Here is a 57,671-nt window from a genome sequence, read left to right as displayed (position 1 = left end):
CCGGGCAGCGAGGTGTTAGTGTTGTCCGTGTCTCGACGGATCGTGCCTATATCCTGCGTCTGGTGCTCAGGATCGGTGATGGCGATGCCGATGTTGCCGCCGATTGCCGAAAAGGCCTTGCCGGTTTCACTCTCCCCGTCATTAACCTTGGCGGAGCTCAGGCCACCGGAGCCGATCGAGCCGCCGTAGGTGTCGGCTTTCCAGCGCGAATGGGTGTCGACGTCGGAAACTTCGAGTGTTGCGGTTTCGAGGTGATTCTGACTGGCCAGCGCCTGGCTGGTGAGCAGGCCGCCCACCAGCGTGGTCTTCTTGTCGACCGTTAGATCGAGACCGCCTGTGCCCGCGTGAATACCCGACTGCTCAGAGACGATGGCGGCATCGCCCGCCGCCTTCTGTATCGCGCCGGAGGCACTGAATCCGTCCGTGCCGATCGAGCCGGAGAGGTTGAGTTGGCGGGCCTCGGCGGTCGCGGTATCCAACAAGCTTTCGACCGTCAGGTTGCGAACTGCGGCGGTCACCGAATTTCCGGTGACGGTGGCGCCTCTCATCGTGAGGTCGTTGGTGAGAATGGTGATGTCGCCGGTACCGCTGACGTGGGTATTGTAATTCGTCAGTCCGGTCGTGCCGTTATTGCCCTTGCCGTAGGAACCGCTGACGCTCACGCCGGGAGCCGCGCAGCCGGACTTTGTGCCGCACTCCCAACCGACGCCGACGCCGACGCTATAGGACGAGTTTTGACTCGATGTGTTCGACGTGCCCGGCGCTGCATTGAGGTTGATATTGCCCTTGTCCGCCGACAGGGAAATATCACCCACGAAGGAATCACCCGAGATGGTCGGCAGGCCGAACTTGTCGTAGCCGGCGGCGATCTGCGCGCCCTCGCTGGTGATCGAGCCATTCTCAGCCTCCAGCGCGATCGAGCGACCGGCACGGATGTCGGTAACGACCGGCGTCGAGGATGACGAGGACGAGCTGTTTTCCTGATGGTTGACGCCGGCCGACAGCGACACTGAGAAGCTGAGGCCTTCCGCTTTGGGAGAGGTATCTGTCAGTTGCTTATAGGCTTCCTTCAGGCCCTTGTAACCCTGATAGAAGCCGAGAGCGGCAATGGTGGTGTTGGTGACCGCGTTGACGCGGGTATCGCCGGCAAGGCGCTCGGCCGAGTTCATGATGCTGCTGGCGGCTTGGCTCACCTGACTGGAGACACTGAGCGTCACGCCGGCAAAGGTCTTCTCGTGTATCTCCTCGTAATTAGTCTTATCCGCAGCCGAGAGAAGGTTGATGTCCTTGCCGGCGAAGAGGTTGACGTCACGCTCCGCCGAGGCCCCCGCCGCCTGCAGGTTGAGATTGTTGCCGGCGGAGATGTTGAGGTCGCGGCCGGCCGACAGCGTCGACGCCGCATTGGTGTCGGACTGTTGCGCCGAGCTGTCCTTGCTCGTCTGTGCGCCGATGCCTACGGAAATGCCGCCATTGCCGGCGGAGAAGGACAGGCCGAAGCCGGACTTCTTCTCTTGTTCGGACTGCGAGAAGCTTTCCGCACCCGGCGTCACGTTGACGTCGCGGGCCGCCGACAGGTTGATGTCGCGCTCGGCATCGAAGGAGGAGCCCATGATGTTGAGATCGGTCGCCTTCGCAGAGAGGTTGACGTCCTCGCCGGCTGAAAGCGCTGAGCCGACATTGAGGGCCGATGCCTGGGCGCCCTTGTTCTGCTGACTGCCGTAGATCGAAATGAAGCCGCCACCGCCGCCGATGCCGAAGCCGGATTTCTTGCGTTGCTCCTCAAGCTCGTGCGTTTCCTGCGCCCCGATGACGGAGACACTGTCGCCGGAGATGCTGATGGAGCCGTCGGCATTCGCCTTCGAGCCGGCGATCACCGCCGCGCCGCCGGCGTTCAGGTTGATGTTGCCGGATGCGCCGAGCTCGGAGGCAACGGTCGTTTCGTCATAACTCTTATGGCTGGACGAGCCTTTGGAGAGGAAACCGCTGCGCGAGCCCTTGTCATCCTTGGCGCTGGTGTCCTTGCCGGATGCGATGACGAGGTCGCCGCCGGTGGTGATGTTCAGGTTCGCCTTGCTGGTCGCATTGCCGGCCTCGATCTTCGAGGCGGAGATGACCGTATCCTTGCCGGATTCGATGTCGACGCCGCCAGCGCCTGTGATGGCGGAGCCGACGGCCGTCGTCGTTTCCAGATGCGTGGTCGTCTTCTCGCTCGTGCCGAGGAAACCGCCCTTGCTGCTGAGCTTGGTGTCGAGGGTCGCGGTGTCGGTGGCTTCGGCGATCGTTACGTCGCCATCGGCCTTGAGACCGACCTTGCCGTCGGCGGCAAGCTTGCTGCCGACGATGTTGAGGTCGTGATCGCCGCTGCTGCTGCCTGCCGTCACCGAAAGGTCGCCGCCGGCCGATATTTCCGAACCGACATGGGTGATCGACGAGGCGGACTTTTTGCCGAAGGTAGATGCCGATTGCTCCTGCGCGGCAGTGATATTGACATCGTCGCCGGCGCTCAGCGCGACGTTGCCGCCGGCCTTGATCGAGGAGCCGGAGAGCAGGATGTCGTCGCCGGCCTTGATCGTCGCATTCGTGCCTGATGAAAGCTGCGACTGCTGCTGGTCGGTGGAGAGGGTCCTGGTGTAGCCGGATTGGTTGTTGCGGGCGACATCGGTCGACACGACGGCCACCGAGCCCTTGTCGGCGATCACATCGAGCGTCGTTCCCGCCTTGGCGGAGCTGCCGATGACGTTGACATTGTCGGTGGCCTTGATCGTCAGGGCTCCGCCGCTGGCGATCTGGCTGCCAGTGGCATTTTGCTGACCTGCGTTTTCGACTTTGGCGGCAGCCAGCGTCACATTCTTGCCGGTGAGCGTGGCGTTGCCTGTGGCATTGACCTTGACGCCCGTCAGCGCCAGATCGCCGCTGCCGCCGGCGAGCTGCAGAGCGCCGCCCGCCGTCACGCCTGCATTGGTATTGACGACGTTCTGGCCGCCGATCGTCATCGTCTGGGCGGCGAGCGTGATGCCGTTGGTGGCATTGAGCGCCGTGTCGCCGCGCGACAGGAACGTGCCGCTGCCCTGGATGGAGTGGCCGGAGACGGTAAGGCTGCCGGCGGAGGCAATCAGGCCGGAATTGTCGAGATTGCCGACCGTCATGTTGACCGAGCCGCCCGCCATGGCCACGCCGGCGCTGGTTAGCTTCTGCCGGTCGGCGGTGGCGACGTAGACGACGGGCGCAAGCACCTGCACGCCGTCGATGGTCTGCCACTGGTAGAGAACAATCGACTCTTTGAGGGCTGCCGCCTGCTCAGGTGTCAGGCCCTGGCCAACGGCCAGGGCGTTATCCTGGGCATATTTGACGCCATTGTCGAGCAGCGTCTTCATCTGCTTGATGGCGCTGTCGCCGGCGATGAAGGTGCTTCTGCCGAGCCCTTCGCCGACGAGCTGCCGCAGTTGCGTATCGATCAACTGATTTTCGAAATAGGCGTCGCCCAGAAACGGAACTGTCGTCTCCGGCATGTAGCCGATTTTCTTCATGAAATAGCCGGAGCCGTAGAACTTGCTGACATCGAGGAAGTCGTCGCGAGTTTCGAACAGGAATATCTGGTGGGGTATCTTCCCGTCGACGCCGGCTGATTCCGGTTTGGCGGCGGCCTCAAGGGCTGCGCCATCGACGCGGATGCGGTCGGCGATATTGCCGAGCCCGGCAAGCAGGCTGCCGCCATTGGCGGTGACGCCGCCTAGCGACGAATTGACGTTGAACAGCGCGCCGCCGGCCGTCAGGCCGGAGAGCGCCGAGAGCGGATCGCCGGGATTGCTGGATGCCGCGACGCTGGCGCCACCGGCCATCGAGCCGGCCGCCGATGTGTTGCTGACGCTGCCGAAATCGACGGAGAGCGCGCCGCCGGCCTTGATGTTGGCCGAGACGCCGCCGATCGCCTGGACCGAGCTGACGATGGTCGAGCCGTTGGCGATGTTCTTCGAGGGATTGGCGGTGCCGTTGGCATTATAGGCGGTGCAGGCGCCCTGGGCGTGGCAGGTCGTCGTCGTCGTGCGGAAAAGGCTGACGCCGGTATTGGTCAGCGTCGAGCCTCGCAGCGTCGCGCTGCCGCCGGCCTCGATCGAGCTGTAGGAATTGGTCAGATTCGTGGCGTCGATAGTGAGATTGCGGCTCGCCCGGATCGTCGCTTCCGGGCTGAGCGTGCCGACCAACCGGTCTTCATAGACCGACTGGCTGAGGTGGGACGACCAATCCCAGGTGTAGGTGGTGCTTTCGTCCGAGCCGCTGAAATTCACCTCGTCGACGATGAAATGGCGCGACGGATTGTTGGGATCGACAACGGGATTGCCGTTCGCATCCCGCGGCACGCGGGCCCTGATCCAGTCGATGATCGGCCCGACCTTTTCGGGTCCATCGGCCGATATCCAGGTCCATGCGCGATAGGTCGTGCCATCGGCGAGCGTCGCCTTCGACCAGAGCAGCGGCTGATAATCCTGCCACAGCCCCGGATCGACCCCGGCATAGAGCTGGTACATGTTTTGATCGGCGGTCTCGAGATAACCGAAAGGCAGACCGGCGGCGACGGGGTTGAGCGTGAAGCCGCTGACGACGCCCGAGGAGACCAGCGTCCCGGTCGTCCATTGCGGTGTGACGGCCCGCCGGTTGGTCAGTTTGGCCGTCAGGATCGACATGTCGTTTCCAGCCTGAATCAGACCGGAAATATTGGTGACTTCAGCGCTTCTTTGGCCTGATGCCACGCCGGCGATCTCGAGATCGTTGCCTGAGATGATGGCGCCCTGATTGTTGGTGAGCACCCCGCCGACGAACAGGCTGGCGTCGTTGCCTGCATAGGTCAGGCCGGTGGCGCTGTTGGTGAAATCGCCGGAAATGTTCAGCTTAAGATCGCCGCCGGCGACCAACTGTCCCGCATTTATCAGCGACGGCAGCGTCAGCGTCAGATCGTCGGCGGCGGTGAGCGCGGTGCTGGCCGAGGTGGAGAGGCCGGCGGCATTGATGGCGATGTCGCCGGAACCGCCGGCATCGGTGATGGCATTGATGGTGGCGCCGCTGAGATCGGCCGCGGCCGTGCCCGAGAGATTGAGGGCGAAGCCGCCGAGGGTGAGGCTGCTGTTGGCGAGGTTGGCGCTTGCGGCATTCAGCGTCAGCGTGCCGCCGGCGGCAATGTTGCTCGCCCGGCCGTTGGAGAGATCGATAGCAGTGGTGGTGAGCGTCAGATTGCCGGCGGTGCGCGTCGGATTGCCGTAGCTGATCTGGCCGCCCGAGGCCGTGAGCGCCGCGCTGCTGAGGCTCTGGAGCTTGTTATAGGCGATATTCTGGCTTGCGCTGGCCGAAAGAGCGCCGCTGCTGAGCAACGCGGTGCCGGCGGTGATCGAGCCGCTTGTGGCGGCAAGGCTCATGCCGCCTGCCTGTTGCAGCGTCAGCGTGCCATTGGCCGATTGGGCTGTGGCGTCAAAGTCGAGACCTGAAACGAGGGTATCGACGGTGATCGCCTGTGCCGAGAGGTTGGCGTCTCCCGCAGCGAGCGATTGCCCGGCAAGATCGATCGCTCCGCCCGCGCTAATCACCATGTCCTGATGCGTGACGACGTTGGCGCTGACATTGCCCGTCGCGCTGGCGTTGATGTCGCCGGCAGCGAGAAGATTGCCGGCGTCGATGGCGCCGCCGGTCGCCGCGAGCGTGAGGTCGCCGCTCTGCCCGAGGACGATGTCGCCATTGGCCGCTTGCGCGGTGGCGGCGAAATCGACGCCGGAGACGATGGCGCCGGCCTGAACGGCCGGTCCCGTGATCGAGACGTCGCCTGCGCCAAGGAGCTGGCCGGCGATCGACGTATTCGCGCTGATGGCGACGGTTCCGTGGCCGCTGACATTGTCGGCCTGGAAATCATGGGCATCGACGAGGAGCGCGCCGGCGGCAAGCAGCGTGTCGATGTCGACAGTGCCGTTGGCGCCGCCATCCAGCGTCAGGTCACCGTCAGTGCCGACGGCGATGGCGCCGCTCGGTGAGGCAGCGCTGGCCGCAAAGTCCGCGCCGGCAACGATGGTGCCCGCCGAAATCGAGCCGCCGGTGATCGATATATCGCCGGCACCGAGGAGCTGGCCCGTCACATCAATGTTGCCGGAAAGGGCGATCGCGCCATGGCCAGTGACGGCATCGGCGCCGACATTGGCGGCGGAGGCCGAGATATTGCCTGCGGCAAGCAGTGTGCCGGCATTGATATTGCCGCTGGAGGCAAGGGTGATATCACCGCTCTGCGTCAGGACGATATTGCCGCCGGCCGCATCCGTTCCCGCAAAGTCGATGCCGGCGATGATAGCGTCGGCGGCAATGGCCGAGCCGGTGAGGTCGATATTGCCGGCACTGAGGATCTGGCCGCTGATGTCGGTGGCCGCGTTGATCGTGACGGCGCCATGTGCGATGACGCTTTGCGCTGTCAGCGCCGCTGCGCTGACGGACGTATTGCCGGCAGACAGAAGCCCGTCGACAGCGATCGCGCCGCTGCCGGCGGCAAGCTGGATGTTGCCCGAGCCTGCGAGAATCGTGCTGCCGTTCGCCGCATTCGTGGCAGCAATGTCGAGGCCGGAGACGATGGTTCCGGCCGAGATCGAACGGCCGGCCGCCGTCACATTGCCCTCTGCCAGCATATCGCCGGAGATCCCGATATCGGCGCCGGCGGAAAGCGTGACGTTATTGCTGCTGACAAGCGAGCCCGCGGAGATTGCGCCCGATGCCGCGGTGATCGTCAGCGCATCGGCGCTCTTCACCCCACCTGCAACCTGGATGCCGCCCGACGTGGCGGACAGGCTGAGCGCATCGCCGGCGACGACGCTGCCGGCGGCAATGCCGGCAGCCGACGTCATTTGGACGTTGGCGGCACTGTTCACCTCGCCGCCGACACTCAACAGCCCGCTGCCGCTGGACAGCAGAATATCGTCGTCGGCCGCGACCGTATCGAGGGTGATGCCCTGCTCGGCCTGAACGGCGACTTTTGCCTTCGACGTGATCTTGGAAGCCGTCACCTTCGCCTTCGAGGAGACCGAAACGCCCTGCTCGCCCGAGACGTTGCCGAGCGAGATCTTGCCGTCGGCCGACAGGGACAGCTCATTGGCGTTGGCGGCAAGATTGCCGCTCATGCGCACGCCGGCGCCGTTTTCGGTGACGACGATCTTGATGCGGTCGGCCTGCATGGCGCCGAGTGCGGTGCCGTCGATCGCATATTCCGGCGTGCCGGAGATCGGCGCGAGCGCCTGGGAATTGCCACTGGCATAGTCGAAATTGGACGCACCCGCCGTTACACGCAGCGATTTGCCGTAGACCGGGCCGTTGACGTGGACGGTGCGCGAGACGATGTCGAAGAGATCGACCGCGCCGGGGCCGGCGGCGAAATTGCCGCCGTTCGGTCCGATGGTGACATCGCCGCCATTGACGATAAAGCCATTGAGCTTGCCATCGACGCCGATTTGCGGTGCACCCGTCGTCAGCGTCGCATGCGGCGTGTTGATGAAGCCGCAGCCGTCGCAGGTGATGCCGTTCGGGTTGGCGATGATGACATCGGCCCGCCCGCCGAACACCTCGGTCGGCCCGTTCAAGGCCGAGCGGTTGCCGCTGGTGACTTCGTTGAGGATGACCGTTGCCGGCCCGGAGCTGTTGAGATTGGGATTGCCCGGCGTGACGCCGCCGAGATTGGAGTTGCCGACCTCGCCCTTGAAGTTGTTGAGGATCAGGCCCGGCGTGCCGACATTGAAATTGTCGTATTTGTTGTGCGACAGGCCCTGGCTGTTCGGCGTGACGATGTCGATGAGCGGCACGCCGTTCGGTGCCGCACCGAGGCCTGGCTGGTTGGCGGCGGGCGCAGCGGTGCTTGCGGAGACCGACTGGGCATTGGCCAGCATCGGCTGAAAGACCAGCAGCGCGCTGAGCACGAGCGCAAGCGAGCGATGGGCAAGCCTGCCGAGCCGGCAGCCAAGACCTTTGCCATTCGAACCAAGACCGGTTTTTCCACGCATCGTTTCGTCTTTCCAAACGCACAACTGATTTTTAGTCTCTAGATCAATCACGGCCCGGCACTGCCTTCGCTGGCAGCGCCTCGCCTCGTCTCGTTATTTCTGAGTGAGCCAGGTCTTCACATTGCGGGTGAAGGAATTGGAGAGCCTTTGGGCGAGAGCATCCTCTCCCTGCGACTGCGCGGCATTGATGGCCATGGCAATGACGATGCCGATTTCCCCATCTCCCCTCACGCCTTTGTCTTCGCCGCGAATGCTCTGGGCTTCGGCTATCAGCTGGCCTGTCTTGGCATCCTCCAGCCTCACCGTTCCCTGGATGTAGCTGTCGTTCCCGGCAATCACGCGTCCTGCCTTGCTCGACACATCGACCCTATGCAGGGTCACGATCAGACGGCCCTTGACCGGGCCGCCGGGCAGGCCGGTCAGCTCGCGCGCCATGGTGCTCTGCAATGTGCGCACCACCGCCGGCAGCTGCGGGTCCGGCTTTGTGCGGTCGAAAAAGCCGCCCATGGTGATATCGGGCGCCGTCTCGACACGGATCTGCGATACCGAGGTTTTCTTGAGGGCTGAAACCAACCGGGGATCGGCGGTGACGCAGGACGCCAGGGTCGCGGCCAGCAGGAGAAGGGCTAGAACACGCACGATACGCATAGGCGACTCCAGGATTTATTCACGAGTTCAATTTGTCTGCAGGACTCAGTCACGATTGTCCGACGACGATGCCGGCTTTGGCTTGCTGTCTAGATGCTTGTAGAGCTCGGTCAGCTGCGACTTCGGCGCCGGGCACCCCTTCGATTTGGCGATGCTGGTCAGGACATTGTTCCTGTTGCGCAGGGCATCGATCTCGACCTTCTCAGGCGATTTCGGGTCCATGAAAAACAGCGCCGGCAGAAACAGCAGCACACCGGTCGCCCCAAGCACGATGTTCTTGCCCTGCGCATCGGTGCGCTCCTTCACCGTCGAGGTGATCTGCCGTTCGTTCGCCTCGAATTCGCGGGTAATGCCGGCGCAGTCGAAGGCGCTGTCGGTCGGATTGGTCGAAGCGACCGGACGGGCCTCGCGTCCGGCGCAGCCGGCAAGAGCGATGGAAAGGGAAAGGATCAGCGCCGTCGGCCGCGAAAGGCTTTTGCCGCGCTTGATCGTCGAAGTGTCGTGGGTGGTCATTGTCTTGCTTTCGTTACCAATGCGTGGATGCGCTGAAATAAAAGAGCCCGCCGTCGACATCGTCGACGCTGCTGGCAAGGATGTCGGAATAGCCGAGGTCGGCGCTGATCGTGCCGCCGACGGCGCGGATCCCGGCGGTCCAGCCGGCAAGATCGCCGCCTGTCATGTCGAAGCGCTTCTGCGCGTAAACGTGGCCGTAGTCGAAGCCGAGATAGGGGCGCAGTTCGCCGAACGCCTTGGCGGCGGCGCCGCCGCTTTCGTTGGATTTCGTTCTCCAGACGATCTCGTTGTGGCTGAACACGCCGTTATTGCCGAAGAGCACGCTTTCGCGGGTGCCGCGGACATTGCTGTAGCTGCCGAGGGACATCTGCTCGGCGCCGAGAAGATTGTCCGGGGAATATTGGCCGCTGACGAGCGACGTCAGCTCGAACTGGCGGCCGATGGCCTGGAAGGGCTGCGTGACGGTGATGGTGGCGTTGAATTTCGAAAATCGCGGATCGGCATCTCCGGCGCCGGGCTCTCCTGCCTTGACGGCATCGAAAAGACCGAGCCCCCTGTCGTAGCTGGCATCAAAGACCCAGATACCGCCGAACATCCGCCGGGAATGGGAAATGCCAATCTCGCCGACCGTATAGCGGCGGCTGCCGACCTCGATCAGGTTGCCGAGCAGGAAGTTGTTCGTCTGCTTGTAGGTGAGGCTGCTGCGGACCGTCGTGATCGAATCCTTGTCGCGCATGACGACGCGATCGATGCCGATGCCGGCCTGCCCCGAATTGCCGGAGGTTTCGAGCGTACTGAAGTTTCCTTCGACGGCGCTTTCATATTGGTACCAGGAGCCGTTCAGCGAAACGGTGGAATAACCGTAAGGGACGCTGACGCTGCCGGAATAGCTGTTGCCATAGCCGTTTCCGTCATTCTCCCACGGATAGTCCGGACCGCTGTGCTCGTATGAGAAATTCCACAGGTCGTTGATGCCGAGCAGATCGTCGTAGCCGAGCGATGCCGAGCTGCGGGAAAAGCCGGTGCTCTCCTGCCCCATATTGTTGTTGCCGAGCGAGACATGCCATGGCCGGCCCGAACGGTTTTCGATATTGAGGATGGAGGTTCCGTCCTTGGGGCCGGGCAGCATGGCCGACTTGGCGTCGTTGGCCTGCAGCCGGTTTATCTGGTCGAGCCCCTGCTCGATGTCGCGGATATTGACGACCCGGCCGATCAGGCCGGGAAAGGCGCTCGCCAGCGACCCGTTGCCGACCGCTTTCTTGCCGTTGAGATAGATGTCGGACAGCGTGCCTTCGACGACGAGCAGGCGCAGTATCCTGGTCTTGCGGATATCCTGCTGAGGCACATAGGCCCGCGAGGTCACATAGCCGTGGTCGATATAGAGATGGGTGACATCCCTGAGCACCGCATTGATCTCGGCAAGCCCGACGCAGCGGTTGCCGTAAGGCGCCGTCACCTTGCTGATCTCTGCCGCCGAGAGAAGGTTCGCCCCGTTGATTTCGACGTGGGTGATGTCGAAACAGGCGCCATTCCCCTGGCTGGCGGGCAATGCTCCGTTTTCCGCATCCGCGCCGCCGCCCGGTGTCGCGCGCCGCAGGGCGTCCAGCCGCTGCGTCTGCGACCGCTCCTCCTGCCGGCGGTTGAAATCATCGGCTGGCGATTGCGCATAAGCAGGTGCGACCACCGTCACGAGGACGGCACCGGCGAGCAGGCAGTATCGAATTTCTGTGGTCATGGGTGAAATTCGGCTACTTCGCGGCAGTGGATTGGAGTTCATCGAGGGCCGGGCTCAGCCCTTTGAGCGAGAAGCGGATATTGACGTCCTGGCCGTTCATCAGCCGCACCAGCCCTTCGGCGGCCGAACCCTTCTTGAGCGCTGCGGCCACCTTCGCATCCAAGGCCTGCTGCGCCCAGCATCCGGCCTCGTTGCAATTGCGATAATCGAGTTTGGCGACTGGCTTGCCGCCCGCCTTGATCGCCAGGCCGGCGGGCAGGAAGACATTGAGCGGCAGAAGGGCGGTCAGCACCAGCCGCGGCTTGCCCTTGCTCTTGCCTTGAGGAGCGGCCGGCGCGGTGGCGATCGCCAGCGTCAGGACATTGACGTTCTTGCCGTCCTTGGCGACTTGCGCCACTTGCGCGACTTCGCAGGCTGCCGCGTCGCCGGAGCCCGTGCAGCGATAGTACCAGTCGTCGAATTTCTGCGATTTGATGGCCGGTGCCTGGCCTTGAACCACCGCATCGGGAGCTTGTGAAAGGGACGGGACGGAAGAGCCGAGGACTATCAGGAGGGAGGCGACGGTCCGATGGCATCCCGTCATGCGGTTTGTCAAAATATGGCCCATTAAAATTGCAACTTCAGGAGGATTTTATTTATATTCAAGGCCATATCGCTACAATCGATCGCACCGTCAACCTGAACGTGTCAGAACGGTAAAGTTTCGGTTAGATATTTGCGTCGCGTTTCCAGCAGTTAAATCCCTTTTAATCACCCTGGCTCTCCTGACGGACATTGACCGGGAAATCCGAGACTTGACGGTACGGAAATGACAAAAGCCATAAGACAACACGCAACTTACGCGGAGCTGTCCATCTGCTCGTCTGCATTGAAAAACCGTAGGAACAAACGCGAAGGATGAATAAACAAATACAATCTCAAATTAAGGCAATCTTCTGTGAAGAGCATATTCTCTTCACAGAAGATTGCCTGAACACACCCTTCTACAAACAAACACCAAACTGCGGCAAAGCGGGAGGCTATTGCGCACCATTAAATATCAAAGTGTATTTCACCTGAATTGCACTCATGGTCGCCGCTGTTATTACTGACCAAAAAGCGAGGCAAAGGCAGGGCGGGCCGAGGATGCCTTCGCGCAACGCTGCGGTCGCAACCCGAATCGTTGGGCTCTCCGGCTGGCAAGATTCGCTGATCATCCGCCCTGGCGCAGCCGCCCTCGATCGCGGAATGTCATTTTCGGGATGACAGCCGCGTCCTTCTCTGCGAAAAAGAGCGCGATGAGAGACAGGGGCGTTCGTCGATAGACGGGCTGAGAAGAACCCTTCGAACCTGAACCGGATAATGCCGGCGGAGGGAGTCGCTCGGGGCATCGCCGTAGACGCCGCCCCGCGCCTGCCCCGCCTGAAAGGGGCGCCATGCAGAGCAAGACCACCTCGGGAGCCATGCTGGAGGCGATGCGCGAAAAGCCGCCGCTCGTCCACTGCATCACCAATTACGTCGCCATGAACATCGCCGCCAATGTCCTGCTTGCATCCGGCGCTTCGCCCGCCATGGTGCACGCGGCTGAGGAAGCCGGCGAATTCGCCGGCATCGCGAGCGCGCTGACCGTCAATATCGGCACGCTGTCGACGCAATGGCTCGACGGCATGCGGGCGGCGGCGAAGGCCGCGGCCTCAGCCGGCAAACCCTGGGTGCTCGATCCGGTGGCGCATTATGCGACCGCCTTTCGCCGCCAAGCGGTTGCCGATCTGCTGGCGCTGAAGCCCACGATCATCCGCGGCAATGCTTCCGAGATCATCGCGCTTGCCGGCGGGGAGAGCCGCGGCCAGGGCGTCGACAGTCGCGATCCGGTCGAGCAGGCGGAGGATTCGGCCCGCCGGCTCGCGGAGCGGCAGCAGGCCATCGTCGCCGTCACCGGAGCCGTCGATTTCGTGACCGACGGTGCCAGGGCGGTGCGCATCAAGGGCGGATCGGTGCTGATGCCGCAGGTCACCGCGCTCGGCTGCTCGCTCACCTGCCTCGCTGGCGCCTTCGCCGCCACAGCGCCCGAGGATCTGTTCGGGGCGACGGTCGCTGCGCTTGCGATCTTTGCCGTCGCCGGCGAAGATGCCGCGCTCGGCGCGGCCGGTCCCGGCTCCTTTGCCTGGCGCTTCCTCGATGCGCTGGCGGCGCTCGACGGCGAAGCGCTGGATGCGAGGGCGAGGGTATCGATCGCATGAAGGCTTTCGACCTTTCGCTCTATATCGTGCTCGATCCGGATCTCTGCGCCCCTATCGGCATGGTCGAGACCGCCCGGCTTGCCGTTGCCGGCGGCGCGACGATCGTGCAGCTGCGCGACAAACGGGCCGGCACGCTGGAGATGATCGAAACCGGCCGAGCCTTGAAACAGGCGCTCGATGGCACCGGCGCCCGCCTCATCGTCAACGACGACGTCGAGGCGGCGATCGCCATCGGCGCCGACGGGTTGCATATCGGCCAGGAGGACCTGAACGCGCGCGCCGCGCGGGAGATGATCGGTCCCGACATGATCCTCGGCCTCTCGGTCGAAACCGAGGCGCTCGCCGCCGCCGTCGATCCGGGTCTCGTCGATTATACGGGCGTCGGCCCGGTGTTTGCGACGCCGACCAAGGCCGACCACAAGCAGCCGATCGGCTTTGATGGTCTCGCCAGACTGGTGCAGCTCTCGCCGGTGCCGTCCGTCGCCATCGGCGGGCTGAAGGCGGATTATGTGGCCGAAGTCTTTGCCGCCGGCGCCAAGGGGCTTGCCGTCGTCTCAGCCGTCTGCGGCACGCCGGATCCTGCGGCAGCTACACGCCGCATCGCTGCAGAAATCCGAAAGGTTCACACATGATCCGTAACGTCCTCTCCATCGCCGGCTCCGATCCCTCAGGCGGCGCCGGCATCCAGGCCGATCTCAAGGCCTTTTCCGCCCGCGGCGTCTACGGCATGGCGGTGCTGACCGCGCTGACGGCGCAGAACACCCAAGGGGTCACCGGCGTGCATCTGGTGCCGCCGCCATTCGTCGCCGACCAGATCGATGCCGTCTTTGCCGATGTGCGCGTTGATGCCGTCAAGATCGGCATGATCGCCAATGCCGCCATCGCCGAGGCCGTCGCCGCCGCACTTTCTAGAGCTCTGACCGCAGCAACCGCCAACGGGCGCAGCATTCCTGTCGTCCTCGATCCCGTGATGATCGCCAAGGGCGGGGCCGCCCTGCTCGTACCCGGAGCGGTTGACGTGCTGACCCTGCGGCTGCTGCCGCTTGCCACGCTGCTGACGCCGAACCTGCCGGAGGCCGCCGCGCTGCTGCACCAACCGGTCGCGAGGAACCGGTCTGAGATGGCCGCGCAGGCCGAACAGCTGCGCGCGCTCGGCCCGGCCGCGGTACTGGTGAAGGGCGGCCATCTCGCTGGCGACGACAGCCCCGACGTGCTGGCCGCCGCCGACGGCCTGCACTGGTTCGAAGCCCAGCGGGTGCCGACCAAGAACACGCACGGCACCGGCTGCACGCTGTCGAGCGCGCTGGCGGCCGAGCTTGCCAAGGGCGCTTCGGCGCGGGAGGCGGTGGCTGTTGCCAAGGACTATCTCGCCGGCGCCATCGCAGCATCAGGAAGCCTTACCGTCGGCTCCGGCCACGGCCCGGTGCAGCATTTTCATGCACTCTGGAAAGACGGTGCATAAGCGCTCGGATCGACGAACCGCTCCCATCGAACGGCCCGGGTCTCCCCGGGCCGTTTTCGCCTGTGCCAGCCACTTGCATTGATCGCGCAGTCCAAAGCGGCTGCATCACCGGCGCCAATTGAAAAACCCTGTTGACAAGCCCGGCGAGATGGCCAAGTCTATGACATAAGAGGGATATATATTCCGTAACTACGGAATTACAGGAGGAATGTCGGGGTGCCAGACCTGCTTGTGAGCCTGTATTCCGCAAAGCTTGCCGAGCTGAAACAGAGAGCCGACAACGTCGGCGCCGCCATCCGCCCGGCACTCCCCCCGGAACTGCATCTCGTCGTCAACTGGGTTCGCGAACGGTTCAGCGAGAACTGGGCAAGCGAGGTCTCGGTCGCCTTCTCCCGCCAGCCCGTCGCTTGCCTGATCGCCGTCGAGGGTCGAGAACTGCTCGGCTTTGCCTGCTACGACACGACGGCCCGCGGCTTCTTCGGACCGACCGGCGTTGACCCGCAAGCGCGCGGCAAGGGCATCGGGCTCGCGCTGTTTTCCGCCTGCCTTCAGACTATGAGAGCGCTCGGCCATGCCTATGCCTTCATCGGCGATGCCGGTCCCATCGATTTTTACGCCAGGACCGCAGGCGCCATCACCATCCCGGCCCCCGACAAGGGCATCTACGAAGGCATGCTGAGAAGCATGCCGCAATGACCATCTGATACCGGAGTACTAGACTTGTCCTCGACCCCGCTCGCCCTTTTTGTCGGCCTTCCCAATCCGGTTCTTTCGGATGATGAATTTGCGCTCTTTCGCGAGACCAATCCGCTCGGCCTCTTCGTCGGCCGGCGCAATCAGCGCGAGCCGGCGCAGACCAAGCGGCTGATCGAACGCTTTCGCGAAGCCGTAGACCGAGACGACGCCCCCGTCTTCACCGACCAGGAGGGCGGCCGCGTCCAGCATCTCGATGCCGGCCCCTGGCCGCTCTTCCGCAGCTTCGGCCAGTTTGCCGAACTGGCGCGCCGCGATTTCGAGCTCGGCAAACGAGCCCTGCGCCTTTCCTCCCAGGCCATGGGGGCGATGATGACGGAACTTGGCCTTTCCAGCGGCTGCTCGCCCGTTCTCGACCTCGTCTTCGAGACGACGAGCGCGGTGATCGGCGCCCGCTCCTTCGGCCCGGATCCCGATGTCATCGCGGCCCTCGGCCGCGAGGTGGTCGACGGCCTGCTCGAGACCGGCAACATGCCTGTGATGAAGCACATTCCCGGCCATGGCCGCGCGACGCTCGACTCGCACAAGGAGCGTCCGGTCGTCGACGCCAGCCGCGAGACGCTCATCGCCACCGATTTCAAGCCCTTCGTCGCGCTGAAGGACACGCCTTGGGCGATGGTCGCCCATGTCGTCTACTCCGCCTACCATGGGGAATTGCCGGCCTCCGTCTCGCCTGTCATGCACGACGTCATCCGCAACGATCTAGGTTATGACGGTGTGCTGATCTCCGACTGCATCTTCATGGAGTCGCTCTCCGGCACGCTGCCGGAGCGCGTGAGCCAAGTGCTCGACGCAGGTTTCGACATCGCGCTGCACAGCCATGGCGACATTCCCGAAAGCGAAGCCGCTGCCAAAGCCGCCCGCCCACTGACGGATGCCGCGCTGCAGCGCATCGCCGCCGGCAAGGCCCGCCTCGGCAATCTCAAGATCGACGTCCGCGCCGCCCACCGCCAAGTCGAAGACATGTTTGCCAGCGCCTCGGTCTCCTGACCGGCGCGCCATCTCTCACCGCATAAGAAAAAGGGGAATAGAACATGAAAAAATATCTTCTTGCCGCCGCCGCGCTGTCGCTGCTTTCGGGCTCTGCCATGGCGCAGACGATCCTGACGGCGAATATCGAACCGGCGACGACCTGGGTTCGCAACTTCAACCCGTTCAACCAGACATCAGCGCGCCAGTCGACGCTCGATTTCATCTATGAGCCGCTTGTTATTTTCAACCGCTTCGACAGCAACAAGCCGGTCTATCGTCTGGCCGAAAGCTTCAAGTTGTCCGACGACCTGAAGAGCATTGAGTTCAAGCTGCGCCCCGACCTGAAATGGTCGGACGGCAAGCCGCTGACCTCAGCCGACGTCAAGTTCACCTATGATTACCTGAAGAAATTCCCGGCGCTCGACTTCGTCAGCATCTGGACGTTCGTCACCGACGTCCAGGCCGTCGACACCCAGACCGTGCGCTTCACGCTCGCCAATCCGAGTTCACTCGCCGCCGAACAGATCTCGCAGCTGCCGATCGTTCCCGAACATGCCTGGAAGGACGTCGCCGACCCGGTCACCTTCGCCAACGAAAACCCGGTCGGCAGCGGTCCGTTGACCGAAGTGCCGCGCTTCAACGGCCAGACCTACGACCAGTGCCGCAATCCGAACTACTGGGACAATGCGCATCTAAAGGTCGATTGCATGCGCTTCCCGCAGCTTGCCGACAACAACCAGATGCTGACGGCAACGGCCGACGGCACGCTCGACTGGGGCGTCTCCTTCATTCCCGATATCGACAATGTCTATGTGTCGAAGGACCCGGCGCATTTCCACTATTGGTATTCGCCGAGCAGCATGGTCGCCTTCCTGTTCAATTTGGAAACAGCGAACGAGAACAACAAGAAGGCCTTCAACGACCTGAAATTCCGGCGTGCCGTGTCGATGGCGCTCGACCGCAAGACGATGATCGACGTCGCCGGCTATGGCTATCCGACGCTGAACGAAGATCCCGGCCTGATGGGCGAGCTTTACAAGAGCTGGGCGGATCCGTCCGTCAAGGCCGACTTCGGCAAGTTCGCTACCTATGACGCCGACGCCGCCAAGGCGCTGCTCGACGAGGCCGGCTACAAGGACAAGGACGGCGACGGCTTCCGCGACAATCCCGACGGCAGCAAGATCTCCTTCTCGATCATTGTCCCGAACTCCTGGACCGACTGGGTCGACACCGTCAACATCGCTGTCGAAGGCATGCAGGCGATCGGCCTCGACGCCAAGATCGAAACGCCCGAAGAAGCAGTCTGGACCGGCAATCTCATCAACGGCAGCTTCGATGCGGCGATCAACAGCCTGCCGGCATCGGCCTCGCCCTACTACCCCTACAAGCGCGCCTTCAGCGCTTCGGACAAGGGCAAGACGCGCTTTACCGCGCAGCGCTGGTTCAATCCCGATGTCGAGAAGCTCGTCACCGAGTTCACCCATACCGCGGATTTCGCCAAGCAGAAGGAAACGATGAACAAGGCACAGCGCATCGTCGCCGAAAACATGCCGATGATTCCGGTGTTCAACAACCCGAACTGGTATCAATACAACACCAAGCGCTTCACCGGCTGGTCGACCAAGGAAAACCCCTTCGTCAATCCGTCGATCTCGCGGACGAACCCGGCACGCCTCTTGAACCTGCTCGCGCTCGAGCCGGCCAAGTAAAGGCATTGATCCCGGGAGCGGTGATTTCAACGCCGCTCCCGCCATGACGGAGTTCCCATGGCTTTCCTGCTTCGCCGCCTCGTCTTCTACATGGCAGCCTTCATCGCGGCAGCGACGATCAATTTCTTCCTGCCCCGGCTGATGCCGGGCGATCCGGTGCAGATCATGTTTTCGAGCGCCGGCACCGAATTGCCGCCGGAAAGCCTGCAGGCGCTGAAGCTGACCTTCGGCTTCGTCGATGGGCCGCTCTGGCAGCAATATCTCACCTATCTCGGCAGCATCTTCACCGGCGATCTCGGCCGCTCGATCAAATATTTCCCGCTGCCGGTCACCTCCGTGCTCGGCCATGCGCTGGTCTGGACGGTCGGCCTGATGGGAACTGCGACAATCATCAGCTTCGCGCTCGGCACCTTGCTCGGCATCCTGGCCGCCTGGCGCCGCGGCAGCAGGTTCGATGTCGTCGTTTCCGTCGGCGCGATCTTCGCCACCTCGGTGCCGGCGGTCGTCACCTCGCTGATCGTGCTCTTCGTCTTCGGCTTCACGCTCGGCTGGTTCCCGAACGGCTATGCCGCCGATCCCTCGCTCGATCCGGCCTTCAGCCTGCAGTATCTCGGCAGCGTCGCCTATCACGGCCTCCTGCCAATGGTCACCCTCTGCACCGTGCTGATCGGCGGCTTCACCGTCACCATGCGCAACAACATGATCAACCTGCTCGGCGAGGACTATATCGTCATGGCCCGCGCCAAGGGTCTGTCCGACCGACATGTGATGCTCTGGTATGCGGCGCGCAACGCTCTGCTGCCGGCCGTCTCCAGCCTTGCCATCGCCATTGGCACCATTCTCGGCGGCTCGCTGGTGACCGAGGTCGTCTACAACTATCCCGGCCTCGGCAACATTCTCTACCAGGCGATCCTCGCCCGCGACTATCCGGTCATCCAGGGCCAGCTACTGATCATGACCGCGACCATGCTGATCGCCAATTTCATCGTCGACGTCAGCTATGTCATGCTCGACCCGCGGCTGAAGGGGGCGTGAGATGAAGATCCTGCTTCGAAACCGCAAGGCGCTCACCGGCCTCGTCATCATCGCTTTCATTGTCATCGTCGCGATCGCAGCGCCGCTGCTGACCCAATACGACCCCGCCGCCCGCACCGGGCGGCCGCATCAGCCGCCGTCGCTCGACCATATTCTCGGCACCACCCGCATCGGCCAGGACGTCTTCGCCCGGCTGATCTACGGCGCCCGCACTTCGCTGGCCGTCGGCTTCGGCGCAGGCCTGCTGATCACGCTCGCCGGCACCGCGCTCGGCATCATCTCCGGCTATCGCGGCGGCAAGACCGACGAGGTCATCAGCTTCTTCACCAATATGGTGCTGGTCGTTCCCAACCTGCCGCTGCTGCTGGTGCTCGCCGCCTTCATCGGCCAGGCAAGCCCGCTCGTCATCGCCCTGATACTCGGCGCCACCTCCTGGGCATGGGGCGCCCGCGTCACCCGCGCCGAGACGCTCTCGGTCAAGCAGAAAGATTTCGTCAAATCGGCCGAGATGATGGGCGAGCCGCAATGGCGGATCATGACCTTCGAGATCTTCCCCAATGTGATCTCCATCGTCGGCATCAATTTCATTGGCAGCGTCATCTTCGCGATCATCACCGAGGCGACGCTGGAATTCCTCGGCCTCGGCGACCCCCGGGCGATCTCCTGGGGCACCGTGCTCTACAACGCGCAGAAGGCCTCGGCGCTTTCGGTCGGCGCCTGGTGGGATATTCTCACTCCCTGCTTCGCGCTCGCCTTCCTCGGCATCGGCATGTCGCTCCTGAATTTCGCCGTCGACGAGATCGCCAATCCGCGACTGCGCACCGGCAATCATCTGAAGCGCTGGTCGCTGCTCGTCCGCTCCGGGGAGGGCCGCCTGTGACGCAACCGCTGCTTTCGGTGAGAAACCTCACCATCGACTATATCGGCGAAGAGAAGGATTTCCGCGCCGTCGACGACGTCAATTTCGACGTCGCGCCCGGTGAGGTCTTCGGGCTTGCCGGTGAATCCGGCTGCGGCAAGAGCACCATCGCCTTTGCCATCAGCCGCCTGCACAAGCCGCCGGCGCTGATCCGCAAGGAGAGCCGCATCCTGCTCGATGGCCGCGACGTACTCGATCTCGACCAGCGGGCGCTCGGCGCCTTCCGCTGGCGCGAGGTCGCCATGGTCTTCCAGAGCGCCATGAATTCGTTGAACCCCGTGCTGCGCATCGAGGCGCAATTCTACGACCTGCTGCGCACCCATAAAGGCATAAGCCGCGCGCAAGCCCGCGAGCGGACCGCCGAGATGCTGACGCTTGTCGATATCTCCCCGGATCGCATGCGCGACTATCCGCACCAGTTTTCCGGCGGCATGCGCCAGCGCATCGTCATCGCCATCTGCATGGCGCTCGATCCGAAGCTCGTCGTCATGGACGAGCCGACGACCGCGCTCGACGTCGTCGTCCAACGCGAAATCCTGCAGCGGATCAACGAGCTGCGCCGCCGCTTCGGCTTCTCCGTGCTGTTCATCACCCATGATCTCGGGCTGATGGCGCAGTTCTGCGATCGCATCGGGATCATGCTGTCCGGCAGGCTGGTGGAGCAGAACAACGCCGAGGCGATCTACCGGACGCCGGCGCACGACTATACGAAGAAGCTCTGGGCCTCCTTCCCGTCGCTTCATGGAGGCGTGCTGCTATGACCGAGGCCATCCTTGCGCTCGACACGGTGACCAAGACCTTCGGCCACGGCGCGTCCGCCGTTCATGCTGCCCGCTCAATCGCTTTTTCGCTGCGCGCCGGCCGCGCACTGGCTCTCGTCGGCGAATCCGGCAGCGGCAAGACCACCTGCGCCCGCATGGCGATGCGCGAATATTTGCCGACATCGGGCCGCATCCTCTACAAGGGCCGGCCGGTCGAGACGGCGAATGCCGCCGAGATCGCCCGCTACCGCCGCTCGGTGCAGATGATTTTCCAGGATCCGTTCGCCTCGCTGAACCCCGCCCATACCATCGCTCACCATCTTCGACGGCCGCTGAAGCTGCATCGCCCCGATATTAAGTGGACTGAAATCGACGCGACGATCCGCGAACTGCTGGAGCGCGTCAGGCTCGATCCCGATCTCGTCGCGCCCAGATATCCGCATGAGCTCTCCGGTGGCCAGCGCCAGCGCGTCAACATCGCCCGCGCGCTTGCCGTCAAGCCGGAAGTGATCGTTGCCGACGAGCCGACGTCGATGCTCGACGTCTCGGTGCGCCTCGGCGTGCTCAACCTGCTGAACGAAATGAAGCGGGAGATGAACCTCGGCCTGCTCTACATCACCCATGATATCGCCACCGCCCGTTATGTCGCGGAAGACATCGCCGTGATGTATGCCGGCCAGATCGTCGAATGGGGCAGCACTGCCCGGGTGATCGACAATCCGCTGCATCCCTATACCAGGCTGCTGCTCTCGGCCGTGCCCGATCCCGGCGTCCGCTTCGAAGATCCGAAGGCGCGGCTGAGGCCCGACGAGGTCGAGGAAATCCGCCGCCGTTCGGCCGCCCCGCAGGACGCTGTCGTCGAAGTAGAGCCTGGTCATTTCATGCGGGTGATCTGACGCCCGTTTGCTGGTTTCGCTCGTCTCCCTATGCTAGGGGAGCCTTTCTTCATATGAGGCGAAACTGTCATGCTTCCTTGGATCCAAGTCGATTCCGCGACCATCCCCGGCGAAGGAGGCGAACTCAGGCTGAAGCAGCGCGGCGGCGAATTCTCGATCATGCTCGGCGCCAACGAGCTGATGAACAGCCGTCTCAGCGGCTCGGAAGAAGCTCTCGCCACGCTGTCCTGGGAGCGGATCAAGACGCATCCGAAGCCGAGGGTGCTGATCGGCGGGCTCGGCATGGGTTTCACCCTGCGCGCCGCGCTTGCCGTCCTTCCCGATGATGCCGGCATCACGGTCGCCGAACTGGTGCCGGCTGTCGTCGCCTGGGCGCGCGGGCCGATGGCCGAGGTGTTCAAGGGCTGCCTCGACGATCCCCGCGTCGGCATTCATCAGGGCGATGTCGGCGAGGCGATCCGCGCCGGCAAGAGCGCCTACGATGCGATCCTGCTCGATGTCGACAACGGCCCGGACGGGCTGACCCGCAAATCCAACGACCGGCTCTACGATTTCGCCGGCCTGCGCGCCGCCAGCGACGCGCTTCGCCCCGGCGGCGTGCTCGCCGTCTGGTCATCCGGTCCAGACCCGAATTTCACCCGTCGCCTCAAGGACAGCGCCTTTGCCGTCGATGTCATCAATACTCGCGCCGGCCGCAAACGCGGCGCCCGCCACGTGATCTGGCTTGCGGTCAAAACGACTCGTTGACGAAGATCAGCTGCCGGAAGCGACCCGGCGGGCGGCATTGATGGCGCGGCGGGCGCCGGCGCGCAGTTGTATGGTCTCGGCGCCGGCGATCACCAGATCAAAGCCGAACTTCAGCAGTTCGCCGGCCCGCTCGCCATCGCCGGCATAGGCGCAGGCGAATTTGCCGTGGGCGCGGCAGCGCGCAACCGCGTGCTGCATGGCGCTGTCGATTTCGGCAGCGTTCGGTGCCACCTGATCGCCATTCGACAGCGCGATCGAAAGGTCGGCGGGGCCGACGAAAATACCGTCGACGCCTGTCACGCCAAGAATGCCGTCGATCGCATCGAGCGCGGCGCGGGTCTCGACCATGGCGATGGCGACGGTGAGGTCGTTGGCAGTCTTCAGATAAGCGTCGGCCGACAGGCCGCTATGGTTCAGTGCCAGGGACGGTCCCCAGCTGCGCTCGCCGAGAGGCGGATATTTCGTCGTCCGGACCAGGGCTCGCGCATCCTCGGCCGAATTGATCATCGGCGCAATGATGCCGGAGGCCCCGGCATCGAGCAGCCGCGAGGCGGAAGCGAAATCGCCGACCGGAATGCGCGCGATGGCCGGTTTGCCGGCAAGACGCGCCTGAGCAACGGCATTCGCCGCCGACTGCATATCCCACATGCCATGCTGCATATCGAGCACCACGGCATCGAACGCCTCCTGCGCCAGATGATTGACGAGCATCGCGTCGGGAATGCCGACCCAGGCGGAGATCATACCGCCCTTGTGCTTCCTGATACGCTCGGCAAAACCGTCGATTTCAGCTGCGCTCATGCCATTCTCCTCATTTCGACAGGCCGCAAGCGGCCGGATTGCCACCAAACGGCAGCAGCCATTCATCCTCTGCGGCGAAGCCGCGAGATGACGACCATCACGATGATGCCCGCCGCCGCCAGCATGGCGCCCCAGAGCATCCAGATCTTTTGGGCAATCATGAAACTCGACGCCGGATAGGGAAAATAGCCGCTTCCCTGCCCGATCCAGATCAGGCCGAACACGACCATGAGCAGTCCGATGACAAATCCGATGGTTCGCATGCTTCAGCCGCCTTCGCTATCGATTCGCCCCACAATGTCGGTCACCATCGGTGATGACAAGGCTTCTCCTGGGCACAAACGTCGGCGTTGAGCTAGCCACCCAGATCGGCGGGCATCAATGTGGCGCTTTTGAAATCCCGATATAGACCAGGAGAACGAAATACACCCGCCACTTACCGAAAGGCCTCTCTATTACTCATCTTGCATAGATCGGGAGGAAGAACTCCATCGAATCTCGCAAATTCGAAGCAATCACAACTCGCTGAAATCACTCAATTCTTTTTGGGGCAGCCTCTCATGCGCTTCAGCAACCCAGCCATGGTCATAGTGATTACCGCTGTACGCCCAATGAATGACTTTAGATTCGCGAAAATATCAACCACTATGAGCCGCGCACAATCCCAACTAACGAGTCCAAGGCCGAACCATATTGCTTGGCTTTTCTTTGGTCTCTCTGATGATGTTGCACGCGAATTCTGCTGGGTAGAGCACGCCGGACATTGCCGTGCTGGAGTTTCGATGAAAAAGGTGGCGCCATGACCCATATTGCACTTCGTTCCCTAGCCAAGGGAGTGGGTTCTTTTGTCCTTCCGCAACTGCGAAATACTCACGTAGAGGGGGGCACTGCTTCTGCGCGCCACTGTTATGACCTTTTCTTTCGCCACTACGGTCATCTAGCGCCTTGGCTGAACGGCAAAAGACCTGAAGTATTGGTCGAGGTCGGCCCCGGAAGTTCGCTTGGCGTTGGGCTTGCCGCATTGCTTGCGGGCGTCGACACGTACATCGGGCTGGATTTGCAAGACCACCGGAGCATCGAGCACGATCTTGAAGTGCTGAACGGTTTAATTGAACTCTTCGGCGAGCGGGCCGCATTTTGGGATAACACCGTATCGGGCGACATCTTTTTTCCGCCTTCACCAACAAACTTCACCTGGGATCGGATAGATGGGATCGTGCAACAGCGCCTCAGTGCGGAGGCAATCGACGCGCTGAAGGCGGACCTCGTGAATGGCAGCGAACGGTTAAAATTCGTCGCACCATGGACCGATTTCAACGTACTGCAGGCGGGTGTGGCTGACTGGCTGATGACGCATTCAGTCATGGAGCACGTGGACAACCTTGTTGATACCTATATCGCTATTGCCCGGTGGCTGAAGCCAGGAGGGTTTGCGACGCACCTGATCGACTTCCAATCTCACGGTCTGTCAAGCGACTGGAATGGGCACTGGGTTTTGAGCGCGCCCACGTGGACGATGATGCGTGGGCGACGACCCTACCTGATAAATCGGAAGTGGCGCAGCCATCACATCAATCTGATGCAGGAGAGCGGCTTCGAAATCCTTGCGGAACTCCAGTACATCCGTACGGACGGACTAGGACGGAAGGAATTTCGGGCGCCGTTCACGTCAATGCCAAATGGTGACGAAAAAGTTGCGATGAGTTTCTTTGTGACGAGAAAAATCGGCTAAGAGTCGGACTCGAAAAGGATTCAACTATATCCGTGTCTTGCGAGGCGCCTAGTGAGCATACGGATGTGGCGATGGTTATTCGATAACCGCCGTCAGAGCCTTTCCGCCATGCGGCGCGGCTCGAGCTAGCCGACCTTCCCCACCTCATTCATCAGCCAGGTGCTGAGCTTCTCGCTGTGAGCGCTTGCCGATCGCGGCGGTACCAGCCAGTAACCGCGGTCAGCCGCCTCCAGCGGCGGGCCGGCTTCCACCAGCATCCGCGCCTGGAGAAGCGTATCGACTAGCCCCATCCAGCCGATCGCCACGCCCTGCTCGCTCAAAGCGGCCTGGACGACCAACGAGTAGGTATTGAAGCTTATATCGCCGCGGTCGGCATGGGCGTCGCGGATGACGGAGAATTCGGTAAAATAGCTTTGCCAGTCGAACCAGGGAGATGGCATCGGCGTGTCGAGATGGATAAGGATCGCCTCGGCAAGCTGTTTCGGATTATCGAACGGGCCGTTACGATCGAGAAATCCCTGTGTGCAGACAGGCACGACCTTTTCCCTCAGGAGCAGCGTGCCGATGGCGCCGAATTGCGCCCCTGTGCCGAAAACGACCGCGACGTCGGCATCGTCGCGAAAGCCGGCTTCGAACCTCTGGGTTGCGACGATCTGTATATCCGTTTCCGGATGCAGAAGGCGGAAGCCGTGCATGCGCGGGATCAGCCAAAGCGCCGAAAAGGCATAGTCGGTTCTGAGCCTGATGACCGGCTTCTGGGCTTCGAGACGAAAACTGCGGGCCAGCGCATCGATACCGTCAACCGCTTTGGCGACCACATCGAAAAGCCGCTCGCCTTCCTCGGTCAGCTCGACACCGCGATGCTGGCGGCACAGCAGACTGACGCCGAATTGCTCTTCCAGCCGGCGGATCTGGTAGCTGACGGCAGGCTGCGTCAGTCCTAGAAGTGATGCAGCCGAAGAAAAGCTTCCCAGTCTCGCGACCTCGACCAAGATGCGCATCCATCCAAGCTCCGGCGGACGATCTGACATAAAAAATCCTTTGAGCAGCTATCCAAAAAAGCTGTCTTTACAGCTCTCATTATAGGAGCTTCAATAAAATCTTCAAATAGCAAAGGGAATTGACATGGCGCGCCCGAACATCCTCATCCTGATGGTGGACCAATTGAACGGAACCTTCTTTCCCAATGGTCCCGCCGATTTTCTTCACGCGCCGCATCTGAAGGCATTGGCTGAACGCTCCGTGCGTTTCGCCAATAGCTACACGGCAAGTCCGCTCTGCGCGCCGGCGCGGGCGTCCTTCATGTCCGGACAATTGCCGAGCCGGACGCGCGTCTACGACAATGCCGCCGAATTTGCCTCCGACATTCCGACCTACGCGCATCATCTCCGCGCTGCCGGATATCAGACGGCGCTGTCAGGCAAGATGCATTTCGTCGGCCCCGACCAGCTTCACGGCTTCGAGGAGCGGCTGACGACGGATATTTACCCGGCCGATTTCGGCTGGACGCCCGATTATACCAAACCCGGCGAGCGCATCGACTGGTGGTATCACAATCTCGGCTCGGTCACCGGCGCCGGCGTTGCCGAGATCACCAACCAGATGGAATATGACGACGAGGTCGCCTATCACGCCACCCGCAAGCTCTTCGACCTCTCGCGTGGTCATGACGAGCGCCCCTGGTGCCTTACCGTCAGCTTCACCCATCCGCACGACCCCTATGTCGCGCGCCGCAAATTCTGGGATCTCTATGAGGACTGCCCGACACTCGACCCGGCGGTCGCTGCGATCCCTTTCGAGCGGCAGGATCCTCATTCTCAGCGCTTGATGAAAGCCTGCGAGCACAATGCGTTCGACATCAGCCAAGAGCAGATCAGGCGGGCAAGACGCGGCTATTTCGCCAATATCTCCTATGTCGACGACAAGATCGGCGAGATTCTCGGCGTGCTGGAACGCAGCCGCATGGCGGAGAACACCATCATCCTCTTCGTGTCCGACCACGGCGACATGCTTGGCGATCGCGGCCTCTGGTTCAAGATGAACTTCTTCGAAGGTTCGGCGCGGGTTCCGCTGATGATCGCAGCCCCCGGCTGGACGCCGAAGCGCATCGATCAGCCCGTCTCCACCCTTGACGTAACGCCGACGCTTGCCGGTCTTGCCGGCATTGATATCGCGTCATTGAAGCCGTGGACTGAAGGCCAAGATCTTGCTGCCCTCGCGACGGGCACCGGCAGCCGTGGCCCGGTACTGATGGAATATGCCGCGGAAGGCTCGGAAGCTCCGCTCGTCTGCATCAGGGACGGGCGCTACAAGCTCTCGCTCTGCGAGAAGGACCCGCCGATGCTGTTCGATCTCGAGGCCGATCCGCAAGAGCTTGACGATCTCGCGGGAAATCCGGCGCATGCCGAGATCCTGGCGCGGCTCGTCGAACAGGCGGGCCGGCGCTGGAACCTTGCCGCTTTCGACGCGGCCGTGCGCGAAAGCCAGGCCCGCCGCTGGGTGGTCTACGCAGCGCTGCGCAACGGCGCCTATTATCCATGGGATTATCAGCCGCTGCAGAAAGCGTCGGAGCGTTATATGCGCAACCACATGGATCTGAACGTGCTGGAGGAAAGCCAGCGGTTCCCGCGCCAGGAATAACGGCAACGCTTCGGTTCAAGCCGTCCGGCGCGCCGGCGCGCCGCGCAGAAAATCCTCGATGAAGCGCTTTTGTAGCAGGATGCCGTCCCATTCGTCGGGGAAGAAGGGCGAATCGTAGATCAGCGTGAAGGGGCCAGCATAACCGGCCCTTTCGCACATCTCCAGGCATATTCGGTAATCGTCCGCATCGAGGCCACCGGCTTTGTAATCGGCCTTGGCGTGGCAGATTTCCGCCCGGCGCATGATATCGGCCAGACCGGCATATTTCGCGGGTGCCGACCAGTTGCCTAGGTCGCCGTTGAGCCCGACCTTGCCATCCAGCCGGTCGAGCAGCCAGTTCATCTCCACCGGCGACGGCAGCAAATCGAACCAGTTCTCGACGACAATCCGTACGCCGCTGCCTTCCGCCTTCTCGGCCAACCAGCTGAGGTGACGGGCGGCCCGGCTAAGATTTTCATCTGTCGGCTTCTGCTTGCCGGCGATGACGCGCATTCTCTGCGCCCCGAGTGCCGCCGCGATTGGCCATCCAGCCGATGTCGCGTTCTGCCGTCCCGGCATGGCTGGGATCGCCGTCCTCGACGAGCAGCGTCTGGAGCACCACGTTCGAGGCCGCCATCGCATCGCTGAGTTCGCCGATATAAGCGGCATCGAGGCTCGGCAGATGGAAGGAGCAGATTTCCAGCCGGTTGACGCCGCGCGCCGCCAGCATCGCCGGCACGTCGATTAGCGCCGCGCCGCCGGGGCCGTAGGGTCCCTTCGGCGCCGCGCTCTTGTCGGGGTCAGGGCTGTAGGCGTGGACGGCGCCTAGCAAGCGATGCAACGACCATGTCGAAACCGCGAAGCGTCCATTTTGCAAAAGCTGCATCTGCCGTCCTCCCAGGATCTCCAGATGCCATCAATGGCAACAAACGCTCGTCGGATCAATTGTTGATCAGCTGAAATCGCCGCGAACGACCGGTTCGGCGGCAAGGGCAACTCCCAGCAGCGCTTCGTCGCGACGGGCTGTCGCCGAAAGCAGCAGCCCGACCGGCATGCCTGAGGCACCGGTGCCGCAGGGGATGGAGACGCCGCACCAGTCGAGGAAATTGCCGAGCGCGGTATTGCGCAGCGTCTTGTTGTTGGTGGCGAAGAACAGGTCGTCGTCCTGCTCCAGCGGACCGATCGGCGGAGCGACATGGGCGACCGTTGGAAAAGCGATGAGCCGGTCGCCGACAAGGCGCTCGACATCGGCGATCAGGCGGCCGCGCGCCGCAAGGATCGCCAGGTAATCGGCCAGGCTCGTCCTGCTTCCCAAGCGGGTCCGCATGACGACACGATGGTCCATCCTGTCCGCATCCGGTCCCGCGAGCCGTTCCCGATGCAATGCGAAAGCTTCCGCGGTGACCAGCGGGCCATATCTCGTCATCAGATCGAAAATCTCATCGAAGGCGGGAATGACGGCGCGGGCAACATGAACGCCTGCGCTTTGAAGACGTTCCAAAGCGGCCTCGAACGCGGCGATCACGTCAGGCTCGGCTCCGTCGAAGACGATATTTTCAGGCACGAGCAATTCCAGCCCCAGCAGCGGACGCTCAGCGACCTCGGGCGCGGTCAGGCCGCACATCGCCGCATCGATCCAAACCGCGTCCTTGACTGTGCGGCAAAGCGGCCCCAACGAATCCAGGCTTTTCGCCAGCGGATAGACACCGTCCATGGCATGGCGGCCGCGTGTCGCCTTGGAGCCGACGATGCCGTTGAGGGCGGCGGGAATACGCACCGACCCGCCGGTATCCGTGCCCATCGCGACCGGGACCAGTCCGGCGGCGACGGCCACACCGGCGCCGGAGGAGGAACCGCCGGGGATGCGCGGGCGGTCGGCGCTGCGCGGATTGACCGGCGTGCCGTAGTGCGGATTGATGCCGAGGCCGGAAAAGGCGAACTCGCTCATATTGGTACAGCCGATGGCGATCATGCCGGCATTCCTGAGCAAAGCGACGACGGCCGCATCCCGTTCGGCCGGCGCATCCCCTGCCAGGACGCGCGAACCCGCCGTCGTCGTCCGGCCTTCGATGTCGAAAAGATCTTTCCAAGCGATCGGAATACCGTCCAGCAATCCGAGCGAGCGCCCTTGCCGCAGCCGTTCGGAAGACGCGCGCGCTTCTTCCATCGCCCGGTCTTCAAGCAGCGTGGTGAAGACGGCCTTGTCGGCGTAATTCGCGATGGCGTCGCAGACGGCCTCGGCCACATCGACCGGATCGGCTGCGCCGCCCTGAATGAGGACGGAAAGCTGGGCGACCGACATGGCGCCGAAGGATTTGCTCATGGGACGATCCAGACGAAATATCCCTCCGGATTACCGCGGATCATTTCGATGAGCCAGAGCTTCACGATATTTTGCATGCATTAGTTCGATTTTTTGAACACTGCGTTTGTAGATCGCCCCTTCAATTGCCGCGATTGAAAACACACATGATGCTCGCATTTGGAGTAGGATTCGGCACGAGGGTGAGGGTTTACCCTCGGGACGCGACTCCGCATGTGTTGCAGGAGTATTTAGAATGACGGATTGTGGAACTTTAAGCAGTCACCGGGATATGGTGACCGTCCACGTGAAAGAGGACGAAACGGCCGGCGCCGGCGAGCGCGATTATGCGGAACATGTCAGAGCCCAGAAACTGTCGGGCTTTGAGCGCGTTGTCATTGTCGGCGCATTGCTTGTCTTGAGCTTTGCGGGTTTTGCCGCATATTCTTCCGGCAATACCGATCCGATGACGACATCGGCCATTGCCGCCCCCGCCGGCGATAATCCGCCGCATCATCCGGCTTACGGCCATTGCCGCGACAGCAGCCCCTACGCTGAAAGGGTCTGCTGACGGCCTGGCCACCTCGTCGGGAAGAAAAGTTTCGCCGGGCATGGAGCCCCTTGGCCCAGGCTGCAACACAGCAGGAAAAGGGAAAGAACCATGGCCGGTGATATCGACTTCAACCTCGACCGCTTCGTCGAAGCCCAGAACGGCATCTACCAACAGGCGCTCTCCGAGCTGCAAGCCGGGCGCAAGATGTCCCACTGGATGTGGTTCATCTTCCCGCAGATATCAGGTCTCGGCACGTCGGCGATGACGAAAAAATATGCGATCCGTTCGGTCGAGGAAGCCGCCGCCTATCTCGCCCATCCCATTCTTTCAAGCCGGCTGCTGCTTTGCGTCGAGGCGATTTTATCGGTCAAGGGCCGATCGGCGCACGACATCCTCGGCTCGCCCGATGACTTCAAGCTGCGCTCATCGATGACGCTGTTTGCCGCGATCAGTGATCATGGCTCGCCCTTCCACCGGGCGATCGAGCTTTTTTATGAGGGACAGTTCGACGAGCGGACGATGGAATTTCTCAGCGCCAGGGAGTAGCCGCTCTGTTCTCGAGGGCGGCGATCTCGTCGGATACTTCGCTCAATCGCTGGCGCAGATCGCTGTCGGTGCCGTCATCGACTTCTTCCTCGCCGAAACAATAGCGCGCATCGTGGAGCTCCAGCTTGGCTTCAAGCTCGGCGCGTTTGGCATATAGGCGCTTGAGATAGACGTAGTTCATCTCTGCCTCCACATTGCCTTCCGGTGATGGAAAAACGGCATGGAGGCGGTAAGGTTCCCCGGAGGTCAGGTGAAAGAGGCGATCGCTGCTCTGCATGCCTTCGCGAAATGGCCGCAACAGCCGGCGGCGCCCATCGTCTGGCGACTGACGCGCGCGCCTTCGAGCAGCAGCGTCAGCGTATCGGCGAGAAGTTGAGGTTCGCGCGCACCCGCTGCCGAACAGAGCGCGGCCAGGCGATCACGCTGTGCGGCCTTGTGCCGTTCGATCATTTCGTGGGCGGGATGGCCCTCCCCCTTGAGCTCGATGGCAGCGTTGGCGAGATCGCAGCCTGCGGGCTCGCCGTTCAGACACTGCGCCCGCATCTCCACCCAGGCGTCGAGCTGGGCACGAGGATCGCCGGGATGAGCGGCCTCCAGGTCGCGCCAGATGGCATCGGCCTTTTCGGAGGCGCGCCGCAGCGTCTCGCAGACGAGTTCGTCCTTCGAGCCGAAATGGCGGTAGAGCGTCATCTTGTTGGTCAGCGCGGCGTCGGCAATGGCATCGACGCCGATGCCGCGGATGCCGCGTTCGCGGAAAAGCTCCACGGCCGTCGAGACGATGCGCTCCCGCGGCGGGATGCGATCTTCTGAAACGGTTGCGGAGATTTCATTCGAAGTTTCTGATTTTTTTGCGGACGAAGTCCTTGACATCAATGTGACCGATCGGTAACAACAGCATTGTTACTTACCGGTAACACCACAGACCGCGAAAGTCAACGCACAGGGTTGGCGGCGGATGTGGAACACGGGCGACCGCCCACGAAAGGAGGACAAGCCATGAGAACGACCAGAGACGACCTGACGATATCCGAAGCCCTTCGCGACCCCCTGATCGCCATGGTGTTGCGCGCCGACGGCGTGAAGCTTGAGGACTTCAAGCAGCTCCTGGAGACGGCCGCCGGCAAACGCGAACCACGCCCGACGCCGGTGGGCAAGATGATCGGGCCGCTGGCAAGCCGCGCCAATCTGCCGGCCATGCCCTGCTTCGGCTGAAAAAGCCACCTGAATACCGGGGGATCTCTCCCTGCCCCCGACAAGGGCTGTCGTCATAAAGAGGCGGCGGCCCTTGCTGCTTGATCGTAGTGGCCGGATAGCGCCCTCAGTGTCGCCGCCACTGCCGATGTCGCTGCCGGATCGAGCCCAAGCCCTCTGACCGAATCAACCAGCAGCGCTTCGCGCACGGCGCGATATTTAAGGCAGATTTCAAGTCCCTTGTCGGTGGCAGCGATCAACTTCTCCTTGCCCGCCCGCGTGCTTTTCACGAGATCGCGCTTTTCCAGTTTCTTGATTGCATAAATCACCAGATGGGTATCCTCGACGCCGAGCACGCTGCAAAGGTCGCCGAGCCGCTTCGGCCGCTGCCGGTGAGCCACCGAATGCAGCACCAGCACGTCGATTGCGGCGCAGCCCGGCTCACCGGCCGCCGTCATGCAGCGCACCATCCAGCGGTCGAAGGCATTGCTCGCGAGGATGAGGCCGAATTCCAGCTCCGACAGAACAGGAAGCGCGCCATCGGCCAGATGGGCGGAGGAGACGATCGGCCCGATCTCCTGTCGTCCACGCCCATCCGCCATATTAATGCCTCCACGATCCAAGACGAGAAACGTTGACATTTTATCGATAAATCGTCAATAATTTTAAGTTCAACAGGAGGCCGGACGATGGGCGGACAGTGGGATTTCTGGATCGATCGCGGCGGCACCTTCACTGATATCGTCGCCCGGCGCCCTGACGGGTCACTCATTGCCCACAAGCTGCTCTCGGAAAATCCGGAAGCCTATCGCGACCCGGCGGTGCACGGCATTCGCGAGTTGCTCGGCCTCAAAGCCGATGATCCGGTCCCTTCCGAGCTCATCGGCGCGGTGAAGATGGGAACGACGGTCGCCACCAATGCGCTTCTGGAGCGCAAGGGTGATCCGACCCTCCTGGTGACGACGAAGGGTTTTCGCGACGCGCTGGAGATCGGCTACCAGGCCCGCGCCGATATCTTCGCCAAGAAGATCGTCAAGCCGGAACTGCTCTATGCCGATGTCATCGAGGCCGACGAGCGTGTGCTGGCCGACGGCACCGTAGAACGCCCGCTCGACGAGGATGACTTGCGGCAAGCCCTGGAAGCTGCCTATGCCCAAGGGCTGCGCGCCGTCGCCATCGTCTTCATGCACGCCTATCGCTACCCCGAGCACGAGCAGCGGGCCGCAGCCATTGCCCGCGCGATCGGCTTTACCCAGATCTCACCCTCGCATGTGGTTTCACCGCTGATCAAGCTCGTCGGCCGCGGGGATACCGCCGTCGTCGATGCCTATCTGTCTCCGGTTCTGAGGCGCTATGTCGATCAGGTCGCAGCCGAGCTCGGCGCTGTCGAGGGACAAGGCCCGAAATTGATGTTCATGCAGTCCTCCGGTGGGCTGACCGACGCGCATCTCTGCCAGGGCAAGGACGCAATCCTCTCCGGCCCTGCAGGCGGGGTCGTCGGCGCGGTCGAGGTCTCGCGTATTGCCGGTTTCAACAGGATGATCGGCTTCGATATGGGCGGCACCTCGACCGACGTTTCGCATTACGACGGTGAATTGGAACGCGCTTTCGAGACCGAGGTGGCCGGCGTGCGCATGCGCGCGCCGATGATGAAGATCCATACCGTCGCGGCCGGCGGCGGCTCGATCCTCAGTTATGACGGCTCGCGCTTCCGCGTCGGCCCGGAATCGGCGGGCGCGACGCCCGGCCCAAAATCCTATCGCCGCGGCGGCCCGCTTGCCGTCACCGACGCCAACATCATGACCGGCAAGCTGCTGCCGGAATTCTTCCCCGCGATCTTCGGGCCCGAGCAGGACCAGCCGCTCGATGCCGAGGCGGTGCGCGCAGCCTTTGCCGAGTTGGCAGAGACGATCGGCGGCGGACGGGCGGCCGAGGACGTTGCCGACGGCTTCCTCGCCATTGCCGTCGAGAATATGGCAAATGCCATCAAGAAGATCTCCGTCCAGCGCGGCTATGACGTTTCGGACTATGCGCTCACGTGCTTCGGCGGTGCCGGCGGCCAGCATGCCTGCCTCGTCGCCGACAGCCTCGGCATGAAAACCGTGCTGATCCACCCGTTTTCCGGCATCCTCTCCGCCTATGGCATGGGACTTGCCGACATCCGCGCCACGCGCCAGCGCGCAGTGCTGACGGAGATTGCCGAGGCGCTGGCGACGATCGGCGGCATCAGGGCTGAACTGGAGGAAGATGTCCGCGAGGAGCTGAGGCTGCAGGGCGTCGCAGCTGCCGAGATGGAGATCGTCACCCGCCTGCATCTGCAATACAAGGGCACCGACACGGCCCTGCCGGTCGCCTTCGGGCCACAGGAGGAGATGGTGCGAGCCTTCGCCATTGCTCATAAGAAGCAGTTCGGCTTCATCTTCGAAGACCGCCCTGTTGTCGTCGACTCCATCGAAGTCGAGGGCATTGGCGGCGGCGCCGATATCGAGGAAGCGGCGACGCAAGCGGAAGCCTTCGCGCCGCAAGCGCTACGCACGACCCGCTTCTTTTCCGGCGGCGCATGGCATGAGGCCGGCATCTTCGAACGCGGTGCGCTGAATCCTGGCGCCGTCCTCAAGGGCCCTGCCCTTGTCATCGAGCCACACCAGACGATCGTCGTCGAACCCGGCTGGCAGGCACGGCTCACGGAGCTCGATCATATCGTTCTCACCCGCGAAATTTCGCTTGCCCGCAATACCGCCGTCGGCACGAATGCCGACCCTGTCATGCTCGAAGTCTTCAACAACCTCTTCATGGCGATCGCCGAGCAGATGGGCGTGACGCTGCAGAACACCGCCCATTCGGTGAACATCAAGGAACGACTCGATTTCTCCTGCGCCGTCTTCGACCGCACCGGCGCGCTCGTCGCCAATGCACCGCATATGCCGGTGCATCTCGGCTCCATGGACCGTTCGGTCGAAACGATCATCCGCCTCAACGCGGGCCGCATCCGCCCGGGTGACGTCTTCGCGCTCAACGCGCCTTACAATGGCGGCACGCACCTGCCCGACATCACCGTCGTCACACCTGTTTTCGACGACGCGGGAACAACCATCCTGTTTTACGTCGCCTCGCGCGGCCATCACGCCGATATCGGCGGCAAGGCGCCGGGCTCGATGACGCCGCGGGCGACGAAGGTCGACGAGGAGGGCGTGCTGATCGACAATTTCCTGCTGGTCGACAAGGGCCGTTTCCGTGAGGCCGAATTCGCCGCGATGCTGCGGGACCATCCCTATCCCGCCCGCAACCCGGCGCAGAACCTCGCCGATGTGAAGGCGCAGATCGCCGCCAATGAAAAGGGCGTTCGGGAATTGCGCAAAATGGTCGCTCATTTCGGGCTCGACGTCGTCGAAGCCTATATGGGCCATGTGCAGGACAATGCCGAAGAGAGCGTCCGCCGAGTGATCGCCCGCTTGAGCGACAGCCAATTCACCTATCCCACCGATCAGGGCGCCGTCATCAAGGTGAAGATCACCGTCGACAGGAAGGCGCGTGAGGCGACGGTCGACTTCACCGGTACGAGCGCGCAGCAGCCGACCAATTTCAACGCGCCGGAGCCGGTGACCCGCGCCGCCGTGCTCTATGTCTTCCGCGTTATGGTCGAGCAGCCGATCCCGATAAATGCAGGCTGCTTGCGGCCGATCCGGATCATCGTGCCGGAGGGTTCGATGCTTCGTCCAGTCTATCCGGCCGCCGTCGTCGCCGGCAATGTCGAGACCAGCCAGCATGTGACGAATGCCCTGTTCGGCGCGCTCGGAACGCTCGCGGCAGCCCAGGGTTCGATGAACAACCTGACCTTCGGCAATGCCACCTACCAATATTACGAGACGATCTGCGCCGGCGGCCCGGCCGGCAGGCTCAACGACGGCACCGGCTTTGACGGCGCCGACGGCGTCCACACGCATATGACCAATTCGCGGCTGACCGATCCCGAGGTTCTGGAATTCCGATTTCCCGTTGTACTCGAAGATTTCCACATCCGCCGCGGTTCCGGCGGCAAGGGACAATATAGCGCCGGCGGCGGCACCGAGCGCACCATCCGCTTTCTGGAAATGATGGATTGCAGCATTCTCTCCTCGCATCGAATGATCCGGCCGTTCGGCCTGTTCGGCGGGGAAGACGGACAGCTCGGGAAAACCGAGATCCGTCGCGCGGACGGCACCGTCGAAAGGCTCGAAGGCTGCGACCAGTCAATGCTCGCCGCCGGGGACGCCGTGATCGTCACGACGCCGACCGGCGGCGGCTTCGGCAGGCCGCAGTGAAACGCGTCGCATCAGACTTGATCGACACGCTTCAGCTCCTCGTTTCATGCAGGTCTTTGACCCGGAACCGCCAATTCCGTCCGACCTGCATTACAGGATCGGCTTGCCGCCAGTGACCGCGATTGTCGTGCCGGAGACATAGCTCGACAAAGGATCGGCCAGCATCACGTAGGCTGTTGCAAGCTCGGCCGGCTGGCCGGGCCGTTTCATCGGTACCTGCTTGCCGAAATTGCTGACGCTTTCCTCAGGAAGCGTCGAGGGAATGAGCGGCGTCCAGATTGGCCCCGGCGCCACAGCGTTGGCGCGAATGCCTTTCTCGGCCAGCAGCTGGGCGAGGCCGGCGGTGAAATTCTGGATCGCCCCCTTGGTCGTCGCATAGGCGAGCAATGTCGGATTCGGACTGTCGGAGTTGATCGAGGCCGTATTGATAATGGCGCTGCCGGGCTTCATATGGGGGACGGCAGCCTTGGTCAGGTAGAACATCGCGTGGATGTTGACCTTAAAGGTCAGTTCCCACTCCTCGTCGCTGATCTCGTCGATGCTTTTGAAGCTTGCCTGATGTGCGGCATTGTTGACGAGTATATCGATACCGCCGAACTCCTTGACTGCCGTCTCGACGATCTGTCGGCAATGAGCCGGGTCCTGGATATCGCCGCTGACGAGCACGGCCTTGCGTCCGGCCTGTTCGACCAGCCGCTTGGTCTCGTCGGCATCTTCATCCTCGTCGAGATATGAAATCACCAAGTCGGCGCCTTCCCTGGCATAGGCGATCGCCACCGCCCGGCCGATGCCGCTATCGCCGCCGGTAATGATGGCCCGCTTGCCTTTCAGCCGTTCGGAACCGCGATAGCTTTTCTCGCCATGGTCGGGAACGGGATCCATCTGCGCGGTAAAACCCGGCATGGGCTGTTTCTGGGACGGGAAAGGCGGTGTCGGATAATTCGTCATCATGACCTCCTGAATTCAGGGTCAAACTCAGGCTGCGGCTTGTTGTTCCAAGTTTTATGATGGAGTTTTCCCGCACTGAGGTGATGGCCACTGTCGCGTCCGTCACATGATCAACCTACAAAATGTTGCGATTTGCCACCGCGACCGCTATGCCATAGTAATGTAACATGATCGCAGTTTTAATGAGGTGCATGGAATTGGACGGAAAGACATCACCCGCAGTTTACTCCGAAGATGAAGGCCATGCCGACGAAGCCGCCGGCAAGAGCGCGCGGCGCGCGCGCGTCAGCGGCATCGACCGCGCGCTCCAAGTGATCGATCATCTCTATGAGACGGGATCGCCCGCCGGCGTCTATGCCATTGCCAAGGCGGTGAAGGCGCCGCTTTCGACCGTCTACGTCATCGTCGACGATCTCGTCGAGAAGAACATGCTGACCCGCCAGGCGGACGGCTCGATCTGGCTCGGCGCGAGGCTTTATCACTACGGGCTTGCCTATGCCCGGTCACTGGATTTCATGAGCATCGCCACCCACGAGATGCACGATCTCTGCCGCCAGGCCGGCGAAACCGTGCAGGTCTGCGGCCGCGACGGCGACTACATGCTGGTGCTGGCCATGGCCGACGGCCCGAGCCACTTCCAGGTGGCCTCGCGCGTCGGCACCCGGGTGCCGCTGAACTGGACGGCATCCGGCCGCCTGCTCGTCGGCCATCTGCCCGAAGAAGAGCGCATCGAGCTCTTCAAGCGCTGCGCCCGCTCGTCACCGACCGGCCGCGCCGAGATCGATCCCCGCACCCTGTCGGAAGCCGCTGGCAAGGCCTTCGAGGCGCGCCTGTCGATCCAGGCCGGGGAATCGGATTATGCGGTAGCCTGCATCGCCTCGCCGATCTGCGACCGTGACGGCCACTGCGTCGCCACCATTTCCATCGTACTGCCGGAGCAGAAGGCTTTTTCCGACGAGAACCATTACACTGCGCATGTTCGTAGTTCGGCGGAGCAGATCGAAAAACTGATGGGCTGGCGCAACCGCTGACCTGCCGGTCGGTAGACCCTATCTGTAGGAATAGCCATGGCTATGCCGCACGAGTTTGCGCGCTCGCGGCACGTAGCGGCTGGCGGTAACGGCGTCGGCGCCCATTACCGCATAGCGCGGCTCGAACAGCTTGTTCAAGACCGAGACATCGCCGTTGGAATCCGTCGCTTCGAGGTCGGAATCGACCAGGTCGAAAATGGTGAATTCCGCCTGCGCGCCGACCGAAAGCCGGTTCTCCATCGACAGCTTGATGACGGATGCCGGCGCATGGGTGACGGCCTCAATCACCTTGTCGAAGGGCATGCCGACGCTGAGCAGCTTCGACATCGTCGTCGCCAGGTCCCAGACCGGAAAGTTCATCGAATGGCCGTGCAGGTCGGTCGAGATCGAGAACGGCAGAAGCCCGCGCGCGATCGCCGCTTCGGCGACCTTGAAGGAGAAGGAGGCGCCGCCATGGCCGATGTCGAGGCGGATGCCTTCGGAGGCGCAGCGCTCGGCGAGATTGAAGAGATCCTCGTCCTCCATGATGCTCGAACCGGCCTTGCCGTTGAAGCAGTGGGTGACGACATCGCCGGGGCCGAGAATCTCAAGCACTTCGTCATACAGCGCCGGCGGTTCGCCGACATGCACCATCATCGGTAACTTCAGGATCTTGGCGATCTTCTTACCGAGCTTGACGGGAGTGACGCCCCAGGAGCCGGTGATGACATGGCTGGCGCGTACCTTGATGCCGACGATGTGCTCGCTGTTTTCGGCACAGACTTCGAGAATCCGATCGAGATCAATATCCCTGATATCCCTGAGCTCGGCGACGCGGTTGCAGGCGACGAGGCCGATCGAGCCGAGGTTCAGGAAGGCCTTGATGCGCTCGCGCGAGGGCTCGATGATATATTCCCGGAAACCGTGAAAATTCGCCTCGCCTGCCGACCCGGCATCGACCAGCGTTGTCACGCCGCGTTCGAGACCGCATTCGGAGGGGCGGATCGAAATGTCGGTGCCGCCATGCCAGACATGCACATGCAGGTCGATCCAGCCGGGCGAGATGAAGGCACCCTTGCCGTCAATGCGCGTGACATCTTGAAAGACCGCGAGCGACGGACCGATCTCGGTGATTCGGCCCTCGGCATCGACGAGAATGTCGATCGCCCCCTCGCCTGCGCCGGTACCGAAGGCCACCGGTTTGACATTGGTGAGCAGAAGCGGCTTCTTCGCCTCGTCGCCGGACATGATAGGCTTTCCTTTCAAGGTCTCGAAACCTGTCTGCAGGTCACGATGAGAGGCACGGGGAGGAGGGGACCGCCTGCATCACACTGCTATGTTTCCACAATTATGGTACTTGAGGCCTTATAATAGAATAATGGCGAAGGTTTCGCTGTCAAGACAAATGACGCCCGTTCGCGGCCTGGCAATCGGGCGCGGCGCGACTCTTCCGAAGCGCGCGAGTTTCAAAGGACCGCGTTTTGTTAATCCCGAAGGATCGAAAAGTCGAGCCGCTGCAGCTGATCCGGGTCGGCGACGGCATCGATCGCGACGATCCTGTTCTCATCGATCGTCAGCGTCACCGCGACGCGGACCTGGCCGTCAACATGCACGACAAAGCCGAGCTCACCATCGACGATCGCCATTTGCGCCGCCTGTGCCCGGCCCTTGAAGGCCGCAGCGACGTCGGTCGCGCCACGCATGGCGCCGATACCGTACCGGGCGGCCGTCGCATCCGGCCGAAAGATGACATCGGGGGCAAGCACCGCGACCAGCCCCTCCAGATCGCCATTGCGCGACGCCGTCAGAAAGGCCGCGGCGATCGCCCGCTTGCGGCCAAGATCGACATCCGGCGCTTCGTCCATGCCTTGGACGCGGCGGCGGGCGCGGCTTGCGAGCTGCCGGGTGGCGGCGGAGGAACGGCCGATGATCGGCGCGATCTCGTCGAACGGCAGATCGAACATGTCGTGCAGCACGAAGGCGACACGTTCGGCCGGCGCCAGCGTCTGCAGCACCACGAGCAGCGCCAGACCGACGGAATCGGCGAAGGCTGCGTCGCGTTCGGGATCCCCGCCCGGATCGGCGGCCGTCGCATGCACGGGCATCTCCAGCGGCTCCTCGCGCCGGCCCTTGCGGGCGCGCAGCATGTCGAGGCAGATGCGCGCCACGACCGTCGTCAGCCAACCGCCGAGATTGCCGATCCCGGTCGCATCGGTGCGGTTGAGGCGCAGCCAGGCCTCCTGAACGGCATCCTCCGCCTCGCTGCGCGAGCCGAGCATCCGATAGGCCGCGGCCCTGAGATGCCCCCGGTTCGCCTCGAATTCATCGGCCAGCCATTTTTTCTCGTCCACGTGTCACATTCCTCCGCTGCGTTGCGTCAAGGCCATGACGAATGAAACCTGGCCGGTGTGACAGCGCCGGCGCATCGTCGAAGAGCAAACACATCAAGGAGACATATCATGCAGGAGAGAATGGGAAATCCCGCCCTCGTCCTTCCCGCGGCCATGCAGGCGCTGAACGCCCTCGGCAAAGTGCCGGCAGAGGCCGGCCTTTCGCCGAAGCTGCTCGAACTCGTCAATCTGCGCGCCAGCCAGATCAACGGCTGCAGCGTATGCATCGACGGGCATCCCAGGATCGCAAAGAAGCTCGGCGAGACCGATGAGAGACTCTTTGCCGTCAGCGCCTGGCGCGACACGCCCTATTTCAGCGATGCCGAGCGGGCGGCCCTTGCGCTGACCGAGGCGGTGACCCGCACCAGCGACCGCGCCGATCCGGTGACGGACGAGGTCTGGGACGAGGCGACCCGGCATTATGACGGCAGGAGCCTTGCGGCGCTCGTCATCGCCATCGCCAACATCAATGTCTGGAACCGGCTAAACATCGCAACTCGTCAGATCGCCGGCGCCTGGAAGCCGTAAACAGCGATGGCCGGCAGCGCGTCATCCGCGCTGCCGGCCATCCTTTTACCTTCAGTTTCGCAATTCAGATGATACCGCCGCCGCCGGCAACGGAAGCCGGACGCTCGGCCGCCACCTTGTTGCGGTAGCCGCTGGCGCGGTAGGCGGCGATCGGGTCGATCGCGCCGCCGGCCCTGCGCCGCGCCTCAGCGAGGATCGGCTCGACATCGGCGCGATAGGCGCGCTTCAGCGTTTCCGACGCCATCAGCGCGTCATTGTCCTGCTGATAGCCTTCAAGCGCCTTGCGGTCGACGAGCAGCGCCTGCGCATAGGCACGGCGGATCTCGTTGGCGCTGTTGATCAGGCTCTCGATCGGGTCGGTGACATTGTGCGACTGGTCGATCATGTGGGCCGGGTTGAAGTCATTGACGCCGCGCTGTTCGGCATCGACCAGCTCGTTGAACACCAGGAACAGCCGATAGGGATCGATCACACCGGCATCGAGATCGTCGTCGCCATATTTCGAGTCGTTGAAGTGGAAGCCGCCGAGCTTGCCGAACTGGATCAGGCGGGCGACGATCATCTCGATATTGGTGTTCGGCGCATGGTGGCCGAGGTCGACCAGGCAATGGGCCTTGGGACCGAGAGTCTGGGCGATCAGATAGTTGGTGCCCCAATCCTGGACGACCGTCGAATAGAAGGCCGGTTCGTACATCTTGTGCTCAGAGAAGAGCTTCCAATCGTCGGGCAAGGCCTTGTAAATGTCAGCCATCGAGTTGAGGTAACGCTCGAACGCCTTGGTGAAATTGCTTTGGCCGGGGAAGTTCGAGCCGTCGCCGATCCAGACCGTCAGCGCCTTGGAACCGATCCTCTTACCGATCTCGATGCATTCGAGATTGTGCTCGACCGCCTGGGCGCGTGTCGCCGCATCGGTGTGGCTGAGTGAGCCGTACTTATAGGAATAGGCCTGGCCCGGCGCGTCGGAAAAGGTGTTCGAATTCATTGCATCGAAACCGAGACCCAGGGCATCGCCCTTGGCTTTCAATTCGCTCGTATCCGCCATGTCCCAGGGAATATGCAGCGAAACGTTCGGCGTGGCCTGCGTCAGCTGGTTGATAACGGCGCAATCGTCGAGCTTGTCGAAAATGCCGCGCGGCTCGCCGGCACCGGGAAAACGGGCAAAGCGCGTGCCGCCGGTGCCCACACCCCAGGACGGAACGGCGACGAAAAATTCGCTGACCTTGCGTGTCACCGCCTCGATATCGACGCCGCGCCGATCGAGCGTCGCACCCAATGCGTCGTAATCGGCTTTCAGCGCCGCCACCCGCTTTTCATTTTCGCTCGCCACCAGATCCGGCGCAATCCTGAATTCAGCCATTGTTTCCTCCCACGTCGCGAACCACAGAACCGCGGTTTGCGTTCTAACGCTTGTATGTCTTCAAAACTCAGGAGCTACGATGGACATCGTCCGCATTCTTCTTGCGATCATCCTGCCGCCCCTTGGCGTATTTCTGCAGGTCGGGATCGGCCTGCATTTCTGGCTCAACATATTGCTGACGCTTTGCGGCTATGTGCCGGGGATCATCCACGCAATATGGGTGATTCTACGGAAGTAGTTCAGCGCGTGAAGCTTTGGACGTTGCCGGCGTCGACGTTGATGATGTTGCCGGTCGATTTGGCCGAAAGATCAGACGCCAGGAAGTAGACAGCCTCGGCGATATCCTCGGGAAACACGTTGAGTTTCAGCATCGAGCGCTTGCGGTAATGTTCCTCGAGCTCGTCAACCTCGATCTTGGACGAGGCGGCGCGCTGCTCGCGCCATTCGCCGCTCCAGATCTTCGAACCGCGCAGCACCGCGTCCGGGTTGACGGTATTGACGCGTATGCCGGCATCCGCCCCTTCCAACGCCAGGCAGCGGGCGAGATGGATTTCGGCAGCCTTGGCCGTGCAATAGGCAGACGCATTCGGCGAAGCGGCAAGGCCGTTCTTCGAGGCGACGAAGACGATGTTGCCGCCGAGCGCCTGGCGGCGGAACAGGCGGAAGGCCTCGCGCGAGACAAGGAAATAGCCGGTCGCCAGAATATCGATATTGCGGTTCCAGGTCGAAAGCTCGGTGACTTCGATCGGCGCGGACGAGGCAATGCCGGCATTCGAGACGAGGATATCGACGCCGCCGAATTCGACCGAAGCTTCCGCGAAGGAGGCGATCACCGCATCTTCCCTGGTGACGTCGAGCCGGACGCTGCGCACGGCGTCAGCACCGTATTTCTTGACGAAATCGGCCTCTGTGCTTTCGAGTGCTGCCTGATCGATATCGGCAAACACCACGCAGGCGCCCTCGCCGACGAGGCGCGCGGCCGTCGCCCGGCCAATGCCGCCGGCGCCGCCGGTGACGAAGGCGACCTTGCCGGCAAGGCTCTTCGGCTTCGGCATACGTTGCAGCTTGGCCTCTTCGAGCAGCCAATATTCGATGTCGAAGGCTTCCTGCTCCGGCAGGCCCTGATATTCCGAGACCGTCGAAGCGCCACGCATGACGTTGATGGCGTTGACGTAGAATTCGCTGGCGATGCGGGCCGTCGCCTTGTCGCGGGCAAAAGACAGCATGCCGACGCCGGGAACGAGGAAGATGACGGGATTGGCGTCGCGGATAGCGGGCGAATTGTCATGCTTGCAGTCGTTGTAATAGCGGGCGTAATCGACCCGGTAATCCTCCAGCGCCTGGTCGAGGCCGGCGACGATCGCATCGACATCCGGCTTGGCCGGGTCGAAATCGACGATCAGCGGGCGGATTTTGGTGCGCAGGAAATGGTCGGGGCAGCTGGTGCCGAGAGCACCGAGCGGCCGCAGATCTCGGGAATTGACGAATTCGAGCACGGCGTCCTGATCGTCGAAATGGCCTAGCTTGCGCTCCTGCTTGCCGATGCGGCCGCGGATCTCCGGCATCAGCCGGGCGGCGATGGCGCGGCGCTCGGCTACCGGCAGGCTCTGCGTGAGTGCACCGCCGAAAATCGTCTTGCCTTCGGTCTTTTCGGCAAACCAGACGATCGCCTTGTTGATGATGTCGAGCGTCAGTTCGTAACAGGCCTTGGCGTCGTTTGCCCAGGTGAAGAGACCATGGCTTTCGAGCACGACGCCCTTGGCGTTCGGGTTCGCCTTGACGAAGGCTTCGAGATCGAGGCCGAGCTGGAAGCCCGGACGGCGCCAGGGCAGCCAGCCGATCTCGTCGCCGAAGATCTGCTGCGTCAATTCTTTCGAATTCTTCGAGGCGGCAATGGCGATGATCGCATCGGGATGCATGTGATCGACATGGGTGAACGGCACGAAACCGTGCAGCGGCGTGTCGATCGAAGCAGCACGGCCATTCAGGTTGAAGGTGCAATGCGGCAGGAAGCCGACCATGCGATCTTCGTCCTCGACACCCCTATAGATGGATTTCAGCGATTCCAGCTTGTCCTGATAGAGGGTGGCAAAGCCGTCGAGCTTGATCGTGCCGACGTCGCCGCCCGAGCCCTTGACCCAGAGCACCTTGACCTTGCTGCCGGTCAGCGGATCGGTTTCCATCACCTTTGCAGAGGTGTTGCCGCCGCCGTAATTGGTGATGCGCTTGTCGGCGCCGAGCAGGTTGGAGCGATAGAGCAGCTTGCCGGGCTCATCGAGGCCTGCCGCGTAACCATCATCCCACCGGTTTTCCAGAAGCCGGACGTTCGCCGCCATGTCATCCTCCCATATAGGCTTGCAAGGCGACGCAATAAGCGCGCCCTTTCGCTCACGGTATCGCGCATCAAAAGTATGCTTGTCAATCGAAAACGATCAATTTCGATTATTGTGCAGCGCAATATGAAAATTTATGATCGTTTGTGATTGACAGTCTTTAACGGATACGAAATAAATATGACAAGAGGAGGAGCCCAATGCACGAACGCGAACGCCATCGCATCATCTTAAGCGCCGTCCAGGAAAAGTCCGTCGTCACCATCCAGGACATTTCCGAGCTGACGGAAGCTTCCGAAGCGACAATCCGGCGCGATATTGCGGCTCTTCATGTGCAGGGCAAGATCCGCCGCGTCCGCGGCGGTGCGGAAGCGGTCCATCCGCCGCAGCTCGGCAGCCTCGCCGGCCGCCCCTTCCGGGTTTCAGAATCAGTCAACATCGACAAAAAGCGCGCAATTGCACGCGCAGCCGTCGATCTCTGCGAAGCGGGAGACGCCATCATCATCAACGGCGGCACGACGACTTTCCAGATGGTGCATTACATGGCCGGCCACCGCATGCAGGTCATGACCAATTCCTTTGCGATCGCCGAACATCTGGTGAAGCATTCCAAAAATACCGTGACGGTGCCGGGCGGCGCGATCTATCGCGAGCAGAGCCTCATCCTGTCGCCTTTTGACAATGACGCGATCCGTAATTTTTATGCGCGGCGCATGTTCATCGGCGCGCAGGGCGTCGGCCCGCTCGGCATCATGGAGGCGGATGCCCTCGTCATCCAGAGCGAGCAGAAGCTGATGCACCAGGCCGACGAGCTCGTCGTCATGGTGGATTCAAGCAAGTTCAATCGCCGGTCGAGCCTCATTCTGTGCGCGCTCGACCGCGTGTCTGCGATCATCACCGACGACGGAATTTCGGAAGAGGCAGCTCGCATGGTCGAGAATGCCGGCGTCCGGCTCGTTGTCGCGAACCCGGTGGCGCAGCTTGCGAAGGAGGATTCCTCGTCGGTCGCATGAGGCGCCGCCGAGGTGTGGAAGTCTAATCTTAATGGGAGGAAAGTGACATGAAACTCGCAAAGACACTTGCGCTCGGCGTAGCGCTCGCCGTTGCCATGATGGCCGGCACCGCCAGCGCCAAGGACATCAAGATCGGTCTCGTCGTGAAGTCGCTCGGCAACGGGTTCTTCGACGCTGCCAACAAGGGCGCACAGGAAGCCGCCAAGGAGCTAGGCGGCGTGGAGGTGATCTACACCGGTCCGACGTCGACGACGGCCGAAGGCCAGATCGAAGTGATCAACTCGCTGATCGCTCAGGGCGTCGATGCCATCGCCGTCTCGGCCAACGATCCCGACGCGCTCGTTCCGGCGCTGAAGAAGGCGACCCAGCGCGGCATCAAGGTCATCTCCTGGGATTCCGGCGTTGCACCCGAAGGCCGCATCCTGCAGCTCAACCCGTCGTCCAACGAGCTGATCGGCAAGATGTGCCTGACGCTCGCCAAGGATCATCTGGAAGGCGGCAAGGGCGACTTCGCCATCCTGTCGGCCACGACCACCTCGACCAACCAGAACATCTGGATCGACCAGATGAAGAAGCAGCTCAAGGATTTCCCGGGCCTCAACCTCGTCACCACAGTTTATGGCGACGACCTCTCGGACAAGTCCTATCGTGAAGCCGAAGGCCTCCTGAAGTCGAACCCCAACGTCAAGGTCATCGTCGCTCCGACGACGGTCGGCGTTCTCGCCGCTTCGAAGGTCGTCGAAGACAAGGGCCTTATCGGCAAGGTCTACGTCACCGGTCTCGGTCTGCCGTCCGAAATGGCCGGCGCGATCAAGTCGGGCGCCACCAAGGAATTCGCCATCTGGAATCCGATCGATCTCGGCTATTCCGCAACCCAGATCGCCTACCGCCTCGTCAAGGGCGAGACCGACGGTAAGCCGGGCAGCGAGATCAATGCCGGTCGCATGGGCAAGATCAAGGTCGGGGACAACGGCGAAGCCGCCATGGCCGATCCCTTCGTCTACAATGCTTCGAACATCGACCAGTTCTCCAAGGTCTTCTGATCCGGAGCTGACGCATAGGATCTCGGCGGCCTTGCCGCCGGGATTCCCCTTTCGACATTTGGTAGAAATCCGATGAACGCCGCCTTTCAACAACCTGTCACGGACAGCAAAACCGGTGATGCGCCCGCCATTCTGGAAATGCGCGGCATCTCTCAAATCTTTCCCGGCGTGAAGGCGCTCGACAATGTCAGCATCGCCCTTCATCCTGGCACGGTGACGGCGCTGATCGGTGAGAACGGCGCCGGCAAGTCGACGCTCGTCAAGATCCTGACCGGCATCTACAGGCCGAACGAAGGCGAGATCCTCGTTGATGGCCAGCCGGTGACCTTCGCCAGCGCTCAGGCCGCGATTGACGCCGGCGTTACCGCCATTCATCAGGAAACCGTGCTTTTCGACGAACTGACAGTGGCCGAAAACATCTTCCTCGGCCACGCGCCCCGCACGCGCCTGCGCAGCATCGACTGGCAGACGATGAACAGCCGCTCGAAGACGCTGCTGACCGCGCTCGAAAGCAATATCGACCCGACCATCCGGCTGAAAGATCTGTCGATCGCCCAGCGCCATCTGGTGGCGATCGCGCGCGCTTTGTCGATCGAGGCCCGCATCGTCATCATGGACGAACCGACCGCCGCGCTTTCCCGCAAGGAGATCGACGATCTCTTCCGCATTGTCCGGGGCCTGAAGGACCAGGGCAAGGCAATCCTCTTCATCAGCCATAAGTTCGACGAGCTTTATGAAATCGCCGACGATTTCGTCGTCTTCCGCGATGGCCGCGCCGTCGGCCAGGGTCGCCTCAAGGAAACGCCACAGGATGAGATCGTCCGGATGATGGTCGGCCGCGACGTCGAGAACGTCTTCCCGAAGATCGATGTCGCCATCGGCGGTCCGGTTCTGGAGATCCGCAATTACAGCCACCACACCGAATTCCGCGACATATCCTTTACGCTGCGCAAGGGCGAAATCCTCGGCGTTTACGGCCTGATCGGCGCCGGCCGCTCGGAACTGTCGCAATCGCTCTTTGGCATCACCAAGCCACTCTCAGGCAGGATGATACTAGAGGGCCAGGAACTCACCATCCATTCGCCGCAGGATGCGATTCGCGCCGGCATCGTCTACGTGCCGGAGGAGCGCGGCCGCCATGGCCTGGCGCTGCCGATGCCGATCTTCCAGAACATGACGCTGCCTTCGCTCGCCCGCACGTCGCGCCACGGCTTCCTTCGGGCGGCGAACGAATTTGCACTCGCCCGCAAATATGCCGAGCGGCTGGATCTGCGCGCCGCCGCCCTGTCCGTGCCGGTCGGCACGCTCTCCGGCGGCAATCAGCAGAAGGTCGTCATCGGCAAATGGCTGGCGACGGCGCCGAAGGTCATCATCCTCGACGAACCGACGAAGGGCATCGACATCGGCTCGAAGGCCGCCGTGCACGGCTTCATCAGCGAACTTGCCGCCGAGGGCCTGTCGATCATCATGGTCTCCTCCGAACTACCGGAGATCATCGGCATGTCGGACCGCGTTCTGGTGATGAAGGAAGGGCTTGCCGCCGGGATTTTCGAGCGCGCCGAACTGTCGCCCGAGGCGCTGGTGCGCGCCGCCACCGGCAATGCATGAGGCCCACAATGCATAAGGTAAGAGCATGGCAAGACTGATCAGAAAACGCGAAACGCTGCTGTTCCTCATCATCGTCGTGATGATCGCGATCTTTTCGACGCGTGCAGCCGATTTCGCAACACCGGACAATCTCGCCGGCATTTTCAACGATACCTCCATCCTGATCATCCTGGCGCTGGCGCAGATGACGGTCATCCTGACGAAATCGATCGACCTGTCCGTCGCCGCCAATCTCGCCTTTACCGGCATGGCGATCGCGATGATGAATGCCGCCCATCCCGATCTGCCGCTCGTCGTGCTGATCCTTATGGCGATCGTCATCGGCGCCTGTCTCGGCGCCATCAACGGCTTTCTCGTCTGGGCGCTGGAAATCCCGCCAATCGTCGTCACACTCGGCACGCTCACCATCTATCGCGGCATGGCCTTCGTGCTCTCGGGCGGGGCCTGGGTCAATGCGCACCAGATGACCCCGATCTTCCTGTCGGTGCCGCGCATGCCGATCCTCGGCCTGCCCGTCCTCGGGTGGGTCGGCATCATCATCTTGCTGCTGATGTATGTGCTGCTCCGATATACCCCGTTCGGCCGCTCGGCCTATGCGACCGGTGGCAATCCGACCGCAGCCGTCTATGCCGGCATTGATACGGGCTGGACCAAATTTCTTGCTTTCGTTCTCTCCGGCGCGCTCGCCGGGCTTTCAAGCTATCTCTGGGTGTCGCGTTATGCCGTCGCCTATGTCGATATCGCCAACGGCTTCGAGCTCGACAGCGTCGCGGCCTGCGTCATCGGCGGCATCTCGATCGCCGGTGGCGTCGGCTCGGTCGTCGGCACGGTGCTCGGCGCGCTCTTCCTCGGCGTCATCAAGAACGCGCTGCCGGTTATCGGCATTTCACCCTTCACGCAGATGGCGATATCGGGAACCGTCATCATTCTCGCGGTCGCCTTCAACGCCCGGCGCGAACGCAACCGCGGCCGCATCATCCTGCGCGACCGGGCCGCAGCCGATAGCAGAACGGAGGCTGCAGCATGAGCACCGTGTCCACACGAGAAAAGCGGGTCATCCCCGATCGCCTCGGCACGCCGTTGCGCCGCATCATCGCCAGCTGGGAAGTGCTACTCTTTGGCGTCGCGGTCCTGATTTTCATCTTCAATTCCCTGGCATCGCCCTATTTCCTCGATGCCTGGAACCTCTCGGACGCCACCTTCAACTTCACCGAAAAGGCGATGATCGCCTTCGCCATGGCATTGCTCGTCATTTCAGGCGAGATCGACCTTTCGGTCGCCGCGATCATCGCGCTCGCCTCGACGGCGATGGGGGCGGCGGCGCAGGTCGGCATCGGCACGCCGGGTCTGGTGCTGATCGGCATCGGCACCGGCCTTGCCTGCGGCATCTTCAACGGTGTGCTCGTCTCGGTGCTGAAGCTGCCGTCGATCGTGGTCACCATCGGCACGATGAGCCTGTTCCGCGGCATCTCCTATATCGTGCTCGGCGACCAGGCTTACGGCAAGTATCCAGCAGACTTCGCCTATTTCGGTCAGGGCTACGTCGTCTGGGTCTTCTCGTTCGAATTCGTGCTCTTCATCGTGCTGGCGATCCTCTTCGCCATCCTGCTGCATGCGACGAATTTCGGGCGGCAGGTCTATGCCATCGGCAACAATGATTTCGCCGCCCGCTTCTCCGGCATCCCGGTCGAACGCGTCAAATTCATTCTCTTCCTTCTGACCGGCATCATGAGCGGCATTGCCGCGGTCTGCCTGACCTCGCGCCTCGGCTCGACCCGGCCGTCGATCGCTCAGGGCTGGGAACTGGAGGTCGTCACCATGGTGGTGCTTGGCGGCATCTCGATCCTCGGGGGCTCAGGCACGATCGTCGGCGTCGTCATCGCGGCTTTCGTCATGGGCCTCGTCACCTTCGGCCTCGGTCTCTTGAACGTGCCGGGCATCGTCATGTCGATCTTCATCGGACTGCTTCTCATCATCACCATCGCCATCCCGATCATCGCTCGCCGCATCAAGCTCATGAGCTCCCGATGACCTTCGAAAAACACGCCTTCAAGATGCAGCTCAATCCCGGTATGGAAGCCGAATACCGCAAGCGGCATGATGAGATCTGGCCGGAACTGGTCGATCTCCTGCACCAGTCGGGCGCCAGCGACTATTCCATCCATCTCGACCGCGAGACCAATACGCTGTTCGGCGTTCTGACGCGGCCGGAGGACCACACGATGGCGAGCCTGCCGGACCATCCCATCATGAAAAAATGGTGGGCGCACATGGCCGATATCATGGCGACAAATCCGGATAATTCGCCCGTCCAGAGCGATCTCGTCACCCTCTTCCATATGCCATGACCGCCACCTCCTATCGCCGCATCGCCGTTCTCGACATCGGCAAGACCAATGCCAAGGTCGTCGTGCTCGACGCTGGGACAGGCGCCGAGATCGCCGTCCTGAAACGCCCGAACGTTACGATCAAAACCGGTCCCTATCCGCATTACGACATAGAGGCGCTCTGGTCCTTCGCGCTCGATGCGCTGAAGCGCCTTGCGCATGAGCCCGGTTTCGACGCCATTTCGATCACCACCCACGGCGCCGCCGCCGCGTTGCTCGATCTGGACGGTAGGCTCGCCATGCCTGTGATCGACTACGAACACGAATACCCCGAGGCGATCCGCGATGCCTATACGGCCTTGCGCCCCTCCTTCGACGAAACCTTCTCGCCGCGCCTTTCGATGGGTCTCAATGTCGGTGCACAGCTGCATTATCAGAAGAGCGCCTTCCCCGAGGAGTTCGACAGGGTCGCGACCATCCTCACCTATGCGCAATATTGGACGGCACGGCTGACGGGGGTGACCGCCAACGAGCTGACCTCGCTCGGCTGCCACACCGACCTCTGGAATCCCAGGGCGGGCGACTATTCCTCGCTCATCGACAGGCTCGGCATCCGCGGGCTGATGGCGCCGATCCGCTCCGCCTTCGATGCGCTCGGTCCGGTGCTGCCGGAGATCGCCGCCGAGCTCGGCCTTGGCGCTCCCGTGCCGGTCTATTGCGGCATTCACGATTCCAATGCCTCGCTGCTGCCGCATCTGGTCCAACGGGCCGCCCCCTTCGCCGTCGTCTCCACCGGCACCTGGGTGATCAATTTCGGCGTCGGCGGTGATCTCGATCATCTCGATCAGAAACGCGATGCGCTCGCCAATGTTGATGCCTATGGCCGGGCCGTCCCCTCCTCGCGTTTCATGGGCGGACGGGAATTCGAAATCCTGTCGGCCGAGATCGGTCCCGTCGATGAAAAAGCCGCCCAGCCGGCGATCGGCCCGGTCATCGAAAAGGGCATGATGCTGCTGCCCAACATCGCCTCCGGCTCCGGTCCTTTTCCCGGCATGGCAAGCCGCTGGATCGGCGCCGAAGAGTCGAACCGCCGGGAGCGCCACGCCGCCGCCTGCCTCTATCTCGCTTTGATGACCGATGCCTGTCTTGGACTGATCGGCGCCAAAGGCCCGGTCATCGTCGAAGGGCCCTTTGCCCTCAACGAAACCTATCTGAAGCTGCTTGCCGCCCTTGCCGGTCGCGAGGTCCTCGCCCTCCCCGGCTCGACCGGCACCAGTCAGGGTGCTGCCCTCCTCACCGGCATCCGGCCGATATTCGGCGCCGAGACGCATGTTCCGCCGGCCGAAATTGCGGGGCTCGCCGCCTATCGCGATCGCTGGTACGCGGCGATGGAATAGGAGCTTTTCCAATTACTGCCCAAGACCCACTTGTTCATTGCTGCCCTGCCGTTAGTGTGCCACCTCGAAAATCAGGTCGAGGAGACAGCATGACAGAGACATTCGATCCGCGCGGGCTCGCAGCCAGGCTTCACAGCCTGCGCCAGGCCGGCAGGCAGGAGGAAACCGGCACTTTCGCGCTGCCGGCCGATCTGCATCAGGCGATGGAGGCTCAGAATTTTCTGGCCGACGGCATTTCCAGCAATGCCTGGAAGGTGACGGTCTCGCCTGAGGGGCAGGCGGTCACCGCTCCCCTGCATCCCTATGCCGAGGCCGCCTCGGGTGCGAGCATCCCCTGGTATCCGGGCATAAAATTCGAGACCGAGATCGCCGTGCGTCTCGGCAAGGACCTGCCGATCCGCACCGGCACTGCATATAGCCGCGCCGACGTGGTCGAGGCGATATCCGCTGCCTATCTCGGCGCCGAGCTGCTGGTCAGCGCCGTAAGGGAAAGCGGCAGCGTCTCCTTTCTGCTGTTTACATCAGATCGCCTCGGCAATAGCGGCTATGTGCTTGGTCCAAAGCTCGACAAGAGCCTGGTCGATACCGCCGGCGGCACGCCGCTCAAGGTCACCCATGCCGGCCGCACCATCTATGACGGTCCGGCTCAGCACCCGATGGGCGATGTTCTCACCTGGCTCGTCGACTACGCCAATGACGGCTTGCGCCCGGGAACATCGCTGAAGGCAGGCGCGCTGATCACAACGGGCACGTTGAGCGGCGCGATCGAACTGCCTGAACCCGGCGAAATCGATATCCTCTTCGGCGACGCAAGGCTGAGTTTTCCGGTGTCGAAGGCATGATTGATGCCGGTTCTGGCTGCGACCGCGGCCATGCCAGCATGGCGTCTTCACGCTCGGCGGAAAATGTTAAGTTGACAATCCAGGTTTAGTTTTGCAGGAACCGGATGCGGCAAGGAGGGCCGATACATGTCTGAGGCCCTCCCGAACCAGCAATGCGGAACCTGGAGCAGACCATGCCTTCGTCTTTCCTTGCCCTGTCTCAAATCACCTATGCCATCGGGCCGAAGCCGATCCTGCATGGCATCGACTTGACCCTCGATCAGGGCCGTATCTGCGGTCTGGTGGGCCCGAACGGCTCCGGCAAGAGCACGCTTTTATCATCGCCCGCCAGATCGCACCGCAATCCGGCGCCATCTCCTTCGGCGGCAAGGTGGCGGCCGACTGGGGCGCCCGGGAATTTGCCCGACACGTCGCCTATATGCCGCAATTCACGCCGGCGACCGACGGGATGACCGTGCGCGAACTGGTGGCACTCGGCCGTTTTCCCTGGCACGGCACACTCGGCCGCTTCACCGCGACGGATCGCACCAAGGTCGAGGAAGCCATCACCCGCACCGAGCTTGAGGACTTTGCCGATCGCCCCGTCACCAACATGTCCGGCGGCGAGCGCCAACGCGCCTGGATCGCCATGATGCTCGCCCAGGATGCCCGCTGCTTGCTGCTCGACGAACCGACGTCGGCACTCGACCTCGCCCACCAGGCGAGCGTTCTCTCCCTGGTACAGGATCTCAGCCGCGAACGCGGGCTGACCGTCGTCATCGTGCTGCACGATATCAACCTTGCCGCACGCTACTGCGACGCGATCGTCGCGCTCAGCCGCGGCCGGATCACGGCCGAAGGCCCGCCAGCCGAGATCATGCAGGCCGACACGCTGCACTCGATCTTCGGAGTCGGCATGGGCGTCTTCCCGCATCCGGTTCGAAAAGAGCCGGTCAGCTATCTCCTGTAGGCCGTCGCCTACAGCTTTTCGCGGAACATCTCGATGATGGCGGAAAAATCTCTTCCGCCATTGCCCTGCTTTTCGAAGAGCGCATAAAGCTGGGCCGCTTCCGCGCCGAGCGGCGTGGAGGCGCCGCTCGCCAGAGCCGCCTCTTGCGAAAGCTTGAGATCCTTCAGCATCAAGGCTGCGGCAAAACCTGGCTTGTAACCATTATTGGCAGGCGAGGTCGGCACCGGGCCGGGCACCGGGCAATAGGTGTTGATCGACCAGCATTGGCCCGATGAGGTCGATGCAACGTCGAAAAGCGCCTGATGCGAGAGGCCGAGTTTTTCGGCGAGCACGAAGGCCTCGCAGACGCCGACCATCGAGATGCCGAGGATCATGTTGTTGCAGATCTTTGCCGCCTGGCCGGCGCCCGCTTCGCCGCAATGGACGATCTTCTTGCCCATGGCCTCGAGAATTGGCTTGGCTCGGGCAAAGGCTTCCGGGGAGCCGCCCGCCATGAAGGTCAGCGTGCCGGCGCTCGCCCCACCGGTGCCGCCGGAGACGGGTGCGTCGAGCGACAGGCAGCCTGCAGCCTTGGCTATCTCATGCGCCTTGCGGCTGCTGTCGACATCGATGGTCGAGCAATCAATGACCAGCGTGTCCTGCGCCGTCGACTGCAGAATGTCTGCCCAGGCCGTCAGCACATGCCTGCCCTGCGGCAGCATCGTGATAACCACCTCCGCATCCTTGACCGCCTGGCTGGCATGGCTTGCCGGCTTGACGCCGCTCGCCTCCGCCGCCTTCAGCACCGAAGCCGCGAGATCGAAACCGAGGACCTCGTGGCCCGCCTTGACGAGATTGGCCGCCATCGGCCCGCCCATATTGCCAAGCCCGATGAATGCGATCCTTGCCATGGTCTTCTCCTATCGATTGTCTTCGAGGATCATCGCCGCCGCCTTTTCGGCGATCATGATCGTCGGCGAATTGGTGTTGCCTGAGGTGATCGACGGCATCACCGAAGCGTCGGCGATCCTGAGCTTGCCAAGCGCCCTGAATTTCAGTCTGGGGTCGACGACGCTCTCCCTGTCGGCGCCCATGCGGCAGGTGCCGACGGGATGGAAAATCGTCGTGCCGATATCGCCGGCCGCCCGCTCCAGATCGGCTTCGGTCTGATAGCTGGGACCTGGCTTGAACTCTTCCGGCCGGAACCTCGCGAAGGATGGCTGCGCGACGATCTTGCGCGTTAACCGTATCGAACGGACAGCTATGTCACGATCGCGTTGCGTCGAGAGGTATTTCGGGCTGATCGTCGGCTGCGCGGCAAAATCCGGGCTCGACAGGTGCACCGAGCCCCGGCTTTCCGGCCTCAGATTGCAGACGCTCGCCGTGATCGCCGGGAAAGGATGGACGGGGTCGCCGAATTTTTCGAGCGAGACCGGTTGCACGTGATATTGCAGGTCAGGCGTTTCCCGGTCTGGCCCCGAGCGGGTGAAGATGCCGAGCTGGCTCGGCGCCATCGCCATCGGCCCGGAGCGGCGGACGAGATATTCGAGCCCGATCGCCGCCTTGCCGATCAGCTTCGTCGCCTTCTCGTTCAGCGTCGGAACCCCGGTTACTTTATAGGCCAGACGCAGTTGCAGATGATCCTGCAGGTTCTCGCCGACGCCCTTGACCTCGGTGACGACATCGACGCCCGCCCGCTGGAGAACCTCGCCCCTGCCGATGCCGGAGAGTTCCAGAATATGCGGCGAGCCGATCGATCCGGCCGAAAGGATGGTTTCCTTGCCCGCATAGGCGCGTTTCGCCACGCCGTCGTGCTGGAATTCGACGCCGGCCACGGTCCCCTCCTCCACCAGCAGCCGCCGGACCTGCGCCTTGGTGAGCACCGTCAGGTTGGAGCGCTTGCGCGCCGGGCGCAGGAAGGCTTTCGAGGTGTTCCAGCGAATGCCGGAACGCTGGTTGACGTCGAAGTAACCGGAGCCTTCATTGCTGCCGCGGTTGAAATCCTCTGTTTCCGGAATACCGGCTTCTCTCGCCGCCTGCTGGAAGGCGTCGAGCACGGCCCAGCGCACCCGCGCCTTCTCAATGCGCCATTCGCCGCCGGCGCCATGCATCTCGTCTTCACCGCGATAAAAATCCTCGGACTTGCGGAAGTAGGGCAGAACATCGTCCCAGCCCCAGCCACTGCAGCCCATCTGCCGCCAGAGGTCATAATCGCGCGCCTGGCCGCGCATATAGATCATGCCGTTGATCGAGGAGCAGCCGCCGAGCACCTTGCCGCGGGGATAGCTCAGCGCCCGACCGTTCAACCCCGCTTCCGGCGCCGTTGTGAAACACCAGTCGGTCCGCGGATTGTTGATGCAATAGAGATAACCGACCGGGATATGGATCCAGTGGTAGTTGTCGCTGCCGCCGGCTTCGAGCAGCAGCACCCGGCTCCTGCCATCGGCCGACAGCCGGTTGGCAAGCACGCAGCCGGCGCTGCCTGCCCCGATGATGATATAGTCGTACCGATCCATGTGCCCTGCACGAACTCCAGATGCTTGCCGCTTCCCTCTCCCCGCGGGACGGGGAGAGGAAGAGTCGCAGCGCCGCCGCCCGTCTCTTCCCCCGAAAACATGGCTTTCCCGGAGAAGAGGTCCGCCCGTTCAGCGGCGATAGACGAAGCCCAGTTTGCGCCCCAGCCGCGACGCGTAGAATTCGCCGATGATGCCGCGGCGGAAGATCAGCACGCAGATCATGAACACGATGCCGGTGATGATCGTCACCGGAAACTCCGAGGTGGCGAGGTAGTTTTCCAGCGCCACCACCAGCCCGGCCCCGAAGACGGGGCCGATCAGTGTGCCGATCCCGCCGAGCAGCGTCATCAGGATCACCTCGCCCGACATCTGCCAGGCGACGTCGGTGAGCGTCGCGAACTGGAAGACGATCGATTTGACCGCGCCCGCCAGCCCCGCAAGCGCTGCCGACATGACGAAAGCGCCGAGCTTGTAGCGCGCGACGGAATAGCCGAGTGAGATCGCTCGGCTCTCGTTCTCGCGGATCGACTTCAGGATCATGCCGAAGGGCGAATTGATGAAGCGCCAGATGATCAAGATACCAACGAGGAAGACGGCAAGCACGAAATAATACATGTTGGTTGAGTCGTTCAGGTCGATGAAGCCGAAGAGATGCCCGCGCGGCACCGACTGAATGCCGTCCTCGCCCTCGGTGAACTCCGCCTGCAGACAGAAGAAGAAGAACATCTGCGACAGCGCCAGCGTGATCATCGCGAAATAGATGCCCTGGCGGCGGATGGCGAAGAAACCCATGACGAGGCCGAGGAAGGCAGCCCCAATGACACCGATCAGGATGCCGAGCTCCGGCGGCAAGCCCCATGATTTCACGGTATAGGCGGTGAAATAGGCGGCACCGCCGAAGAAGGTGGCATGGCCGAAGGACAAGAGGCCGGTATAGCCGAGCAGCAGATTAAAGGCGCAGGCAAACAGTGCGAAGCAGAGCAGCTTCATCAGGAAGATCGG

Annotated in this window: 48 protein-coding genes, 2 pseudogenes and 1 riboswitch (2 of these 51 cut by a window edge); of the genes and pseudogenes, 29 read left to right on the top strand and 21 right to left on the bottom strand. The window is 62.5% G+C overall.

Annotated elements, in window-relative coordinates:
* The 5 genes from PYR71_RS07585 to PYR71_RS07565 all read right to left on the bottom strand — a co-directional run.
* Window positions 1-8,015: the 5' portion of a hemagglutinin repeat-containing protein gene (locus PYR71_RS07585; protein WP_275618852.1), read on the bottom strand. 1,357 nt of this gene lie to the left of the window's left edge; only the first 8,015 of its 9,372 coding nucleotides appear in the window; its start codon is at window positions 8,013-8,015; its stop codon lies beyond the left edge, outside the window.
* Between the two features lie 93 nt (window positions 8,016-8,108).
* Complete coding sequence (locus PYR71_RS07580) at window positions 8,109-8,663, bottom strand: hypothetical protein (RefSeq protein ID WP_275618851.1); 555 nt, start codon at window positions 8,661-8,663, stop codon at window positions 8,109-8,111.
* 45 nt (window positions 8,664-8,708) lie between these two features.
* Window positions 8,709-9,176 carry a hypothetical protein gene (locus tag PYR71_RS07575; RefSeq protein WP_097664060.1) on the bottom strand — a complete coding sequence of 156 codons (468 nt, stop codon included), beginning with the start codon at window positions 9,174-9,176 and terminating at the stop codon, window positions 8,709-8,711.
* A 13-nt stretch (window positions 9,177-9,189) separates the two neighbouring features.
* Window positions 9,190-10,911 carry a ShlB/FhaC/HecB family hemolysin secretion/activation protein gene (locus PYR71_RS07570; protein WP_275618850.1) on the bottom strand — a complete coding sequence of 574 codons (1,722 nt, stop codon included), beginning with the start codon at window positions 10,909-10,911 and terminating at the stop codon, window positions 9,190-9,192.
* A gap of 13 nt (window positions 10,912-10,924) precedes the next feature.
* Window positions 10,925-11,518 carry an invasion associated locus B family protein gene (locus PYR71_RS07565; RefSeq protein ID WP_275618849.1) on the bottom strand — a complete coding sequence of 198 codons (594 nt, stop codon included), beginning with the start codon at window positions 11,516-11,518 and terminating at the stop codon, window positions 10,925-10,927.
* A 669-nt stretch (window positions 11,519-12,187) separates the two neighbouring features.
* Window positions 12,188-12,284, top strand: a riboswitch (TPP riboswitch).
* A 42-nt stretch (window positions 12,285-12,326) separates the two neighbouring features.
* Here PYR71_RS07565 and thiM point away from each other — a divergent pair.
* The 11 genes from thiM to PYR71_RS07510 all read left to right on the top strand — a co-directional run bounded on the left by thiM (window position 12,327) and on the right by PYR71_RS07510 (window position 22,384).
* The gene (gene thiM, locus PYR71_RS07560) at window positions 12,327-13,130 is read left to right on the top strand and encodes a hydroxyethylthiazole kinase (RefSeq protein ID WP_275618848.1); all 804 of its coding nucleotides are present in this window, start codon (window positions 12,327-12,329) and stop codon (window positions 13,128-13,130) included.
* Window positions 13,127-13,762, top strand: coding sequence for a thiamine phosphate synthase (thiE, locus tag PYR71_RS07555; RefSeq protein WP_275618847.1), 636 nt, complete (start codon window positions 13,127-13,129; stop codon window positions 13,760-13,762). The genes thiM and thiE overlap by 4 nt, the downstream gene beginning before the upstream one ends.
* Window positions 13,759-14,592, top strand: coding sequence for a bifunctional hydroxymethylpyrimidine kinase/phosphomethylpyrimidine kinase (gene thiD, locus PYR71_RS07550; RefSeq protein WP_275618846.1), 834 nt, complete (start codon window positions 13,759-13,761; stop codon window positions 14,590-14,592). The genes thiE and thiD overlap by 4 nt, the downstream gene beginning before the upstream one ends.
* A 216-nt stretch (window positions 14,593-14,808) precedes the next feature.
* The gene (locus tag PYR71_RS07545; protein ID WP_275618845.1) at window positions 14,809-15,288 is read left to right on the top strand and encodes a GNAT family N-acetyltransferase; all 480 of its coding nucleotides are present in this window, start codon (window positions 14,809-14,811) and stop codon (window positions 15,286-15,288) included.
* Between the two features lie 24 nt (window positions 15,289-15,312).
* Window positions 15,313-16,335, top strand: a complete 1,023-nt coding sequence (locus tag PYR71_RS07540; RefSeq protein ID WP_275618844.1) for a glycoside hydrolase family 3 N-terminal domain-containing protein — start codon at window positions 15,313-15,315, stop codon at window positions 16,333-16,335.
* Between the two features lie 44 nt (window positions 16,336-16,379).
* Entirely contained in the window at window positions 16,380-18,026 is a 1,647-nt protein-coding gene (locus PYR71_RS07535) for an ABC transporter substrate-binding protein (RefSeq protein ID WP_275618843.1), read from the top strand.
* 57 nt (window positions 18,027-18,083) lie between these two features.
* Window positions 18,084-19,061, top strand: a complete 978-nt coding sequence (locus PYR71_RS07530) for an ABC transporter permease (RefSeq protein WP_275618842.1) — start codon at window positions 18,084-18,086, stop codon at window positions 19,059-19,061.
* A 1-nt stretch (window position 19,062) separates the two neighbouring features.
* Window positions 19,063-19,941: an ABC transporter permease gene (locus PYR71_RS07525; protein ID WP_275618841.1), complete on the top strand. Its 879-nt coding sequence runs from the start codon at window positions 19,063-19,065 to the stop codon at window positions 19,939-19,941.
* On the top strand, window positions 19,938-20,741 hold the full coding sequence (locus PYR71_RS07520; protein WP_275618840.1) for an ABC transporter ATP-binding protein: 804 nt from the start codon (window positions 19,938-19,940) through the stop codon (window positions 20,739-20,741). The genes PYR71_RS07525 and PYR71_RS07520 overlap by 4 nt, the downstream gene beginning before the upstream one ends.
* A complete protein-coding gene (locus PYR71_RS07515) occupies window positions 20,738-21,637 on the top strand; it encodes an ABC transporter ATP-binding protein (protein WP_275618839.1) in 900 nt (299 codons plus the stop codon). Before PYR71_RS07520 ends, PYR71_RS07515 begins: the two co-directional genes overlap by 4 nt.
* 69 nt (window positions 21,638-21,706) lie before the next feature.
* Window positions 21,707-22,384 (top strand): spermidine synthase, encoded by a 678-nt coding sequence (locus PYR71_RS07510; RefSeq protein WP_275618838.1) that lies wholly within the window; start codon window positions 21,707-21,709, stop codon window positions 22,382-22,384.
* Window positions 22,385-22,390: 6 nt separating this feature from the next.
* Here the strand turns inward: PYR71_RS07510 and PYR71_RS07505 are convergent, their stop codons facing one another.
* The gene (locus PYR71_RS07505; protein WP_275618837.1) at window positions 22,391-23,185 is read right to left on the bottom strand and encodes an HpcH/HpaI aldolase family protein; all 795 of its coding nucleotides are present in this window, start codon (window positions 23,183-23,185) and stop codon (window positions 22,391-22,393) included.
* A 62-nt stretch (window positions 23,186-23,247) separates the two neighbouring features.
* The gene (locus PYR71_RS07500) at window positions 23,248-23,448 is read right to left on the bottom strand and encodes a hypothetical protein (protein WP_275618836.1); all 201 of its coding nucleotides are present in this window, start codon (window positions 23,446-23,448) and stop codon (window positions 23,248-23,250) included.
* A 536-nt stretch (window positions 23,449-23,984) separates the two neighbouring features.
* Here PYR71_RS07500 and PYR71_RS07495 point away from each other — a divergent pair.
* Complete coding sequence (locus PYR71_RS07495; protein WP_275618835.1) at window positions 23,985-24,917, top strand: hypothetical protein; 933 nt, start codon at window positions 23,985-23,987, stop codon at window positions 24,915-24,917.
* Between the two features lie 125 nt (window positions 24,918-25,042).
* On the opposite strand, the gene PYR71_RS07490 is transcribed toward PYR71_RS07495, so the two are convergent.
* Complete coding sequence (locus tag PYR71_RS07490) at window positions 25,043-25,948, bottom strand: choline sulfate utilization transcriptional regulator (protein ID WP_275618834.1); 906 nt, start codon at window positions 25,946-25,948, stop codon at window positions 25,043-25,045.
* A gap of 94 nt (window positions 25,949-26,042) precedes the next feature.
* Between PYR71_RS07490 and betC the strand changes: the two genes are divergently transcribed.
* Window positions 26,043-27,557, top strand: coding sequence for a choline-sulfatase (betC, locus tag PYR71_RS07485; protein ID WP_275618833.1), 1,515 nt, complete (start codon window positions 26,043-26,045; stop codon window positions 27,555-27,557).
* A 15-nt stretch (window positions 27,558-27,572) separates the two neighbouring features.
* Here betC and PYR71_RS07480 read toward each other — a convergent pair.
* Together PYR71_RS07480 and PYR71_RS07475 are read right to left on the bottom strand one after the other, a co-directional pair.
* Window positions 27,573-28,422, bottom strand: a pseudogene (locus tag PYR71_RS07480) (sugar phosphate isomerase/epimerase family protein).
* 66 nt (window positions 28,423-28,488) lie between these two features.
* Window positions 28,489-29,859 (bottom strand): amidase, encoded by a 1,371-nt coding sequence (locus PYR71_RS07475; protein WP_275618832.1) that lies wholly within the window; start codon window positions 29,857-29,859, stop codon window positions 28,489-28,491.
* Between the two features lie 271 nt (window positions 29,860-30,130).
* On the opposite strand from PYR71_RS07475, the gene PYR71_RS07470 reads away from it, so the two are divergent.
* Together PYR71_RS07470 and PYR71_RS07465 are read left to right on the top strand one after the other, a co-directional pair.
* Window positions 30,131-30,409: a hypothetical protein gene (locus tag PYR71_RS07470; RefSeq protein WP_183919066.1), complete on the top strand. Its 279-nt coding sequence runs from the start codon at window positions 30,131-30,133 to the stop codon at window positions 30,407-30,409.
* A 90-nt stretch (window positions 30,410-30,499) separates the two neighbouring features.
* Window positions 30,500-30,937, top strand: coding sequence for a DUF1810 domain-containing protein (locus PYR71_RS07465; protein WP_275618831.1), 438 nt, complete (start codon window positions 30,500-30,502; stop codon window positions 30,935-30,937).
* Here PYR71_RS07465 and PYR71_RS07460 read toward each other — a convergent pair.
* Window positions 30,921-31,118: a hypothetical protein gene (locus PYR71_RS07460; RefSeq protein WP_010028403.1), complete on the bottom strand. Its 198-nt coding sequence runs from the start codon at window positions 31,116-31,118 to the stop codon at window positions 30,921-30,923. The two genes, PYR71_RS07465 and PYR71_RS07460, sit on opposite strands and share 17 nt — an antisense overlap.
* A gap of 65 nt (window positions 31,119-31,183) precedes the next feature.
* Complete coding sequence (locus PYR71_RS07455; RefSeq protein WP_275618830.1) at window positions 31,184-31,807, bottom strand: TetR/AcrR family transcriptional regulator; 624 nt, start codon at window positions 31,805-31,807, stop codon at window positions 31,184-31,186.
* Between the two features lie 126 nt (window positions 31,808-31,933).
* Between PYR71_RS07455 and PYR71_RS07450 the strand changes: the two genes are divergently transcribed.
* Window positions 31,934-32,149 (top strand): hypothetical protein, encoded by a 216-nt coding sequence (locus PYR71_RS07450; protein WP_275618829.1) that lies wholly within the window; start codon window positions 31,934-31,936, stop codon window positions 32,147-32,149.
* 53 nt (window positions 32,150-32,202) lie between these two features.
* Here PYR71_RS07450 and PYR71_RS07445 read toward each other — a convergent pair whose 3' ends face one another.
* Window positions 32,203-32,730: a winged helix DNA-binding protein gene (locus PYR71_RS07445; RefSeq protein ID WP_183918852.1), complete on the bottom strand. Its 528-nt coding sequence runs from the start codon at window positions 32,728-32,730 to the stop codon at window positions 32,203-32,205.
* A gap of 87 nt (window positions 32,731-32,817) precedes the next feature.
* Here PYR71_RS07445 and PYR71_RS07440 point away from each other — a divergent pair, with 87 nt between their 5' ends.
* On the top strand, window positions 32,818-36,429 hold the full coding sequence (locus PYR71_RS07440) for a hydantoinase B/oxoprolinase family protein (protein WP_275618828.1): 3,612 nt from the start codon (window positions 32,818-32,820) through the stop codon (window positions 36,427-36,429).
* A gap of 90 nt (window positions 36,430-36,519) precedes the next feature.
* Here the strand turns inward: PYR71_RS07440 and PYR71_RS07435 are convergent, their stop codons facing one another.
* A complete protein-coding gene (locus PYR71_RS07435; RefSeq protein WP_275618827.1) occupies window positions 36,520-37,377 on the bottom strand; it encodes an SDR family oxidoreductase in 858 nt (285 codons plus the stop codon).
* A 191-nt stretch (window positions 37,378-37,568) separates the two neighbouring features.
* Between PYR71_RS07435 and PYR71_RS07430 the strand changes: the two genes are divergently transcribed.
* Window positions 37,569-38,408, top strand: coding sequence for an IclR family transcriptional regulator (locus PYR71_RS07430; protein WP_183918855.1), 840 nt, complete (start codon window positions 37,569-37,571; stop codon window positions 38,406-38,408).
* An 18-nt stretch (window positions 38,409-38,426) separates the two neighbouring features.
* Here PYR71_RS07430 and PYR71_RS07425 read toward each other — a convergent pair whose 3' ends face one another.
* Window positions 38,427-39,635, bottom strand: a complete 1,209-nt coding sequence (locus tag PYR71_RS07425; RefSeq protein WP_275618826.1) for an amidohydrolase/deacetylase family metallohydrolase — start codon at window positions 39,633-39,635, stop codon at window positions 38,427-38,429.
* A 236-nt stretch (window positions 39,636-39,871) separates the two neighbouring features.
* A complete protein-coding gene (locus tag PYR71_RS07420; RefSeq protein WP_275618825.1) occupies window positions 39,872-40,738 on the bottom strand; it encodes a sigma-70 family RNA polymerase sigma factor in 867 nt (288 codons plus the stop codon).
* Window positions 40,739-40,846: 108 nt separating this feature from the next.
* Between PYR71_RS07420 and PYR71_RS07415 the strand changes: the two genes are divergently transcribed.
* Window positions 40,847-41,305, top strand: coding sequence for a carboxymuconolactone decarboxylase family protein (locus PYR71_RS07415; protein WP_275618824.1), 459 nt, complete (start codon window positions 40,847-40,849; stop codon window positions 41,303-41,305).
* 64 nt (window positions 41,306-41,369) lie between these two features.
* On the opposite strand, the gene rhaI is transcribed toward PYR71_RS07415, so the two are convergent.
* Window positions 41,370-42,662 (bottom strand): L-rhamnose catabolism isomerase, encoded by a 1,293-nt coding sequence (gene rhaI, locus PYR71_RS07410; RefSeq protein ID WP_275618823.1) that lies wholly within the window; start codon window positions 42,660-42,662, stop codon window positions 41,370-41,372.
* Between the two features lie 79 nt (window positions 42,663-42,741).
* Between rhaI and PYR71_RS07405 the strand changes: the two genes are divergently transcribed.
* Window positions 42,742-42,900, top strand: a complete 159-nt coding sequence (locus tag PYR71_RS07405; RefSeq protein WP_088689959.1) for a YqaE/Pmp3 family membrane protein — start codon at window positions 42,742-42,744, stop codon at window positions 42,898-42,900.
* Between the two features lies 1 nt (window position 42,901).
* Here PYR71_RS07405 and PYR71_RS07400 read toward each other — a convergent pair whose 3' ends face one another.
* Window positions 42,902-44,998, bottom strand: a complete 2,097-nt coding sequence (locus tag PYR71_RS07400) for a bifunctional rhamnulose-1-phosphate aldolase/short-chain dehydrogenase (RefSeq protein WP_275618822.1) — start codon at window positions 44,996-44,998, stop codon at window positions 42,902-42,904.
* 197 nt (window positions 44,999-45,195) lie between these two features.
* Here PYR71_RS07400 and PYR71_RS07395 point away from each other — a divergent pair, with 197 nt between their 5' ends.
* From PYR71_RS07395 to PYR71_RS07355, 9 genes and pseudogenes are all read left to right on the top strand, one after another.
* Complete coding sequence (locus tag PYR71_RS07395; protein ID WP_183918861.1) at window positions 45,196-46,008, top strand: DeoR/GlpR family DNA-binding transcription regulator; 813 nt, start codon at window positions 45,196-45,198, stop codon at window positions 46,006-46,008.
* A 47-nt stretch (window positions 46,009-46,055) separates the two neighbouring features.
* Window positions 46,056-47,051, top strand: a complete 996-nt coding sequence (rhaS, locus tag PYR71_RS07390; protein WP_183918862.1) for a rhamnose ABC transporter substrate-binding protein — start codon at window positions 46,056-46,058, stop codon at window positions 47,049-47,051.
* Window positions 47,052-47,123: 72 nt separating this feature from the next.
* Window positions 47,124-48,659, top strand: coding sequence for a sugar ABC transporter ATP-binding protein (locus tag PYR71_RS07385; protein ID WP_275618821.1), 1,536 nt, complete (start codon window positions 47,124-47,126; stop codon window positions 48,657-48,659).
* Between the two features lie 25 nt (window positions 48,660-48,684).
* A complete protein-coding gene (locus PYR71_RS07380; RefSeq protein WP_275618820.1) occupies window positions 48,685-49,686 on the top strand; it encodes an ABC transporter permease in 1,002 nt (333 codons plus the stop codon).
* Window positions 49,683-50,690: an ABC transporter permease gene (locus PYR71_RS07375; protein ID WP_275618819.1), complete on the top strand. Its 1,008-nt coding sequence runs from the start codon at window positions 49,683-49,685 to the stop codon at window positions 50,688-50,690. Before PYR71_RS07380 ends, PYR71_RS07375 begins: the two co-directional genes overlap by 4 nt.
* Complete coding sequence (rhaM, locus tag PYR71_RS07370; protein ID WP_275618818.1) at window positions 50,687-51,007, top strand: L-rhamnose mutarotase; 321 nt, start codon at window positions 50,687-50,689, stop codon at window positions 51,005-51,007. Before PYR71_RS07375 ends, rhaM begins: the two co-directional genes overlap by 4 nt.
* On the top strand, window positions 51,004-52,383 hold the full coding sequence (locus PYR71_RS07365) for an FGGY-family carbohydrate kinase (protein ID WP_275618817.1): 1,380 nt from the start codon (window positions 51,004-51,006) through the stop codon (window positions 52,381-52,383). Before rhaM ends, PYR71_RS07365 begins: the two co-directional genes overlap by 4 nt.
* A gap of 89 nt (window positions 52,384-52,472) precedes the next feature.
* A complete protein-coding gene (locus PYR71_RS07360) occupies window positions 52,473-53,225 on the top strand; it encodes a fumarylacetoacetate hydrolase family protein (RefSeq protein ID WP_275618816.1) in 753 nt (250 codons plus the stop codon).
* Window positions 53,226-53,398: 173 nt separating this feature from the next.
* Window positions 53,399-54,174, top strand: a pseudogene (locus tag PYR71_RS07355) (ABC transporter ATP-binding protein).
* Between the two features lie 8 nt (window positions 54,175-54,182).
* Here the strand turns inward: PYR71_RS07355 and mmsB are convergent.
* The 3 genes from mmsB to PYR71_RS07340 all read right to left on the bottom strand — a co-directional run.
* Window positions 54,183-55,064, bottom strand: a complete 882-nt coding sequence (gene mmsB / locus PYR71_RS07350; protein WP_275618815.1) for a 3-hydroxyisobutyrate dehydrogenase — start codon at window positions 55,062-55,064, stop codon at window positions 54,183-54,185.
* A gap of 9 nt (window positions 55,065-55,073) precedes the next feature.
* Window positions 55,074-56,669 (bottom strand): GMC family oxidoreductase, encoded by a 1,596-nt coding sequence (locus PYR71_RS07345; protein WP_275618814.1) that lies wholly within the window; start codon window positions 56,667-56,669, stop codon window positions 55,074-55,076.
* A gap of 129 nt (window positions 56,670-56,798) precedes the next feature.
* On the bottom strand, window positions 56,799-57,671 hold the 3' portion of the coding sequence (locus tag PYR71_RS07340) for a branched-chain amino acid ABC transporter permease (protein WP_183918872.1). It continues 117 nt past the right edge of the window; the window shows 873 of its 990 coding nt (coding positions 118-990); the start codon falls outside the window, past its right edge; it ends in the stop codon at window positions 56,799-56,801.

It is taken from the genome of Rhizobium mulingense (genome assembly GCF_029194105.1).
Classification (GTDB): domain Bacteria; phylum Pseudomonadota; class Alphaproteobacteria; order Rhizobiales; family Rhizobiaceae; genus Rhizobium; species Rhizobium mulingense.
Note: the sequence above shows the minus strand (reverse complement) of the source record. Positions and strands in the feature narration are given on the sequence as shown.

Bases quoted from the DNA above. Each gene is read 5' to 3' on its own strand.
- PYR71_RS07580 (WP_275618851.1), bottom strand. From the start codon at position 8,663: ATGCGTATCGTGCGTGTTCTAGCCCTTCTCCTGCTGGCCGCGACCCTG.
- PYR71_RS07575 (WP_097664060.1), bottom strand. From the start codon at position 9,176: ATGACCACCCACGACACTTCGACGATCAAGCGCGGCAAAAGCCTTTCG.
- PYR71_RS07570 (WP_275618850.1), bottom strand. From the start codon at position 10,911: ATGACCACAGAAATTCGATACTGCCTGCTCGCCGGTGCCGTCCTCGTG.
- PYR71_RS07565 (WP_275618849.1), bottom strand. From the start codon at position 11,518: ATGGGCCATATTTTGACAAACCGCATGACGGGATGCCATCGGACCGTC.
- thiM (WP_275618848.1), top strand. From the start codon at position 12,327: ATGCAGAGCAAGACCACCTCGGGAGCCATGCTGGAGGCGATGCGCGAA.
- thiE (WP_275618847.1), top strand. From the start codon at position 13,127: ATGAAGGCTTTCGACCTTTCGCTCTATATCGTGCTCGATCCGGATCTC.
- thiD (WP_275618846.1), top strand. From the start codon at position 13,759: ATGATCCGTAACGTCCTCTCCATCGCCGGCTCCGATCCCTCAGGCGGC.
- PYR71_RS07535 (WP_275618843.1), top strand. From the start codon at position 16,380: ATGAAAAAATATCTTCTTGCCGCCGCCGCGCTGTCGCTGCTTTCGGGC.
- PYR71_RS07530 (WP_275618842.1), top strand. From the start codon at position 18,084: ATGGCTTTCCTGCTTCGCCGCCTCGTCTTCTACATGGCAGCCTTCATC.
- PYR71_RS07525 (WP_275618841.1), top strand. From the start codon at position 19,063: ATGAAGATCCTGCTTCGAAACCGCAAGGCGCTCACCGGCCTCGTCATC.
- PYR71_RS07515 (WP_275618839.1), top strand. From the start codon at position 20,738: ATGACCGAGGCCATCCTTGCGCTCGACACGGTGACCAAGACCTTCGGC.
- PYR71_RS07510 (WP_275618838.1), top strand. From the start codon at position 21,707: ATGCTTCCTTGGATCCAAGTCGATTCCGCGACCATCCCCGGCGAAGGA.
- PYR71_RS07505 (WP_275618837.1), bottom strand. From the start codon at position 23,185: ATGAGCGCAGCTGAAATCGACGGTTTTGCCGAGCGTATCAGGAAGCAC.
- PYR71_RS07500 (WP_275618836.1), bottom strand. From the start codon at position 23,448: ATGCGAACCATCGGATTTGTCATCGGACTGCTCATGGTCGTGTTCGGC.
- PYR71_RS07495 (WP_275618835.1), top strand. From the start codon at position 23,985: ATGACCCATATTGCACTTCGTTCCCTAGCCAAGGGAGTGGGTTCTTTT.
- PYR71_RS07490 (WP_275618834.1), bottom strand. From the start codon at position 25,948: ATGTCAGATCGTCCGCCGGAGCTTGGATGGATGCGCATCTTGGTCGAG.
- betC (WP_275618833.1), top strand. From the start codon at position 26,043: ATGGCGCGCCCGAACATCCTCATCCTGATGGTGGACCAATTGAACGGA.
- PYR71_RS07475 (WP_275618832.1), bottom strand. From the start codon at position 29,859: ATGAGCAAATCCTTCGGCGCCATGTCGGTCGCCCAGCTTTCCGTCCTC.
- PYR71_RS07470 (WP_183919066.1), top strand. From the start codon at position 30,131: ATGGTGACCGTCCACGTGAAAGAGGACGAAACGGCCGGCGCCGGCGAG.
- PYR71_RS07465 (WP_275618831.1), top strand. From the start codon at position 30,500: ATGGCCGGTGATATCGACTTCAACCTCGACCGCTTCGTCGAAGCCCAG.
- PYR71_RS07460 (WP_010028403.1), bottom strand. From the start codon at position 31,118: ATGAACTACGTCTATCTCAAGCGCCTATATGCCAAACGCGCCGAGCTT.
- PYR71_RS07455 (WP_275618830.1), bottom strand. From the start codon at position 31,807: ATGTCAAGGACTTCGTCCGCAAAAAAATCAGAAACTTCGAATGAAATC.
- PYR71_RS07450 (WP_275618829.1), top strand. From the start codon at position 31,934: ATGAGAACGACCAGAGACGACCTGACGATATCCGAAGCCCTTCGCGAC.
- PYR71_RS07445 (WP_183918852.1), bottom strand. From the start codon at position 32,730: ATGGCGGATGGGCGTGGACGACAGGAGATCGGGCCGATCGTCTCCTCC.
- PYR71_RS07440 (WP_275618828.1), top strand. From the start codon at position 32,818: ATGGGCGGACAGTGGGATTTCTGGATCGATCGCGGCGGCACCTTCACT.
- PYR71_RS07435 (WP_275618827.1), bottom strand. From the start codon at position 37,377: ATGACGAATTATCCGACACCGCCTTTCCCGTCCCAGAAACAGCCCATG.
- PYR71_RS07430 (WP_183918855.1), top strand. From the start codon at position 37,569: ATGGAATTGGACGGAAAGACATCACCCGCAGTTTACTCCGAAGATGAA.
- PYR71_RS07425 (WP_275618826.1), bottom strand. From the start codon at position 39,635: ATGTCCGGCGACGAGGCGAAGAAGCCGCTTCTGCTCACCAATGTCAAA.
- PYR71_RS07415 (WP_275618824.1), top strand. From the start codon at position 40,847: ATGCAGGAGAGAATGGGAAATCCCGCCCTCGTCCTTCCCGCGGCCATG.
- rhaI (WP_275618823.1), bottom strand. From the start codon at position 42,662: ATGGCTGAATTCAGGATTGCGCCGGATCTGGTGGCGAGCGAAAATGAA.
- PYR71_RS07405 (WP_088689959.1), top strand. From the start codon at position 42,742: ATGGACATCGTCCGCATTCTTCTTGCGATCATCCTGCCGCCCCTTGGC.
- PYR71_RS07400 (WP_275618822.1), bottom strand. From the start codon at position 44,998: ATGGCGGCGAACGTCCGGCTTCTGGAAAACCGGTGGGATGATGGTTAC.
- PYR71_RS07395 (WP_183918861.1), top strand. From the start codon at position 45,196: ATGCACGAACGCGAACGCCATCGCATCATCTTAAGCGCCGTCCAGGAA.
- rhaS (WP_183918862.1), top strand. From the start codon at position 46,056: ATGAAACTCGCAAAGACACTTGCGCTCGGCGTAGCGCTCGCCGTTGCC.
- PYR71_RS07385 (WP_275618821.1), top strand. From the start codon at position 47,124: ATGAACGCCGCCTTTCAACAACCTGTCACGGACAGCAAAACCGGTGAT.
- PYR71_RS07380 (WP_275618820.1), top strand. From the start codon at position 48,685: ATGGCAAGACTGATCAGAAAACGCGAAACGCTGCTGTTCCTCATCATC.
- PYR71_RS07375 (WP_275618819.1), top strand. From the start codon at position 49,683: ATGAGCACCGTGTCCACACGAGAAAAGCGGGTCATCCCCGATCGCCTC.
- rhaM (WP_275618818.1), top strand. From the start codon at position 50,687: ATGACCTTCGAAAAACACGCCTTCAAGATGCAGCTCAATCCCGGTATG.
- PYR71_RS07365 (WP_275618817.1), top strand. From the start codon at position 51,004: ATGACCGCCACCTCCTATCGCCGCATCGCCGTTCTCGACATCGGCAAG.
- PYR71_RS07360 (WP_275618816.1), top strand. From the start codon at position 52,473: ATGACAGAGACATTCGATCCGCGCGGGCTCGCAGCCAGGCTTCACAGC.
- mmsB (WP_275618815.1), bottom strand. From the start codon at position 55,064: ATGGCAAGGATCGCATTCATCGGGCTTGGCAATATGGGCGGGCCGATG.
- PYR71_RS07345 (WP_275618814.1), bottom strand. From the start codon at position 56,669: ATGGATCGGTACGACTATATCATCATCGGGGCAGGCAGCGCCGGCTGC.